Origin of the sequence: Vibrio anguillarum (assembly GCF_003390515.1) — a bacterium.
Lineage (GTDB): Bacteria > Pseudomonadota > Gammaproteobacteria > Enterobacterales > Vibrionaceae > Vibrio > Vibrio anguillarum.
In genome coordinates, this window is the sequence record NZ_CP031479.1 from 479,443 (window position 1) to 537,113 (window position 57,671).

The following is a 57,671-nucleotide window of genomic DNA, read 5'->3' on the forward strand; positions in this document are numbered from 1 at the left end:
ATTGACCTCACTCTAAAACATAAAGCCCCCGTCTGGCAAAGGTTTGTCGCTGATCTTTTGTCTCTATGCCGCACTTTTAACCACAATATGAGCAATAACTCACAATTTGTTACTGATTGACAAAGAATATCCGCTTGTTTTTGATGCTGTAAGCCCTTATTTATAGCGTACTTATGCTTGGATACCTGATATTTCAGGTCACTTAAGCGACCTAATATATCAGTACAATCCTACGCAGGTAGAGCCTCCAATGACCGACATTGGCATGGATCAAGCTCAACGCAGTATTGATTTGGTATAAATAAAACTAAGGAACAATCATGTTTTTGCTTACGGTTTATATTGCCGTTGCCATCGGTGTCTCTTTTATCTGTTCGGTTCTTGAAGCTGTGCTACTGAGCATTACACCAAGTTACCTTGCTCAGTTGCGTCAAAACGCTCACCCTTCAGCCGACAGACTGAACAAACTCAAAGCAGACATCGACCGTCCCTTGGCATCAATTCTCACACTCAACACTATTGCTCACACCATCGGTGCCGCCAGCGCAGGCGCACAAGCGGCGGTCGTATTTGGTAGCGAATGGCTCGGCGTATTTTCTGCGGTGCTAACTCTAGGCATTTTGGTGTTGTCGGAAATCGTACCGAAAACTATTGGCGCAACCTATTGGCGTCAACTTGCGCCAGCTTCTGCGGTGGTTTTACGCTGGATGGTGTGGGCGCTGACACCTTTCGTCTGGTTTTCAGAGCAGATCACCAAACGCTTAGCGCGTCACCATGAAGCGCCCAAAATGCGTGATGAACTCTCCGCAATGGCCATGCTGGCCAATGAAAGCGGTGAGTTTGCCGATGGCGAATCAAAAATACTCAATAACTTGTTGGCTATTCAGCACGTCCCTGTGACTCAAGTGATGACACCGCGCCCGGTTTTGTTTCGCGCCAGCGCGCAACTCACTATCGACGAGTTTCTCGTGCAACATAGAGATACGCCCTTCTCGCGTCCGCTTATTTATGGCGAAAGTAAAGAGGACATCATCGGTTTTGTACATCGCTTAGAGCTATTTAAACTGCAACAAAAGGGCCAAGGCAGTAAACGTTTGGAAGAAGTCATGAGGCCGCTTCATGCGCTGCTCAACAAAATGAGCTTATTAAAGGCGTTTGATCAAATGATGCAAAAACGGCTGCAATTGGCGTTAATCGTTGATGAATATGGCACAGTACAAGGCATTCTGACCTTAGAGGATATTTTTGAATACCTACTGGGTGAAGAGATCATTGATGAAGCAGATAAAACCACCGACATGCAGCAGCTCGCTTACCAGCGCTGGGAACGTTGGAAGAAAACACACGGCGTCATTGAAAACAGGGATGAGGAATAGTCGCCAATCTGCCTAAGTGTAGTTAACAATAGGAAAAGGGAAAATAAACTTATAAACTCACGCTTAATAAAGGTTAAATTAAATGCAAAAAATCCGATATCGAAACAAAGATATCGAATTTTTTGCACAATACACAACTTGCGGTTATGGATAGAGGCTCATGTAATACCTATGAAGGTAGTAACGAGTCTATGGTTTTTTAAAAGCAAATCTAACCAGCACAATAGCAATACCGAGCATTCCACCGAGTAACGTCGCTAAAACACAAATCAATGCCCGTTTCGGCCCTGCTTTTTCTTCAGGAACAACGGCTGGGTCAATCGTTTTAAAAGCAAATTCATCTTTAACTTCTGCCAGCATTAAACTTTTCATCTGCTCTTCAATCAACTGATAAAAAACAGACTGCATATCAACTAATTTGGTTTTTTCTAGTTGCTGCTCAAGATAACTAATATTCTGACGGGTTTCTGTCAATTTTTCATTTTTAATCCAATCATTTAAGTCTTTAACCAGCAATTCAACCCACTGCTGGGCTATAAGTGGTGAAAGATGGGTAATTGATACCTTTACCAACCCATTATCTTTCGCCTCTGAAACAGCAAAGATTTCTTTGAATGCTTTATGAGCCTCCCAATCACTAGGAGTAGAAGAGAGTGGAGGCTCAATTTTTCGGATCCATTGCTGTGTTTCTACGTCATAAAGAGCCGGGTCGATAACCATCTCACCAGATACACGATCCCAAGATTCAGCGGCCATTAGAGGCACAAGTAACTGATGGCGGTTGATAAAAGCATTGATAAACTGACGAGACTGCAATACAGCCAAAGACATCGCCTTATCTCCTGAGCGACCACTTCCTAGGTTAATGCCAGCTAAGGATGCCAATCCGCCCAGTTGCCCTGCCATTGACGCTAATCCACCACCACTATCTTCATTGGCAGCAACTAAACTCGCTTCCGCTTGATAGGTATTCGGTTTTGATAGCGCAACAATCACACCACCAACTGCAAAAACAGCCGTACATAACACGATGAGCAACTTACCTTTCCATAACGCCCCAAAAAGTTCTCGTAGGTCAATCTCATCATCTGAAACGCCTAACTTATCCATATGACTAAATATAGGTTGTTGTAACATTGGTTTATTCATAATCACACACTAGCAAACGTTGGCGCATTCAATACGCCAACATAAAAATGACGAAAACCCATTAATCTTTGATTGCGCTCCAAGCAACACCGATTTGGTACAGTATCTGAGTAGCAGAGGTTAAAGTACTTAGCCCATCTAAGTAATCGGTATCAATTGGAACCACTATCGTATCACTTGGCTCCAGTGGTTTTGATTTCCGGCTAAACCAGAAAGAATTATTTGGCAACATAACTGAACCATCAGCACGAATCACATAGATTCTATCAGTATCGGCTTGCTTTTTCGTTCCTCCAGCTGCGGATATATAATCTTCTATACTCATTCCCGGACGATAAGTATGATTCGAAGCAAATTGAACCTCACCCATGACACTGAGTATTGGTTGAAGAGCAGGCACGTATAACTTATCGCCACTCTCCAACATGATATTATTAGTACTATCACCCGCAACAGCTTGCTTTAAGTCGATAACCAACCGTCCAAGCGCCTCTGTTTTTTCTAACTCTTCAGCGATCGCCATGGCATCATTAGGGCTAGTGGTGTAGCTCGCTGAAGAGCTTTGACGGCGTAATGCTAGGCTAGCAATTTCCTGTTTCAACTGAACATTAAGTAACTTTAATCGCTCTTGCTCTTGGCGCTTTAAACTTTCACGACTAAATACCGCACCCGCAGGATAGGCAAATCGGGTAAAACCGCCAGCTCGAGCAATAACATCAGAGAGGGTTTCACCACGAGCAAAGGTGTACGTTCCAGGAAACTTAACCTCGCCTTGCAGCTCAATAGATAAATCGCGCTGCCAATCGGGTTGACGTTTTACCATGATCGAATCTTGAGCAACAAAATCAAACGACATGTCTCCATCGATTAGTTTGCGAGGGGAAATTGTATAGTGCTCGACATCAAAACTATCATTGACACGCTGAGAACGCGTTACTTCCGCCTGAGCAAGGTAGGCATGCTCAGCAAAGCCACCAGCAGCATCGATCAACGCCTTAAAGTTTACATCGTCAGGTAAAGGATAAACACCTGGATATTTAACTGCGCCGGTTACTTCGATAAGTTGAGCAGGAGAATCAAAGGTTGCCTGTGCTCTCAAACGCTCAATGATAGGTTCAAGTAATAACTCTCGGCTGCTTTTTTTAAGGCTATCACTCTTAGAAACCTTTTCTTCCCCTAAAAGATCAAGTTGACTAGTCGTGTCTAGTTCCATCAACGCACCTGTAGTTTGATCAACTACCTCAACAAACTTAGGTTTCTCCGTAGCGGCTACATCTACCTTTATATTTTTATCTTTGCGATACCAATATTCCAAATCAATACCATTATCAAAAATAAAAATTTGATCGCGAGCTTGAAGTGGCAAATTATCCGCAGATGAAGGCTGAGAGATCGCGTTAAGTAAACTGAATTGTTTTACTCTGAGCTTACGGGGAGCCACATCTTCTCTCACTAAAAGAGCGTAATGAAGATCGGCGGTTTCCTTTAAATCTTGTTCGATATCTTTAATCACATCATTTACTTTCATTCCAGGAACAAAAGAATAGGTACCTTGCCTAATGGCCTCCCCACGAACGGCAACCACATTACTAAAGCTTTGGTTAACAGGAGCTAGAGACACTTCATCCCCTGGTTGTAACATAAATGAACGGTGAGGTTGATTTAAAAAATCGAGGGTAATAAGTTCAACGCCATTAGTACTCACTCGTCGGACATTGACTAATGAAAGATAGGCATTAGGTAAAGCACCACCTGCCATTTTTAAGATGGATTCAAGAGTGGTTTTCCCTTTTAGCTCATATTTGGCAGGACGAATAATTTCACCTTTAACGGCAACACTTGCTTGTCTGGTGGGAATAAATAATGTATCACCCGCTTGCAACCGTATATCCTGTGAATTATCACCGTTAAGCAATAAATTATAAGCATCAAAATATTGAATGACCTTACCTTTGCGCTTGAGCTGGATGTTGCGCAAACTTCCACTCTCTTTAACGCCGCCACTTGCTACAATCGCTTGAGTGAGCGTAGTAAGCCCATTAACATTATAAGCACCTGGTTGAATTGCCTCACCAGCAATGTATATTTGAATCGTTCTGATACTTCCTAAAGAAACGACCGCCTCAACACCAATGAGCTTTCTTTCAACCAAACTTACAATGTATTGCTTAATTTCTCCAAATGTTTGTCCTGCAATGTATTCGGCACCCAACTCTGGGAAATCCACTTTACCATCACGATCGATAGTCACTGAATAGCGCTGATTGGATTTACCATAAAGCTGAACCAGTATTTCATCGCCAGGTGCCATTACATAATCTAAAGGGATTGGAAGATTATCCACTGGCGTAAAATCCATTGGAGTGCCAACAAATAAATCGTAACCAAATAGCGGAAGTTCAGATTCATCAGATTCTTTTAAGTTTAACGACTCAACATTCGAATTCTCTTGAATGGAAGTTGCTCTTTTCGGCTCAGCAATTTTTTCTTTTCCATTTACTCCGTTTGATTCAGATGCTGAAGAGATAGTATTTAAATCAAACCCATACTGCTTTGCTAACTGCTCTTGCTGGGCCTTTGGAAGCGATTTAAATTGAGATATTTGCGCTGCTGTTGGAGTAAAACTTAACGCAGTGCTTGGCAAAATAGCCACAAACACCAGCAGGAAAGAGTTAAAGAAAAAATTACACTTCATCATTTTATGCTAGCCATCATCTTTAATTAGTTATTTTTATCTAAAAGAGCTACGTTAAAATCGAAATTCGTAGTTCGACCAATAATTCGTCTGACTACTTTCACTTTGCTCTCTGTCCACACCAAAGGTAAGTCTTCCACTCAACGCTGGGAGTCGATAACTTACCTGATACAATTCTTTGCCCTGCTGTTGGTACTGTGTTTGCTCTTGATATGTCGCTTCTATTTGATGGTCATTCGCTAACTGCACGTAACCAGATACAGACCAACCATCTTCCACTAAATAGCTATTTCTCATGAACTTATCATTGAATAACTTCATGTCTGTCAAGACATGTAAATCATCATCACGACCTTGTTGTCGTTCAATAACCAAACGAAAAGAGTATTTATCGAAGGGTATAAAACCAGACCAACCAAACAATAATGCCCCAAGCTGAGAGGCTCTAAGATCCGAAGCAACTTCAACATAGACGCTATGATAAAAATCACAAACGCTAGGTAGCGATAACTTAGCATCGAAGGTTACTTGCTCATCTAGATAATCACTGTCATCAATAGGTTTCAGCCACTGATGGTAAGTAAGGCCATATTCCAGTATAGAAAATGGCTTACTTATTAATCGAGAAGACCATTGGTATTGGTAAATATCATCAACATCACTGACTAATGTTTCCAAACTCCAAACACCCAACCAGTTATTTTCGCTCGTATAGCTAAGGCTAATCTCAGGTACCGACTCGTGTGTATTCAATACCAAATTATGCTGCCAACCTTGTCCCCACCAGCGAGGCAAAGTACCAATGCTAAAAACCCACCCACCAGTATTAAGCGCTAAGTAACTGTCTTGCCAACGGATATCGCGATCTTCACCATCATCAGAATACCCTGTCGTTAGACGAAAAGCGTAATGCGGCTTAAGCATTTCATAGCTAGCATAAGCGCCCCAATGATCATTACTCTCTCGACCAAAAGCATTATTTACCAATGGTTCGCTATTTATAATTACGGCAAATTTGCGATTTCCGCGTTCTAACTGAGCGGCTTGATAACGGTATTTGATATGAGAATATTCAGAATTTAAAGAGGAAGAAAGAACATTAAACTGAGATATGGAACTATCTAACATCGACCAGAGCATTGGAAAGTGATTGGTAGGGCTATTGACCCTCCCTGAATCTGACAGAGCCGCAAGATCTGAGCGAACAAAAGGATCGGATGTTTCTAACCATGGGGAAGCAAAAGCTTGCTTGCAAACAATGCAGCCCCCTAAGAGCACAACCAGTGATTTCATCATCCATCCATTATTAACCACTGCAAAGTCCTAAATGCTAATATTATTAAATAAACTAAAGTGGACACTGGCGCGTAGCATACTAAATACATCATACCTACTCAACTAATTCATAATGACTGCATTTATATTAAAAAAATGAATACAATTAAATGGGATATCACTCTTTAAAACACTCAATGACTATTGATAAACTTTTACTTTGGTGTCTATTTTGCATACCATGTCAATAGGTGTGCTTATGCATTGCCGACATCGATGTTTTTATTTGTAAATTTACAAGGATATACTATGAAAAAAATTGCATTAGCGGCATTAGTTGCTTTGAGTTTATCAAGTACAGCGTTTGCTGAAGAAGCTGCGGTAGCTGCAGGAGCAGAAGGTGCATCAGCCGCTGCTACTGGCGCTGTTGCTACATCAGGTATCGTAGCTGGTGCCCTTGCTGTTGCTGTTGTAGCAGTTGTTGCTGCATCAGACAGTGATGGGACAACAGGCACTGACGGCACAACAAACTAAGTTTGATCCTACAAACATCCTTAACTTTGTTAAGGATGTTTTTTATGCTTACCAGAAACAACAACTTACTGACATAAAACGGATAATATCGATGTCGAGCAAAATAAAAACGGCGAAACCTCTGATCTCGGCTCTGCTGTCTTTGGGATTAATGACCGCTAGTGGCTGTTCAACTAAGTTTTCTAGTATTAATGATTCGATTAAATTTGCCGCATTCGGCGTCGATAATGTGACATTAACCAAGCAACAAATCGAGCAGATCCCTTATTTAAGCAGCTACGTGACTATCAACGATAAAGCACAAATTTTCATGGTATTGGCATTCATTGATATACATCCAACTTCAGGTAAAAAACAGTATAAATGGCTCTCTTCTGACAGTGCAATGATCGTTACTGAAAATGGTAGAATCATCAAAACAATCAATATGCCGACCGCAAACCTTTACAGCGTATTGCCTCTAAAAAACTTCCCGTCTTTAACCAACGATAATCAATGGCAAGCCCAATACGATTGGCAACCTGAGTATCAATTCGGTCAACGAGCCACCATATCAACTCGTCAAGTCGCCACCGAATATATCGAATCAGTACTGTGGCAAGAAAATACAAGTGTGTGGCAAGAAAACGTTCAGTTCGATAAAAGTGGTAAAAGCATGAGCAACACTTTCTGGGTTGATAGAAACGGCAATGTCGTTAAGTCCTCACAATGGTTAATTCCTGATGCCTTAAAAATCGACATGGAAATATTAAAACCTTACAAACCTCAGTAATTATAGGCTGTCATTTATGAATTATTGTCTTCTAGCACTATTTATGGCTGCTTTTTCAGCAAGCGGCTTTGCTTCCGTGTTAACGATACACTTACCCGATGAAAAAAAAGTACTTGAATATAGCCAACCAGAACGGCTGGAAAAAATATTCACTGACATTATTAACCAACAAAAAACCGTAGAAATGGCTTATAACAACCCAAACGGACCACTCGCTGCATTAACCACTTATCCATTGAACAATATGCTTTTTAATCAAGATAAAGCGAGCGAAGTGGAAAAAATAAAACAAACCTTACTTCAACGTTTAACTGCCTACACACATGATCATCCAAAATCTAAAGCAAGCATTGCTTTATTGAATGAGCAAATCAGTCGTTGGAATGTTGGTTATCGTGAATTCATCAATCTTGATTATGATGTAATACGGATCGCACCGAAGAACAACCCTCAGCTAGAAGGCAATTTCGAGATAATTACGCCCAAAAGGCCCAAAACAGTTCGTATTGAAGGGTTACTTTTCTCTCCGGTCACTAAACCGTTTATTGGTGGATTAACTGTCGCAGATTACCTTAACCAAACAACATTATTATCGAGCGCCAATAACAGCAATGTCTGGGTGATTTATCCTGATGGTCATGCAAAACAAGCGGGATATGCCTACTGGAATGATGAACAAACTCTCCTAGCACCGGGTAGCGTCATTTTCGTAGGATTTAACAGCTCAAACGCTCAGTTATTAGGTTTCGAAAGCGAGATTGTTTCGCTACTTCGGTCAAGAAAAGGCTTTTTATGAAACCTCAATATTCTTCATTTCTTATTTCGTCTTTAAGTCTGATCTCTGTTAGTTATGCATCGATTGCCCTAGGCAACACGAATGATTGGAAACCATCACAAATGGACTTTGGTGGTACTGGTCTAATGCAAATGCCTTCAGGCCGCATGGCAGAAGAAGGTGAATTTAATATCGGTGTCAGTTTTAATAACGACTACCACCATTACGTTGCTTCGATGCAAGTGATGCCATGGCTTGATGCGACAATTCGTTATACCCGCTTACCCGATGTTCTCTATAATTCAAATCCAGACTACAGCGGCGATAACCTGTATACAGACAAAGGTATGGATTTTAAAGTTCGCCTCATTGAAGAAAGCTACTGGCTACCAGAAACATCTATTGGCGTGCGCGATTTTGGTGGTACTGGTATGTTTGACGGTGAGTTTGTCGCTGCAACTAAACGTTTTGGCAACCTTGATTTCACACTGGGTATCGGCTGGGGATACATAGGGCAAAGTGGCAACGTCAGTAACCCGGTTTGTAAAATAAGCGACCGATTTTGTAACCGACCGAGTGATTATAAAGACAAAGGTGGCACAGTTGATTTTGAGCGTTGGTTTAAAGGCTCTGCTGCGCTATTTGGTGGCATTGAATACCAAACACCTTACGATCCACTGCGAATTAAAATTGAGTACGACAGCAACGATTATTCTGAAGATTGGCCACAAGTAAGAGCCAACTCTGATATGACTCAGCATACACCTTGGAATGTTGGTATTAATTACCGCTTAGGTGATTGGGGAGATGCGAAGGTCAGTTATCAACGAGGCAATACACTAACGTTAGGTTTTAATTTTTATACCAACTTTAATCATATGAAAGCAAGTTGGTTGGATGCGCCAAAACCCAAGGTTCAAGCGTCTCCCACATCCAATAATTGGCAGAAAGCATCAACAGAACTGTTACACAATGCTGGCTATCAGCAAAATACCATTGCGGTTTCTGATACCAAAGTTATCGTAAGTGGTGAACAAGTTAAATACCGTGACAGAGATGAAGCACTTGAACGAGCCGCAGCCGTTTTAACTCATTACGGTAGTGATGACATTACGGAATTTCACATCATAGAACAAAACAATGGTGTCGCATTAACTGAAACCATAATTAATAGAGAAGACTATATCTCGGCAGCCAATTATAACCAACTTGGGCTTACTCCTCAGTCTACTTTCGATAAATATCAAGAACCGACCCCAACATTTTCTTCTATAGTGGCTCAATCTATCAAACATTGGGATTACGGTTTATCACCGTCACTACAACAATCTCTTGGTGGACCGGAAGCTTTCTATTTATTCAGCCTAGGCCTGAGCGCGCACTCCAACTATTGGCTCACGCCTAAACTTGAACTTGGCGGCGCGATCTACATCAACATTATCGATAACTACGACAAATTCAATTACGGTATTGATAGCCCACAGTCACCACATGTTCGAAATGAAGCGACACCTCGAGTTCGTACGATGTTCCGTAGCTACGTACAAGATCCCGTGCGTCTGAGCCAATTACAGCTAACTTGGTTTGAACAGCCAACAGAGAGTATCTACACACAAGTTTACGGCGGATATTTAGAATCGATGTTTGCTGGTGTGGGTAGCGAAATATTATATCGCCCCATGAACTCTAACTGGGCTCTAGGATTGGATATGAACTACCTCAGTCAGCGTGAAGCTGATTCTTGGTTTGGGATTTATTCAGATAATTACTTCTACTACAATGGTGTAAATCCAGACTCTCAGACTTGTATTAATAACCCAACAAGTTGCCGAGCTTATGTGTTAAACCAAGGTACGACAGGCCACCTAACCACCTACTATACCCCTGACTGGTCGTTTCTTAGTAATACGCTATTTAAAGTTAGTGCAGGCAAATTCTTAGGGGGAGATATTGGTGCCCGAATTGATTTTTCTAAACAATTCAAGTCGGGTGTGATTGCTGGTGTTTATACGGTATTTACAGACTTAACCGCTGATGAGTATGGCGAAGGAAGCTATAACAAAGGATTCTATGTCTCAATTCCTTTTGACATCATGACAGTGAAGCCATCAACGAACAGAGCAATATTAAATTGGGAGCCAATCACTCGCGACGGTGGGCAAATGTTGAGAAAGAAACATCAATTATATGATAGAACAGATGCCCGCTCTCCTTGGGTACAAAGGCCCAATACATCGCAGTAATGGCCTGTCAATGCAAGGCAATGTGGCAAAATACACACGGCGTCATTGAAAACAGGGATGATGGGAGCTTTAGCTCTAATGCCGATCAGTTAAGACTTTAATCGGCAGATCAGTTGAATGATCCTACCTTTATGTAAAAATCCGATAGACCTTGTTTATCGGATTTTTTATGCACGTTTCTCAAGCCCTCGATATCATCAACAGTTATAAACCCAATCAAGTTGAAACGCTCGCAGACCTCTTGCCCATTGAGCTCATCAATAGTGCTTATGAGCTTACGGATACCGTTACTCTAAGAAAACGAAAGCTCACTTTAGAGTCGATGGCATGGTTACTGGTTGGCATGGCTATCTATTATAACGATAAATCCATGGCTGACATTGTCAATATGCTCGATATTGTTGACCGCACAGGTAAGCCATTTGTTGCTCCAAGTGCATTAACACAGCGAAGAAAAAAGGGCTGATTTATGAAGTCGTGAAGAAAAAGCCAAGCCGATACCCTAGAAAATACAATGCCGCTCACCTTAAGTGAACGGCATTAGTGCTTTAGCTCCCATTTTTCTACAAACTCACACCAATATTGCTCACGCCTTCGTCGCGTAGCTCTTGGCGTAGGTCTTTAATCAAATCAATATCTCGCTCTACGGCTTCACGCAGAGGGCGGAAAATAGCCCACTGCACATCCCATTCGGCGCAGACCGCTTCATTTTGTTTTTGATTGTCGTTGGTGATCTCTTCGCCCGTTTGCGCTTCTTCTAACTGCGCCACCGTGAGCACCGACACCTGACTGATTTTTTGCATGTTTTCATACAGATAATCGCGATCAAGCAGGCCGTGAAGTAGGTGAGACAAAGCCACACACGCATCAATTGCTGGGTACACAGCGTAAACATCAAAATCTTCTGAGCTTGGAATGATCTCTTCCAACTTCTCCAATTGGTTCTCGAAATTGATTTTGGCACTTTTTACCGTGAGCAATTCCCAAACACTGTCGAGAATATCTCGATATACTCGCGTGTGAGCAAATTCAGTATTGTCGCAAAACATGGCATAGTTCGGGTACATACGTTCACACAAACACGCCATAAAAGTAATTTGTTGCCAAGGTTCAAATTTCTCAAGACGAACCTGCAGAGGGTTTTGTAGCATAATCACTCAATCGCAGCAGAAAAAGACAGCGGAAGTGTACTTGATAACCAACAGGGAAAAAAGCAAAGCCGATGAACAATTTCACTCATAAACTCTATATTCTGACCGAACACAACGATATTTATCGACAAGCGATTGAACAGGCGCAGTTGAGCGGCTTAGCCATCACTGACGATCGCAGCGAAGCAACCATTTTGCTGGCCGCGCCACCACTGGCGGCAAAGTATTTGGACGATTTTCCGCAACTGGAATGGTTGCACTCGGAATATGCAGGCGTCGACACCTTAATGTCGCCACAACTTCGTCAAGATTATGAGCTCACCAACGTTAAAGGCATCTTCGGCCAGCAAATTGCTGAATACGTTCTGGGCAACCTGATTGCACACTTTCGCCACTTTGCTTGCTACGCGCAGCAACAAGCGGCCAAACAGTGGCAGACCCACCCTTATCAATCGATCAATGATAAAACCATGGTGATCCTCGGCACAGGCTCGATTGGCAGCCATTTAGCGAAAGTAGCCAAAGCCTTTGGCCTACACGTGATTGGCGTCAACCGCACTGGCATCCCAGCCAAAAACGGGAGTTTTGATAAAACCTATCACATTAACGAGCTTGCTACTGCCCTCGCTCACGCGGAGGTTGTGGTCAGTACGTTACCCAACACGCCGCACACTAAAGGCTTGCTCAATCAAAGTACGTTGAGCCATTGCCACAATGCATTGCTGTTTAATGTCGGGCGCGGTAAAAACCTTGTTGAGAGTGATTTGATTGCATTGATTGAAGAGGGGCACATTCAACACGCCTACCTCGATGTATTTGAAAAAGAGCCATTAAGCGAAGATCACCCGTTCTGGACGCACCCTGCCATTAGCCTTACCCCGCACATCGCGGCAGTGAGTTTTCCTGAGCAAGTGGTGGAGATTTTCACCCGTAATTACGGCTTGTGGCGCGACGGGTTCCAACTTGAAAACAGAATTGATTTTGAAAAAGGCTATTAGGTCAAATAGCGGTTAATAATCGGCACTAAGCCTAGGGAAACCTTAACTCAATGTTACTATAGACACGCAAACCACTTGCCATTGCTGTCGAGAATACACTGCCGCATCGAACACGGGTTAATGCGGTAAAACAGGAACGGTATCGCCTAATGACACAAGGAGCAAATCATGCCTTCAGCCATCACTTCGTGGCTACAATCACTGAACATTAATTTAGAACAACTGCTGCCGATTGCTGAAGCACTTGGGCTTATCGCGCTTATTTCTATCGTTATCCATTTAGTGTTGCACCGAGGGGTGAGCCTATGGCTACAGCGGCGCACAACCAACGCACAAGTTTTACAAAACATTCTGTTTAGCAAAAAGCTTTTCAGCCGCTTTGCCTTGTTAATTCAAGGGATTGTCATTTCAATCCAAACTCAGTTATGGCTTAGCCACGCCAGTGCGACTTACGAACTGCTGCATACATTGACCTTACTGTGGATTATCCTGTTTGGCCTGTTAAGCAGTTACGCTCTGCTCAATGTGGTGGAAACGTTACTTTATCGCAGCGCAACCAGCCGTAACATTCCGCTCAAAGGCATTATTCAAAGCATCAAAATCATCGCATTTGTTATCGCCGCACTGTTTGCGACGTCGATTTTAATTGGCAAATCGCCAGTGCTACTGCTGAGCGGTTTAGGTGCGATGACGGCGGTCATCATGCTGGTATTTAAAGACCCGATTTTAGGATTAGTGGCGGGGATTCAGCTTTCCGCGAACCAAATGCTAAGCGTCGGTGACTGGCTCGAAATGCCCAAATATGGCGCAGACGGTAACGTCATCGACATTAGCCTGACCACAGTCAAAGTGCAGAACTGGGATAAAACCATCACCACTATTCCGACTTATGCCTTGATCTCTGATTCGTTTAAAAACTGGAAAGGGATGCAAGAATCAGGCGGCCGACGCATTAAACGCAGCGTATTAATTGATGCCAATAGCATTCACTTTCTGACGCCAGAAGAGCAAAGCTACCTACGCAAAGCACAACTTTTAGAGCCCTACTTGGCCGAGAAAGAACAAGAACTCAACGCCTATAATCAGATGAGCCAACTCGATTTAGCCTGCCGCATCAATGGCCGCCGCTTAACCAACATTGGCAGTTTTCGTGCCTATCTAGAACGTTACTTGCGTAACCATCCCCAAATTCACCAAGGCATGACATTAATGGTGCGCCAACTGGCCCCCACGCACGATGGCGTCGCGCTGGAAATCTATTGTTTCACCAATACGGTCGTGTGGGTCGAGTATGAAGGTATTCAGTCCGATATTTTTGACCACATTTATGCCGTGCTTCCTGACTTCGGCCTGCGCGTTTCGCAAGCACCAACAGGGAGTGACTTTCAAGCACTCGCAAGGTAAACATGACATTGCCTGAATTTCCTCCCCCTAATGGGGGAGGTTTAATCGTAAAGTGATCGAGAAGGGTTACAGTTTAAAGCGGTTAATTTCTTGTTGAAGCTCTTTAGATAAGCTAGAAAGCAATTCAGCTTGTTGGGAAGCTTCTTGCGCTTCTTTTGCCAGTTCATCAGACACGTCACGTATACCTTGGGTATTACGCGTAATTTCCTCTGTGACTGACGCCTGTTCTTCTGCGGCGGTTGCAATTTGGGTTGCCATATCGCTGATCGTACCGACCGCTTCACCAATTTTCACTAAGCTTTGCGCGGCCACGTTAGCATCTTCCACGCTACTTTCGGAAAGCTTGCTACTCTCAGTCATGATGTTCACGGCCTGAGTCGTGGTTTTCTGCAAGGTTTCAATCGTCTGTTGAATCTCTTGCGTCGAACTGTGCGTCCGTTGGCTAAGTACCCGAACTTCATCCGCTACCACCGCGAATCCACGCCCTTGCTCACCCGCCCTTGCCGCTTCAATCGCCGCATTCAGTGCCAGTAAGTTGGTTTGCTCAGCAATGCCCTGAATCGCTGACAAGATCGTATTGATGTTTTGTGCGTGCTGGTTCAAGTTCTCAATGACCTCTTTGGCTACCGTCATCTCTTTCGACAACTCACTGATCGACTGTTGAGTATTTTTCACCTGCTCAACGCCGTGGTTAGAAATTTTCACCGTATCCAAAGAGGTAGCCGCTGTATTATCTGCATTGCCTGCAATCTCTTGCGTGGCGGCTGCCATTTCGTTAATCGCAGTGGCCACCATGTTGATTTCATCTTGTTGCACCATAATGCGTCGGGTACGCTCATGGGCTTGCGCTGCGGTGTTTTCTGCTTGCAGTGTTAACCCTTGCGACACTTCATGGAAGCGCTTGATCATGCCGTGCATATTACCGACGAACTGATTAAAGTTATTCGCCAGTGCGCCTACTTCATCTTGATAACGTGGTTCAATGCGCTGCGTAAGGTCAGCATCACCGTCTGCAATTTCCGCTAATGCTTGGGAGACTCGGCCCAAGTCACGCAGTAAGAAGCCAACCAATGCCGAAAACACGATCACGACCAAAATTGTAATGGCGACTGATATCGAGGTTAATTGCATAAAGAGAGCGCCAATATTGGTGTACTCCACCTCTTTATCGAGCTCAATGCCGAGCACCCAGTCAGTCTCAGGAACGGCAGTAAAGAATAATAATTTTTCGACATCACCAACCATCACGGTTTGTATTTTGTTCTCTGCCATTGAGCGGTCGATGACTTGCTGCGTTAGGTTAGGGCTATAAGAAGCCAGCGGTTTGAGAATCAAATCTTTATTACGGTGTGCAACAATTAACCCTGTATCACGGTTGATCAACATAGCGTTTGATTTTGCCCCTGCATCAATCGCAATGACATCCTTCACCAATTGATCAATTAACACATCAGCACCAATAACGCCCCAAAACTGTCCGTCTTTCTTAATCGGTTCAGCGAGCGTTACCATCAAAGCGCCCGTGATCGCATCAGCATAGGCGGCAGTTAATATCGTGCCGGAGCTATTTTTCGCTTCTTGATACCATCCTCTTGTCCGAGGATCATAGCTTGCATTGTCTGCACCTCGAGACGGAATAGAACGGTGCATGGTGCCTTGCTCAGTGCCGAAATAGAGTAAATCAAACTGTGCGCCTTGCTGAGCTTGCTGTAAAAAAGGCAGTGAATCTTCCTTCATCGTGTGAGGGATCACCGCGCTAATAACTTTGCTACGAACATCCAACCATTGGGTAATCGAACTCGTTGCCGATTTCGAGATACCATACACCCTTTCCTTGATGCCACTCTCCGTTTCATCTTTCAATAAATTTGCCGACAGTAACGTCAACACCACCGCCATCACAATAACAACAAGCAAACTTGTCATTATCAACTTACCTTTTAACGATAGATTCACAACTCACCCCCATTGGTGAAATAGATTAGGTTTTGTTTGTAAGAATCGTCCACTACACATGTACACTTTGCACTCATACTGCGTCGTAATTAACCGACAAAAAGTCCAAGCCACAATCTAAGCCACAAAGCGTTATCGTTTAGTTGCTAATGGATACAAATCTTTTACACCTATTAAAAGTAAGTTACTGCTATTAACAATGCAATTAACACGGCAAAACATTGCGCTCAATCTATCACCTCATAACCTAAACTGCGCAACGTAGCAGCAAAAGCTTGCTTTGTGGTGGGCTCTCCATGAATCAAATGAATTTGCTTAGGCTTAGTCGCAATGCCCTCAATAAAGCGCAACAAATCGGCTTGGTCGGCATGGGCAGAATAACCCGACATACTGTGAACCTGTGCATTCACAAGCACGTCATCGCCATCTATCATCACCGAGTGATCGCCTTGCGCAATTGCTCGGCCCAGAGTGCCTTGAGCTTGGAAGCCCGCAAAGATCACATCGGTTCTTTTATCAGGCAACAGCGCTTTTAAATAGGCCATCACTCGGCCACCTTCACACATGCCAGACGCGGCCACCACAATCGCCGCTTCCCCTGTTGAGGCTAAACGGTTGACCAATGCTTGATGGCTTCGATAATCTTGAACGGTAATACACTGTTCAAACGCAAGCGGATGCCTTTGTGCATCCAAACGCTTTTTCGCCTCTTTTCCCCACAATTTTTTAAACTTTCGGTAAGATTTCGTCACCTGTTGCGCCATGGGTGAATCTAAAATAATCGGAATATTGCCATCGATTTCACCGCTGAAGATCAATTGTTCAATATCAAATAGCAGCTCTTGTGTTCGGCCCACACTGAATGCTGGAATTAAAATGGTGCCACCGTCTTGTAAAGAACGGTTGATGATGTCCTTTAAGCGCTGCGCCCGCAGCTGCACATTGTCGTGGATTTTGTTCGCGTAGGTTGATTCAATCAGCAGATAATCAGCGCGAGGCGGAGAGACTGGGTCTGGCAATAACGGTGTGTTGCTGGGACCTAAATCCCCTGAAAACAGGACAATTTCATTATTTGGCAGTTTCACTTCAATAAACACTGACCCTAAAATATGGCCCGCAGGCGTAAAGCGAAAATAAGTATTGTCTAAATCACGAGAAATACGCTGCCACACGCCATAATTCACCGGCTTTATTTGTTTATTCAGCCTTTCTAATATTCTTGTACGCTGTGCTTGCCCTAAGCCAAATTGAAGCTTTAAACCATCTTCTAACATTAATGGGAGTAATTCTGCGGTAGCGGGTGTGCAATAAATAGGCTGATGAAAACCAGCCGCTAATAACCAAGGTATACGGCCGATGTGATCAATATGCGAGTGAGTTAACAACAACGCCTGCAGATGAGTTAATGGAAAATCAATCGCCATTGGTCGGCTATCACGCCCTTGGAATAAGCCGCAATCAACCAAAATCCCTTTCTTCCCAAGCCTCAGCTCATGACAAGAGCCCGTGACGGTCTCTTTTCCACCGTGGTGGATGATCTGCATGTTCAATCCTTTCATTTTTTATGGAGTCATTGAATCGATAGTGCGCGCTATTTATTCATCACAACATACGGTCTGTTAAAAAATTCGTCGCAGCTGGCAAAGTTTCATTCTAACCGATGTATAGGCCACTAATATTTTTGCCCCAAAACACAAAAGGGTTCATCACAATATGATAAACCCTTTTTTGATACCGTAATCTAATTTGATTAGTACGTCACTAAGCTCTCTTCTGGAATTTCTCCTGAATTGTTCCTCTTCCACACCAAATCACAAATACCATCACTAGGGGTAAAACCTGTCGGTGCTTCAAGCAGCAGCTCACGGATCCGCTCATGATCAAAGTTATGGCAAGCAATATCGAGCTCTTCCAAAAGATGCATGTATTGAGGTAACGGTAAGTTCACTTCTGTCGCAGTCATGATTCGTTCATGAGCCGTTTGTTCGACATTATCGCCAATAAGAAGCTCTTCGAATAACTTTTCACCTGGACGTAGGCCTGAGAATTCAATTGAGATATCACCATAAGGATTTTCTTCATTTTTAACTTCAAGGCCAGATAAGCGGATTAGATTTTCCGCAAGATCAATAATCTTGACTGGTTCACCCATATCCAAGACAAATACATCGCCCCCTTTACCCATTGCTCCAGCTTGAATTACCAACTGGGCCGCCTCTGGAATCGTCATAAAATAGCGAATAATATCAGGGTGAGTTACCGTTAATGGCCCACCTTTCAAGATTTGCTTCTTAAATAACGGGACAACAGAACCTGATGAACCAAGAACATTACCAAAGCGCACCATACAAAAACGAGTGCCATCACTTTTCATTTTCTCTTGTTCAGCTAAGGCTTGAAGGCCTAATTCTGCCATGCGTTTTGTCGTACCCATCACATTAGTCGGTCTGACGGCTTTATCAGTCGAAATCAACACAAATGATTCAACTTTAGCTTCAATCGCCGCTTTTGCAGTGTAGTAAGTACCAAACACATTATTACGTACCCCTTCAACCACATTGTATTCCACCAAGGGTACGTGCTTATAGGCAGCGGCATGATAAATGGTTTGGACTGCAAAACTTTTCATCACCACGGACAAGCGGTTGATGCGTTGAACAGACCCTAACAGTGGGATAATTTCAACATCGAGCCCTTTTTCTTTTGCAAGCAGATGTAGCTCACGATCTATTTGGTACAAGCCAAATTCAGACAATTCGAACAGGATAAGGGCTTTCGGTTTACATGAAAGAATTTGACGACACAATTCAGAACCGATCGAACCACCAGCACCGGTCACCAGCACGACTTTGTTTTTTATATTGGCTTCCATCAGTGACTGCTGTGGTGTGACTGCATCCCTACCGAGCAAATCTTCTATCGCAACATCTTTCAATTCATCAATTGTTGCCTTGCCTTCTACAATGTCTTTCATATCCGGCACCGTGAGCACTTCAGCAGAAAGAGGCACTAGAGCATCTAAAATTTGCTTACGACGCGCACGCGACGCACTCGGCACCGCTAATAGAATTTGATGTACATTGTGTTTATCAACGGCAGCAGAGGCCTCTTTGAGATTCCTTACCGATAACCCCATGATCACGGTATTTTCAAGAGTCGAATCTTCATCAATAAAACCCACGACTTTATGGGTTTCAGATGAACGCAACGCCCAAGCCAGTTGCCTACCAGCAGAACCGGCACCATAGATAAGAACGTTTTTCTTCCCTTTGCCATTAACTTGCGCAACTAGTACACGAACAATGAGCCGCGAACCACCACATAACAAACAAAGAAAGGTGCCATAGATAATAGGCACTGAACGCGGTATTGACGCATCAAAATAAAACGCAAGTATCGCAACCGTTGCCGCCGAGATTGCCGTACCAGCACTCACCACCGCTAGCGCATGAAAAGTCAAATAACGAAGCACAGCACGATATAGCCCAAGTCGCGTATAGACAAAAAGCGTCACCGCTAACGTACCTAGAACTACATAACGGGTAGAGACATCATCAAATGACTGAATATTACCAATACGAGTCCAATACGCAGCATAAAAAGAAGCAATGATAAAAAACGTGTCTATACATACGCTGATAATGCGTTTGTTAAACCTTGAGAGGTTCCAGATAAAATTAAGCCTAGCCATGTTATTTCTCTAATATAAACCAACGCCAGTATTGTACTGGCGTTGGTTTAAAAAGTCTTTGTAGATAAATTGAAAGCAGTGTTACTTCACAGCATCACCACTACCACTGCCCGTTGCTGTCATTAATATGTACTTGAAGTAATCTTTTAGCGTCAAGGTATCAATCATCTGCTTATCTGTTTTTGCCAATAGCTGTGGTGTAGACATATCAATATTTTGCACCTGAGCAAGGCCAGTGATACCGGGTAGAACATCATATACCCCTAGTGCATCACGTTCTTTAATCAGTTCTTCTTGGTTGAACAAATTTGGACGCGGACCCACCAAGCTCATTTCACCTTTCACCACGTTAATCAACTGAGGTAATTCATCGAGCTTGGTTTTACGAAGAAAAGCACCGAGTTTAGTGATTGATGCATTGCTCGCCAAGTGGCTTGCTACGGACTTGGTTTCTACCGACATAGTACGAAACTTAATCAACTTGAATGGCTTTTTATTTCTGCCTACTCGAGTTTGCACAAAAATCGGCGAACCTGTGTCAAAGAGGCCAATAATGGTGACAATCAATAGCACTGGCCACAGAAACAGCAAACCAAAAAAGGCTGCTAGGAAATCTAAAAGACGAATCATATATTACCACTGTTATTTTTTGCCTGAAGAAAGGCTTCTGCCGTTTTTTTAAAGCCTTCCTCTAACGTTTGAGGAGGTGTCCAATCTAATGTTTTTTTCGTATGAGTAATATCCACCTGTAATGAACCAAGCAGTCTATCCACAACATCTTGCTTACCAAATACTTTTCCAGCAAGTTTATAACACCACTTTGGAACTGGCAGCTGCCATGTCGATTTGCCCAGGGACAAAGCCATCTGCCTAACCATCTCAGAGGTAGAAACATCATGATCATCAGAAACTAAAAAAACTTGATTAGCTGCTTTGGGATGCTCAATACAAGTAACGATAAGATCAACCAAATTATCGACAGATACCAAACTACGCTTATTGTTGGTGACACAACCAAACGGTAATGGAATACCTTTTGAAACTAAGTTCATCAGAGAAGCGAAATTGGCTTTTACGCCTGGTCCATAAACTAAGGTTGGCCGGATAACCACAATTTCCATCCCTGTCTCTTTGCCAATTGCAAACAGTGCTTGTTCAGCTTCTGATTTAGAGACACCATAATCATCTTCTGGTGCATGTAGATCAAATGAAGTAAAGGGTTTATCTCGCTTCGTTCCTTCACCATTGACTTTGATGCTGCTGATAAAAATGAAACGTTTGGCTCCGGCTTGCGCAGCTTGACGAGCAAGATTCGCCGTTCCATGAGTATTGACTTCACGATAAACTTCTAATGAATTATTCATCACATGAACTCGAGCAGCACAATGCACAATAATATCAATATTGTTTAAAGCCGGAGTAAAGTCAGCCCTGGAATTAATATTGGTTACTATTTTTGCTTCAGGAAAAAGCGGATTTAAAGAACGTAATAGAGGCACTACGATAACTTTTCTATGTTGAAGCTCTTGCATTAAGCTCATGCCTAGAAAACCCGTGGCACCTGTTAATAATATTGTCACTTTATGCTCCCTACAAATTACGATAGATGAACAAATGAGTATCAACTACATCATTTATGTCAAATGCCTTCTCAGCTAAACGTCTGCCGTTAGCCGCGAATGTTCTTCGTAACGGTTTATCATCTACTAATTTAATGATCGCATCAGCCAGAGAACTTGCAGATCTAGCTGGAACAAGTAATCCTGTTTCATTTTCTATTATCGCATCCCTGCATCCTGGCACATCGGTAGTTACAACAGCCCTTCCACATGCTGCTGCTTCAATCAGGCTTTTTGGTAAACCCTCACGATAAGAAGGTAATACCATGATATTGGATTGAGCAATAGTCACGTTAATATCATCGCTGTAACCCCAGTGCTCCAAAATCCCAGAAGACACCCATTCTTCTATTTGCATTGGCAATAAAGATTTAGGATTCCCAAGATCAACATCTCCAACTAACACCATGCGGACATCAGAGCGTTTTGCTTGAATTATTTTAGCCGCTTCTGCGAACTCTATAACACCTTTATCAATAAGTAACCTAGCCACGAGCATAACGACAGGCTTATCAATCGGTTCTTCTTTTACAATATATGTTTCAAGATTAACACCCGAGCCACGAATAAGCTCGACCTGCCTATCAGAAACAGCACCAATTTTAAGTAAAATATCTCTGTCCGATGTATTCTGAAAAATTACTTTTTGTGAGCCTAATAATGCAGTGCGATAGAGGCAAGAAATGAAAAACCTTAGAACCCGAGCCTTAACACCACTAGCAATAAATATAAAACCTAACCCTGAAATAGAAGAAACTCTTCCTTTAACCCGCAAAAAGCGTGCTAGTAAGTTTCCATATAGGACAGGCTTTATTGTTATACAATGAGTAATATCTGGTTTTATATGTTGCAAAACTATAAATAAAGAAATTAAAGCCTTCAACTCACTAAAAATACCCACTCCACTCCTAGAAAGTGGTATAGGATGTACTCGTAAGCCCAGACCTTCGAGCATTTCTCTTTTATCAGTAGTAGAGCAGGCTATATGAACTTCATAGCCCTGGCTAATAGCTGCAAGCGCAATTGGCAAACGGTGAGATACAAAAAACCAATCAACGTTGACTATAAAAAGTAATTTCTTCATGAGTGATTTTTTTCATACCAAGCTTGAAACATTAATATATTCCAAAGTAAATAGGACCAGTTACGCTCTTCACTTTGGTGTTCTCTCCAAAGTTTAGTTACGACTTCAACATGGAAAAAACCTTGCTTTCTAATTTTATCTTCACAAAGCAGATCTTCTGCCCAGTCTTTCAAGCCTTCACGTAACCATTTTGCCAAGGGAATACCAAAGCCTTTTTTTGGCCTTTCAATTAACTCTCTAGGAACTAATTTAAACAATACCTGCTTCAAAGGCCACTTAGCTTGATTGTCAAAGCCTTTTATTTTCATTGGGATCTTCGCTGCAAATTCGACAATAGTATGATCCAATAAAGGGACTCGAGTTTCTAATGAAACACCCATTGCTGCTCGATCAACCTTACACAAAATGTCATCTGGTAAGTATGAACAATGGTCAATCAGAGTCATTAATGCATCATTAGGTAGAGTAATGTCTGTTAAGCGTTCATTAATATATTTAGGATCTGACCCACCAATAACAATAGATTCAGGCTCTCTTGTATGTGCCATTAAATAATTTAGATAAAAATCTTCGAACGTTTGACACCCTAAAGCATCAGCGCCTTTGTGCATTTTATCACCGACATTATTGCCAATTGGTAACCTATCCAACAATATAGTAGGTATCTTTTTAATAGCTGATGATAAAACTGGCCGCACACAAAGAGGTATAGAGCTGACCTTGCTCCACATATCTAGTGTATTTTTATAACGACTATAACCCGAGAAAAGTTCATCCCCCCCATCACCTGATAAAGCAACAGTTACATGTTTTTTAGCCATTTTAGAAACTAAATAAGTAGGAATTTGGCTAGAGTCTGCAAAAGGTTCAGAATATAAGCTGGCAAGTTCAGGGATCACAGCTAAAGCATCTTCTTCTGTTGCGTAATATTCAGTATGATCAGTACCTAAATGCTTAGCAATCGCTTTCGCATGATCTGCCTCGTTATAGCCTTCTTCATGAAAACCAATAGAAAATGTTTTCACTGATTTAGATGAACGGGATTGCATCAACGCCACTATTGTGGATGAATCAATACCTCCGGATAAAAAGGCACCAAGCGGCACATCTGCCATCATTTGTCTTTCAACCGCATCACCTAGTTTCAAAGCCAATTCATCCACAATATCATCTTTGGAACCATTAAAAGGCGTGTCAGAGCCAGATTGAATGACATCTTTAACAGACCAGTAAACCATTTTTTCTGGTGTATGCGATTCTTTTTTAAACACAAGCATGGTACCAGGCATTAATTTCTCAATACCTGAATAAATAGAATAAGGTGCAGGTATGTAGCCTTGACGAATTAGTAGACTTAAGGCAACTCGATCAATATTAGCAGAAAAGCTAGGATGTTGTTTTAAGGAACTTAGTTCAGATCCAAATAGTAAAATATCATTTTGCCAACCATAATAAAGCGGTTTTTCACCCAAGCGGTCTCGAAGTAAAGTTAAAGACTTTTCTTTAGCATCCCAGATACTCATGGCAAACATACCAATCGTTTTAATAATGGTTGCTTTGATTCCCCAGACGTCAAAGCCTTTTAGCAGCGTTTCTGTATCAGAGTGGCCGCGCCAACAACAATCTACTTCCTGTTCAAGCTGTTTTCTAAGATCTAGATGGTTATAAATTTCACCATTAAAAGCAAGTATATAGCGCGCTGTTGATGAAATCATAGGTTGATGACCAGCAGGTGACAAATCAACAATTGCTAAGCGACGATGAGAAAAACCAATAGTTTCATCCTCTGAATGCCAAACACCAATATCATCAGGTCCACGATGAATAATTTCATTTATCATTGTTGTTAATAATTCAGATGAGTTTTTAACTGAGTATTGGGGAGAATAAAAACCTGAAAATCCACACATAATTAATTATCTTCTATAATTCGTTTGTACAACTCGTGATATTCTTGCCATGCATGCTCAACTGAGAATTGAGTAACGACGAGCTTTCGAGCACGCTCTGAAATTTCTTTCTTTTCTGATGAACTTTTATCAATAAATGCAGATATTTTTTCAGTTAATTTGTTGATATCTGCAGGAGCAATTACCATATCATTATTATCAACAATAATTGCAGCATCACCAACATCAGTAACCAAAGCAGGTACGCCCGATGCCATTGCTTCAGCTACTACATTTGGAAACCCTTCACTTAATGATGGCAGGCATAAAAGATCAAACCCAGGCATCACCTTTGAGATGTCCGATCTTTCAGCTAACAAAATTAAATTTATTTTAATAAGCGGTAAGGCTAGTAAAGCTTGCAATGGTAGTGCAGTTTCAATTTCACGCCCCACTAAAACTAATTTAATCGACCTATTCTTGCCTTCGATTAATAAGCGTTCAAATGCCTGTAATAAATAAGTATGTCCCTTAATTGGTGCGTAACGACCAACCATTCCAATAACAAAGTCATTATCAACAACAGTTATTTCATTACGAAACTTAACTCTAGCCTCATTATCAGGCTTGAACAACTCAATATCAATCCCATTGTGAATGACTAGCATGTTGGCACTATTGTAGCCAGCTACAATATGCGACTCTTTGGCGGCCTCGGCACAGCAGATTATTTTTACAGGTAATATATTTGACAATTTTGCCGAAAGTGTTGCAAGTAGCCCAGTCAAACCTTTGGGTAATTCAGTGCGGCGAATATTCCATACTACTTGGCCTGATACTCCAATTAACCAAGCTGCCAACAAACCAAAAAAATTTGCATGGTACATCCAGCACTGAATAACTGTTGTTGGTGTAGTTAATTGTTTCAGTAACGCTTTAAGTCTAAATAAGCCGACAAAAACACCTATCCCGTTAAAGCCAACGCAATGAACTGTAATGCCGCCATCTCGAAAGCGTTGCATTAGTGGGGTTTTATCATTTTTTAAAGAGATGACTACGTGAGATATATTTTCATTTTTAGAAAATAAAATAAGCTTTTCTAATTGTGACTCGGCCCCACCTTGATAAAGCCCACTAAGGATATGGATAACTTTCACGATTACTTAATTCCATACTTAATGCGGTAATAACAATATTGCCAAATTGTAGGGTGAGTCCAGATAGCAGAGCTTAATTTAGGCACAAAACAATTTTCTTCTTTATTTAATATACGCTCTAGTAATGTAGGTAATACTTTAAGCGCGGCACTCATTTGCAACAAAGGGTACGTCGAAAAAACATCTTCATTTGATGGTGTTAAAAAAGCATGTTCTAAAACATTTCCTGTATCAACGCCTTCATCTACAAAATGAATAGTTGTTCCAAAAAGTTCTGGTTGTTGATTAATTAAAGACCAATAACCTCCATGTACTCCTCTATAGGAAGGTGTAATTCCTGCATGAATATTAATAATCGGACAATTAATTTTTGACAAAAATTCTGAACTTAAAATACGAGTACCACTTAATACAATCACACTAGGTGAAATGTCATTAATACTACTTATTACCTTGTCATCGTTAATATTTGAAACCGTATTAACTGCTTTAATTTCGTGCAAATCACTGACAGTCTCTTTTTCAATTTCTGATAATCTAGATTCAACCTTCTTGCTTTTTGCTTGAATACGAGAAAACACCATAAAAGTCAATTGGCTTAGCACCTTAAATATACCAATCCTTTTAATACGTTTTATTATAAGCTGTTTTTTGTCATCTCGCTTTTCTTCAATAAAAAACACGTCAAAACTTCTCTCAAACAAGACAGAGAGTAACAACCTGGTAGGGCGTGAATTCCGCCCCAACACTAATACTTTATTCACTTTTTTACCTGCCGAGCTACCTGCTCCATTGTTAAAGATTCAAAATCATATTGTTCATTAAGATATTTAAAATGCTTCAGTATCTCTTCTAAAAACGTTAAGTTCTCTAAAATATTGTTGCCAAAATTATGTGGGTGCCACCAAAGATGAAATAGCCCGCTTTTTTTAGCGGTACGGGTCATACTCCATTTAATACGCCACAACCTTAATTTTTCAAAAAAAGATAGGTGCACACTATAAGGACGTAAAAACACACTTGCAGGTATATCAAACAAGCCACTTTTTTTATCTACTTTAACTTTTTGCCTAAGTGAACCACTTAATGGTAGATAAGCATCGATAAGGCGAAATGCTCTTTTAAAAGAACTCCGTCCCTCTCTACTTTCTGCTTTATAAGCCCAATGTCTAGGGTTGCCGCGATAGCAAATAATACCAGATTCCGCACAAGCATTTAAATACTCTTGGTTGAATTGGTTTCTAGGGAAAACTAAACTTTTAAAATTAACATTATAAAGCTCAGCTATACTTCTATTTGCTTTAAGATCCGCCTCAAATTGTTCTACTGTTTGACCTTGTTCCAAACAGTAATAATGACAAAAAGTATGAGAGGCAAGCTCTTGTTTTGGGGTTTGAATAATTTGATTAATTAAATCAGGTGCAAATAACAACTCATCTGTAAGTTCAAACATTTTACCTAAAAAAGGGTAAGGACTAAGGTTAATATCTTTGTATGTCGGAAATTTGCTCGGCATTATTTTCTTAAACGAATTTTCATCAGGTACAGATAACGCACCTACAGTTGCCCAAGTACATGCAATATTATATTTTTCAAACAAAGCTAATAATAAAGGAACGACTTTATGAACGTTGATAAGCTGTTGGTGGTATTCTATTCCGCGAGTGTCTCTAACCCCCCAAAGGAGCTCGAAGTCCAAAGAAATTATTAGTGCTTTATTTTTTATCATGATATTACTCCGTGCAACCACAACTATTAGGCCTAAAAACACTTATTACCATATTTATGTTCTTCTAGGAATTCTAATATTCAAACATGATTTAACAAACAAAAACGCAACTAGTGCAATTAACAATGAGATATACGCATGAATCCAACCTTGCATGAAGAGCATTAAAGTCATAACCCATGTGACAATATATATATACTCTCCACCAATTTTAGAGGACAAATAAACAACGAACCATATTAGAGAAACACTATATATAAAATATTGAATTACTAAATACGGTTCTGAAATCACCCAACCAAACCAACCAGTATGAGTATTATATGTAGAACTATTAATGTAATAATTCGAATCAAATATACTCGCAATAAAGCTATTGAGCATTTGATAATCAAACCCAAACAATTTGATAATAAGCATTTGTGGTAACCCAACTAGATAAAATGACACAAACTCGCCTTTATCTGCTGCTGAGTATATTACATTGCTGTATTCAAACATTAAATATGTATTTGATAGCACTTGAAATCTAGCAATAATATAATTCAATGTTTCTCCTAGCGAAGTTAAATACTCTTTATTCCCAAGAGAAAAAATCAAATCGAATTCAGCATTAGTATCCGAAGAAATACCACCAAAATAGGCCCTTACTGCCCACTTAAGTGCCACAAGGTAAGGTGATATTAAAATTACTAACGCACCGAGAGAGGATACTGTAAAAATGAGTTTCCGCGAAAAACCATATTTTTTGTAGAAGACGAAAAACTCTATTATTAATACCGTCAACAGACCGCCAAGCCAGCCTCTCTGTAAATTAGAAATCAGATATACAATCAGGTTGTACTTAAAAAATGTATTATTACGAGCAAAACCATACAATATTAAAAAAAACATATCTGGCGCAAACATGATAAAAATATACTTTATAGGGGAGCTCGTTGTCAGATTACTTCCCGCTGAGTTCACTCCCTCTATCAAATTAAACACTATAAACATGACTTGTAGAATCAATACAAACATGCTCATCTTGTTTTCAGTAGAGAGTCTAGGTGTAGACATTCCCATCCTATTTTGAAAGTAAGGGAATAACCATAAATTAAAAAAAACAAATGGAATAATAACTGAAAGGTATGCTAACAGAAGAAAGTAATCACTTTTTAAAGGAAGAACAAAATCACCAAAGGTTTCTTTATTTAAAAACACATAAAATAATCCATACGTGTTAAAAAAAATATATAATAACAACATATAAACTTGAACTTTATTTATTGATATTTTCATTATTTTATAATTCTTGCTGGAATACCCACTACAGTACAATTAGAAGGAATATCTTTTAACACTACGCTATTAGCACCAACAACTACATTATCACCTATAGTAAGTGGACCTAAAACTTTCACTCCCGTTGAGAGAATTACATTATCACCCACTGTTGGTTGATTTCCGAAAGAGGAATACTCTAAATTTTTATTTCCTAATGTTACACCATTAAATACGGTGCAGTTCTTTCCCATTCTCACATCAGCACCTATTACAATGTCATGCCCATGCAAAAAGACCAAACCACCTTTTATTTTCGCTTTACAAGATATATCACTTGCATAGAGTATTCGAATAGTATACTCAAGCGCCTTTGCTAATAACCCTCCAATTATTGGAATATGTAACAATGCAGAAGCAATCCTAAACAACATTCCCATATGGATAGTATGGTTTAATAAAGTCCATTTTATTTTTTTTAAAATGCCTCCATTCTTGGTATAAGCATTCAAATCTTCATTGATTATTTTTAACATAACTACCTATTTTGCTGTTCTAAACATTTTTCGAATTTTCCAATTTTTAATAACTAACAGTATAGATTTCACACTGAAAGACTTTAGCCACCCTCTCATATGCGATGTAAATTCCCTTCTATTTTTCAAATCGGCAAGAAACAAGAATAAATACAAAGAGTTGATGTGTGTTTTTTCTTCGGGGTATTTATGTAAAAAATACTCTAAAGTTTCCGTCACCAACTTCGTCATAAAATCTTTAGAGCTGGTTGATTGACCAATTCCTACACGATACACACCATATAGCTGCTCACTAATATAGTAAGCTTTTTTATCTTGTATTTGCTCAACATTCATATAAAAATCGGAAACGACAAAACTTGGCATATCGAATTTTTTAAGGCTATTCCTATACATTTTAGAACTATGCATTGCTACTGCCATATATTCGAGTATATCTTTTTTGTAAAATCCTTTTTCTATTCTTTGATAATTTATAGCATCATCCTTAGTGCTTCCATCAGGGTACAATAATTTAACCCGATGAAAAGCGATGTTACAATCAGGAGTTTTATCCATAAAATCTGCTTGGGCTTGAAGTTTTCCAGGAAGTGCTAAATCATCCCCATCCATATTACAAACGTATTTTCCATTTGCAGCAGCATGCACTAATAAATAATTTTTCTCACCACCAATATTTTCATCATGTAAAAGTAGTCTTATAACATCTGGATATTTATTTGCATATTCTTGTACTACAGACCTAGTATTGTCTGTTGAACAGTCTTCTCCTACTATTACTTCGAAATCAAAATCACACTCTTGAGATAGAATACTATCAAGACATTCTGCGATAAAATCCTCTTGATTATAAGTCATTACACATACTGAAACTTTGGGATTACTTACCATTAATAAGCCTTATGAAAACTTTTTCTTTTAAACTTGTAGAACACATAAAAGTAGTTATAACTGAAACAACACCGATGAAAATAAGTTTTAAAAATTCGATTAGCTCATATTCAAAGTTAATATCTAAGTAATAAGTTAACGCATAAGCAACAGCATACCCTCCGATAAACATTTTAATATTTACCAACAGCCATGAAAGGTGCTTACCCGGTAAAAACTTTTTGTGAATAACACCTAGCCATAACACCACTATTAATAGGTTCACAGCAAACCATACGATCCCTGTATATATTGGACCAAAATGTGAAGCGGTGTAAATCTGGGCCGGAATCAACAAGGCAGCGTAAATAAAATTACCTTTAACATGAAGTTTCAAATTCCCTTTAGCATATTGAAGGTAATATGCAAAAGCCCCCATAGAAACCATTACATTACCTAAAACATACCATTTCATAATCTCACTTGCATTTTTAGCAACTAAAGGATCATTAGTCCAGAAAAACAATATATTATCACCATACAAAACAAGCATTGAAGATATTGGTACAACAACCATAAGCACTATTTCTATAGATAGAAAATAAAGCTTATTTAGCTCTTTAGTTTTCTCTTGTTCATTATAAATAGTCATACGTGGCATTATTGCTGCACCTATCGCATTGCCTAATACAAAAAGACCATTTGCAATAACTATTGCAAGAGAAAAATACCCATATTCATCAAGCGATATATATTTTGACAAAATTAATTTATCTATTTGAGTCACTAACACCCAAATAACACTACCAAAGGCAATAGCTAAAGAAAATTTATATATTCTCTTTAGCACACTAAAAGAGTAAAATACAGATTCGTTATTCTTTTCAAAGTTACCATAAGTAAAAGCGATTATAATAATAGCTTCAAATAAACATACAACTAATTGATAAAGAAAAAATATTTCAATTGAAGCATCAAAAACCTCGAAGGGAATAAGCACAAAAACAAACCTAAAAGTACCTGCGATTATTCCAAAGCCATTAAGCCATACTTGTTTTTCTAGGCCACTTATAACACCATTATACAGGCTACTGACCCACCTCACACCGACCATTATTGCCATGATAGATACAGACAAGCTTACAACATTTAAATCTAGTTCTTTTACTTTCAACCAAGATGTAGCGATATAATTACTAGAAATCATCATTGTAGCAGCAGCTAAAGCTCCTGTTATAACAAATACAACCTCTAAGGTACGTAGTATTATTCTAAGTTCAAGAGAGCTTATACTTCCAGCCCTATACTTTGCGCTTTCTCTTGCTAGGGTAGGTTTCATTCCGATATCAAGTAATTGCATCCATGATTGAAGCATTATATAAAAACCAATAAGGCCAAATGCTTCACTGCCAAGATAAGAAAGATACAAAGGCATCATAATAATGCCAATAAGAGCTTTGTACCCCTGACCTAAGTAATTCGCGATTACGTTTTTCTTTAAACTAATTTGTGCTTTCAATTGGTAGTTCCGTAGCTATACATCAGTGCAGGATCACACTTCGCTTACTTTTTGATCAAACCGTATTCGAGCTTAAAATCTAAGTCGAATTTTCCGAAAACATCCGAGAAAATACAAATTTTCGCGTTTGACAAATGAACAATTTGTTTGCAGGTTGGACGATTAAGTTAGCATGCTCTAACCCTGAGCTATAAACAAGTAATGATTACTCACAATCTTTCGAAGTAGCATAACCAAAACCAGTTTTACCAAAATCATTACCATTATAAAGCATAAAATAATTATCTTTACCTTTAACAACTGTTGCATAAGCAGTCATTCCTGCATCCCAACCGTCACTTTCACCTACGAGTTTAAACTTGTCGGTTTTTCTTTCCCAAGTTTTACCATCTAATGACTCAGCATAATCAAGTTCGTAGTGTTGGCCATCTGTTTCTCTATATCCTTCAGGACCTCTTGAGGAAAACCACATTTTATAAATGCCTTTATCTTTTATTACCCAAGGTCTTGCAAACGACTCACCTTCATAAGTCGAATCAATACAAATATCAGTATTTGTTTCCCACTTTATACCGTCGTTAGATGTGGCATATTTGATGACAAATGTTGGTTCTTTTCTACCATCGTATTCTTTCCATGAGGTAAACGTTATATACCAAAGCTTAAATATTCCTTCATCATAAATAACACATGGTGCAGAAACTGCTATTGGATCATGAATTGACCGTTCTAAAATAGGGCCTTCATACATTTTTTCAACTCTGCCATCTTCTCTAACAATTGCCAAACCAATACTTAGACTATAAGAAACGGTTACTTTTTTATTCCAACCACAATAATAAATATACTTTTCTTTGCCTACATTCACTATTGATGTCATAGTTATACCTGTATCATCAAAAGTACCACTTTGCCCGGGTAAAAATAATGGCTCCTCATATACTTTTAATACATTAGAAGGATTATTTGCTTCTACATCCACACAAAAAGGCAAGCTAACTACATCTTGGGTTCTTGCTGAGAAATATACTCTCCAAACATCGTCACTTACCATATCGATGAAAGGGTCTTGCGCATATCCAGTACCATATTTATCAAAGCTAAATATTAAGCCTTTTTTTTCCCACATAACAATTCCTTAAATTTATTTATAAAAGTGCTCTGCACCAGTATTTAATCTTTTGTAATAGTATTCATCGAAACCAGCCTCGGCCATTAATCGACACACTTCAGCTATATTATATTCCACTCTGTGCAACTCAAATTCACTGCCGTCAAATGTTGCAAATGATGACATATAATTTTTGTCTCTTGGCTGACCTACAGAGCCGGGGTTACAATACACTTTACCTGCGAATTTTTTTATTACTTGCTTATGTGTGTGTCCAGAAGCAAAATATTTATTTGGGTATTTATCAAAATAATCATCGTTTGGTGACAAGTACTCCTCTAGGGGGTCATTCCAACCACCATGAACAACAGCAAGTTCTCCAATTCTTCTATAGATAGGTAACGTTGTTAACCAGTCTAAATTATCTTGCGTTATTATCTTTTTTTGATATACCAAACAATCATTGGCACTTTGGGATCTTGGGCAACCAGTATTAGAGATCATATACCAGTCATGATTACCTAAAATAGACTTTACGTTTCTTCTTCTAAGTTCATCACAACACTCATTTACCTGGGTGTAATAGCCTACAATATCTCCTAAACAGTAAATATCACTAATACCAAGGGAGTCTATTTTTTTTAGAACTTCTTTTAATGCTTCATAGTTACCATGTATATCTGTAATAAGTGCTATCATTAAAATATATACTCATCGACATACCTTACTGCTGTACGGTTTATAATTGGAGTTTTATCTATTGCGCATGGAAGAATTCCATTTAAAAAATAATCTACAGCCATTTTACTTTCATTATATCCAAGTGACGCTCTGATTGAAGTTGAAGACGAAATTCTTGGATTAATTTCCAGTAACTTCATAGTTCCTTCGAATAGTCTAAATTGGAAATTTGTAGGTCCCACTGGTTTAACTACATTCGCAATATTTCTAAGGATTCCCTCAAAATCATAATCAACCACTTTTGCAACATTAGTAAAACCATCTGTTGACAACTTCCGTTTAAAACTAATAAAATCGATTAGAGTGTGATTTCTATCGAAGAAACCTGCAACCGTATATTCATCATCATCGGTTCCAATAATCGGTTGCATCACTAGTTCTTTTGAAAAGCTATCTTTATTCTTCTGATAATCATTTTCATTTTGTATCTTCACTATACCTTTAGAGCCAAAGCCGCGTTTAGGTTTTACTATATAAGGATAGCCATAGATGTTTGTACTCAAATCGTCTGTTGTTGGTATCAAATACTCAGGAATATCATCAATAAGTGATTTATAAAAGTTCCATTTATCTTTGCATAAATCAATTAACTCACTTCTATTTAATAAAAGCGTTGCACCTGCATTTTCAATTTCTTTACGATGATCATTCCATAAATACATATCAGCTTCAATACTTGGAATTAGTATGTCAACTGAATGTTTTTTAATTATAGAGCATAGCCACTCAATATAATTCTCTGCGTTTGTCGGTACGGCTAATTCAAATACATCACAAAAAGCTGGAGCGATAGACTCATCAAAAATAGTTGTACCAATAAGATTATATTGATCTTTACACTTTTGCAGTGAGCGCAAAATTCCATATCCAACGATTCCTGATGCTCCTGACACTAAAACCGTCTTCTTCATTTTGATTCCTTTTTGTAACTATATACATGCTTAACTTTTTCCAACACTTTATTTTTTGTTGGTAATAACTCTGTTTCTAGCACTTTCGCAAAAGGTGTCGGTATATCATCATACGAAACAATACCAATCGGTGCATCTAAAGAACAAAAAGCTTGCTCAGCTATAATCGATGATATTTCACTCGCTGCGCTACAAGTTTTATTTGCCGTATCAACAATAACAACACGTCCTGTCTTTTGGACAGAATTCAATATTGTCTGTTTATCTAATGGTACAAGTGTTCTTACATCAATAACTTCTGCTGAAATATTTTCTTTTTTAAGCTCTTCCATTACAGCAAGGGCTGTTGGTACAGTTCCAGAGATAGCAACTATCGTGATATCATTTCCTTCCTGCATCAGGTTAGCCTCACCTAACTTTACTTCCAGCCCTAAGTCAACGTCTTGCTCATTATAAAAAACAGATCTGTCTGTAAAACAAATTACAGGGTTATCTTCAGCAATAGCGGTGCGAAGAAGACTATAAGCATCTTGTGGCGTTGCTGGGGAAATAACTTTTAGTCCTGGCGTATTCATGAACAATGGATGAGGTCGATCTGAATGCTGTGAACTATTACTTGCATTATACATACTGCTACACATAATTGTCAGAGGCAGTTTAAATTGCCCATCATACATATAGGTTGTTTTTGACGCTAAACTCACGATTTGATCCATCGCAACATACAAAAAACTTGAAACGGTTAAATCAAGAATGGTTCTCACACCACACATCGCAGCGCCAATAGCAGTCCCTACGATAGCAGCTTCTGAAAGAGGTACATTAATAATTCTATCTTTGCCAAAAACATCAGCTAACTCTTTGGTATAGCCATATAAGTTATCTTGAATATCCTGTCCAAACATGACGACATCTTCATGCTTTTCCATTTCAGCAAATATTGCCTCTCTTACTGCATCACCATAAGTTAAATTCATATTAGTATCCACCTGAAAAAACGTTTGTGTATGCTTCTTTTTTATTGGGTAGTGGACTCTCTTCTGCAAACTTAATGGCGTTAAGAGTATCCTCTTTTTCTTTTTCCATTATCGTATGAATTTCTTTTTCTGTGATTATATTTTCAGAAACAAGCTTTTCTATAAAACACTTAATTGGATCTTTATTTAAAATATCAAGATTAAGCTGTTCATTGTTCCGGTAATTCGCATTCGCTATCTTTTTATAACCTAATCCTTCTTGATGTTCACGAAACCTAATCGTTTTTGCTTCAATTAGAACAGGGCCATTTCCTTGCTTTATATATTCAACAGCTGAACTAACACATTCATATACTTCTTCAACATTTTGGCCATTAACTTTATAGCCAGGCATTCCATATATACTTGCTCTGGTATAGAAATCCTCAATTAATGTAGTTTGTTTCAGGGGTGTAGTAATAGCAAGTCCGTTGTTCTTCAATAAAAAAATTATTGGTAATTTCCAAACAGAGGCTAAGTTTAAAGACTCATGAAAAGTCCCTTCATGGGCAGCACCATCACCAAAAAATACACAAGTAACTTTCCCATCTTTCTTGTATTTTGAAGCAAATCCTGAACCACATGCAAGTGGCATCCCTGAACCTACAATACCGGAAGCCCCTAAACTACCAATTTCTTTATCACTAACATGCATCGAACCACCTTTCCCGCCGTTCGTGCCCGTACTTTTACCATAGATTTCAGCCATCATGGTATTTAGATTGGCTCCCTTAGCAATCATATAGCCATGGGAACGGTGAGTTCCAATAATATAATCACTAAGAGAAAGAGCTGAGCAGACTCCAACATCAGTAGCTTCTTGTCCAACCGTCGTATGAACAGGCCCCATAATAAGATTTTTTTCTTTCTTTTCTATAACTGCTTCTTCAAAAGTTCTAACACGAATCATTGTTCTTAATAGTTCAATTCTTTTATTACTTTCCATGAAGTACACCACTAAATTAATTCATATTGTTTTAAATATTGTTTGATCGTATCGACATCATTAAACATCAAAACATCTATTATAGATAAATATGGCACAAATTCTTCTTTAAACTGCTCATAAGGTTGTAACTGTGTTTTTATGAAACTTAATTTTATATTGTTCATTTCAAATGCATCTTTTGAGTACAACTCTTGCCCACCAATCGAATTTATATAGTGTGCAGCATTTAATTTTTCGCAAATATTAATCACTTTATCTTGTGATTTAAGATCGCATTTTTTTTCTATCTCACTAGAATAGTGGAAAACGACTTCGATTTGTAAATAATCAGATATTCTTTGAATTGATGAACCTACATATTTTGCTAGATTTTTTTCAGGAGAGCTTAGTATATCTTCTACAAGTGGCATTACATTTTTAAAAAATGGCGCTTTTGAATAGGCTTGCTCTATAGTTTTTAGTAATTTTTTATTATTCGAACCCACTTCAACTTCATTGATTTTTTTGAAAGAGCTTGCCCCTTGCAACTGCAGAGTAAAAGATTTTGCCGAGCCATTAACTAGGATTTTATTCCTGTTTATATACCCTTGTTTTATAAAATTAACATCGTCATATATTACAAATTCATCAACTTCGTTAATCAATTGAAAATAACCCAAATAAGGAAAAAGATAAGGTTGCATTATTCCCAATTTCATTTTAACCACCTTTTTATCACATCAATTACTCTATATACATCTTCTGATGACATATAAAAATGAAGTGGAAGACACATGATACCTTTTGTAAGCTCTGCACTTCGCTCGCAGCCAAAACTAAACTGATTAGCAAAAACTTGCTCTAACGACGGCGTGAAGTATCTTCGACTTTGAATATTACTTTCGGATAGCAATTGAGTTAACTCTTGAACATTCTCTTCAGTTTGCACATCTATAGCCATATATGCCCCATTTTTACTTGAGGATTCACTCCAAGCTTGAATTTTAACTAGCCCTTTTAAACCAACACGATATATTTCATATAAATTAACACGATGCTTAATTATCTCATCCACAATATCTAAATTGGTTAAACCAACAGCACACTGATACTCATTTAATTTGGCATTAATACCAGCTTCACTAATATTACTGCTCTTATCCATACCAAAGTTGATAAGTCGCTTTGCTCGTTCAAAGTCTGCTTTATGTTTAAAAACAATGGCTCCACCTTCAACTGTATGAAATAATTTAGTTGCATGGAAACTCAGTGTACTTGCGTCTCCAAAATTAAGTACGGATTCGCTACCTACATTGATACCAAAAGCATGAGCTGCGTCATATATGATTTTAACGTTGTTTTTTTGTGACAACCTTTCGAAATGATTAACATTGCAGGGATTACCATATACATGCGTAGCAACAACCGTGTCTATTTCTGAATTGTCATCTAATGCTTGCTGTACTTTTTCAGGAGATAGGTTGTAGCTTTCTCTATCGATATCACAGAAGAAGGTTTCAATATCCTCCCATATTAAAGAGCTTGCCGTTGCAACAAAGCTAAAAGGAGTAGTAACTGCCTTCTTAACATTCAATGTTTTATATGCCACCTGTAAAGCTAATGTTCCATTGGATACAAGCAGCAGGTTTTCTACCCCTAAATAATTTTCTAACCTCTGCGTTAACTGCTGGTGCAAAGGTCCAAAATTTGTATACCAACCACTTTCATTCACTTGCAATAAATATTTAGTTAGCCTTTCCAAATCTGGTTTAATAGGCTGATTTAAATTAATCATTACTATTTCTCATGCAATTCTTCCAGCAAACTGATTAAGTACTTCCCATAACTATTTTTCATCATAGGTTTGGCAATTTTTTTTAATTCACTTCCCGATAACCAGCCATTATTAAATGCAATTTCTTCTAAACAGGCAATCTTATAACCCTGTCTACGCTCAATTGTTTCTACAAACATTGCTGAATCCAGTAATGTTTCATGAGTACCAGTATCCAGCCAAGCAAATCCGCGACCGAGTAACTCTACGCTAAGTGATTCTTTTTCTAAATAGACTTGGTTAATGCTAGTTATCTCTAACTCACCACGCTCAGAAGGCAGAATATTTTTTGCAATGTTAATTACAGCATTATCATAAAAATAAAGTCCTGTAACAGCAAAGTTCGATTTTGGTTGTTTTGGCTTTTCTTCCAGAGAAAGCACCTTCATATTGTCATCGAATTCAACAACACCGAATCGCTCAGGATCCTGAACTTGATAACCGAAAATCGTAGCACCCGTTATTTTTTCTGCGGCACTTTTCAGCATAGGTGAAAAACCCTGTCCCCAGAAGAGGTTATCACCAAGTACCAAACAAACTGAGTCATCACCAATAAACTCTTCACCGATAATAAAGGCTTGCGCTAAGCCATCAGGACTAGATTGAACTTCGTAGCTTAAATTAATACCAAAGTCACTACCATCACCTAATAATCGAATAAAGCTAGCCTGATCATCTGGTGTTGTAATGATTAAAATATCTTGAATTCCAGCTAGCATAAGTACGGAGAGTGGATAATAAATCATCGGTTTATCATAAACAGGTAATAGTTGCTTTGAAACGCCTTTGGTTATTGGATATAGACGTGTACCTGATCCGCCAGCTAATACAATACCTTTCATGTCGCTTAAACTCCTAAACGTTCGCGTTGATAAGAGCCATCGAGCACTCGTTTACACCAATCAATATTACTCAAATACCACTCAACGGTTTTTCTCAGCCCTGTTTCAAATGTCTCTTGAGGTATCCAGCCAAGTTCGCGCTCAATTTTATTCGCATCTATAGCATAGCGCATATCATGCCCCGGTCTATCTTTAACAAAAGTAATTTGATCTTGGTAATTTGTATCTTGTGGTACTAACTCATTTAGCAATCTACAAATGCTTTCAACCACGTCAATATTTTGCTTCTCATTGTGACCACCAATATTGTAAGTTTCCCCAACAATACCTTCAGTGACCACTTTATATAAAGCGCATGCATGATCTTCGACATAAAGCCAATCACGAATTTGATTTCCTTTACCATAAATAGGTAAAGGCTTACCTTCAAGTGCATTTAAAATAACAAGAGGAATTAATTTTTCCGGAAAATGGTAAGGGCCATAATTATTAGAACAATTGGTGACAATTGTAGGTAAACCATAAGTACGTAACCAAGCTCTAACCAGATGGTCACTCGATGCTTTCGATGCTGAATAGGGACTACTTGGTTTGTAAGACGTCATTTCAGTAAAAAGCTCTGTAGTCCCTTCTAAATCACCATAAACCTCATCGGTAGAGATGTGGTGGAATCGGAAACGTTCCTTTTTATTTTGATCAAGTTCATTCCAATACTGGCGAGTCGCCTCAAGTAATGTATATGTACCGACAATATTGGTTTCGATAAATGCCGCTGGACCATCAATTGAACGATCAACATGACTTTCTGCCGCTAAGTGCATCACAGCATCAGGTTGATATTTCTTAAATACCCTATCCAATGCAGCACGATCGCAGATATCAATTTTCTCAAAGTGATAACGCTCACTTTGCGCAACAGTAAGCAGTGATTCAAGATTACCAGCGTAAGTAAGTTTATCAACGTTGACAACAGAGTCATCAGTATTGTTAATAACATGACGTATTACAGCTGAGCCAATAAAGCCAGCGCCGCCTGTAATTAGTATGTTCATTCTTTATACCCTAAAAATCTTATGTACCAAGGCATCGCTTTATCAATACCTTCAAATATTCGATATTCGGGCAAGTAGCCTAAAGCATCTTTTGCTTTGCGTATATCCGCCTGAGAATGACGCACATCGCCTACACGAAATTCTCGGTATACAGGCGATGCATTTACTTTTAATCCATTACTACTCAATGATTTATCAATGGCGGCAATCAGATCATTTAAAGTCGTTCTATCACCAACCGCAACGTTATAAACTTGATCTTTGACTTCTTCTGACGCCGTCGCAGCCAAAATATTCATTTGTACGGTGTTCTCAATAAAACAAAAATCCCGGCTGGTTTCACCATCACCATTGATAAATACATCTTCACCTGTGATCATTGCCGAGGTCCACTTAGGGATCACTGCAGCGTAGGCTCCATTTGGATCTTGGCGCGGCCCAAAGACATTAAAATAACGTAAACCAATAGTTTTAAACCCATAGGTGCGAGCATATACACCAGCGTAAAGTTCGTTAACGTATTTAGTAACAGCATATGGTGATAGTGGATTGCCAATGTTAGCTTCAATTTTTGGTAATGCTGGGTGGTCACCGTAAGTTGAACTACTTGCAGCATACGTAAAGCTTAATACACCCGCTTCTTTTGCAGCTTGAAGCATATTGATAAAGCCAGTAACATTTGCGGCATTTGTTGTCAGGGGGTCTGTAATCGAACGAGGAACTGAGCCTAATGCTGCTTGATGTAATACATAATCCACATCAGTCATCGCTTGCTCACAATCAGAATAATTCCGTATATCACCTTCTATAAATCTAAAATTATTCCATTGTGTTTCAGTAACTAAACTTTGTACTTCATCTAAATTATGTTGATGGCCGGTAGTAAAGTTATCAAGCCCCACTACTTTTTGATTTAGTTTTAGTAGCGTTTCTAAAAGATTTGAACCGATAAAACCTGCAACGCCAGTTACTAGCCATGTTTTAGGAGACTCAAATAACTGTGTTTTAATTTGTTCGTATTTTGACATCTTCAACTCGAATACAGATATAAAAGAGAGATATAAGCAAGAACGTTATAAGTAGCCCTCACTTCTATGAATAGATAAGTATCAGCTACAGACGCATATCCACGTCTGATTTATTTAACACATACTTTAGGTCGTAAAGAACGTGCGTCTCTTTACCTAATTGACGGATAGCACCAACCCCCATAGTTTTGAACTCATTATGACCCACCGCTAAAATGATTGCATCATAATGACCAATCTTTGGTGCATCAATCAGGCTTAACCCATACTCATGTTGTGATTCTTCACTTGAGCACCATGGATCAACAATGTCTACATTAATGTTATACTCTTTAAGTTCCGAAACAATGTCTACTACTTTAGTATTGCGTAAGTCTGGGCAGTTTTCTTTGAATGTTAAGCCCATTACCAATACATTAGAACCTTCAACATGAATACGTTGCTTAAGCATCTTTTTAACCAACTCAGATACAACATACTTACTCATATTGTCATTGAGACGGCGACCAGCCAGAATCATTTCGGGGTGATAGCCTACAGTTTGCGCTTTATGAGTTAAATAATAAGGATCCACACCGATGCAGTGACCACCCACCAAACCTGGACGGAATGGTAAAAAATTCCATTTAGTTCCTGCAGCTTCTAGCACTTCTAATGTATCAATTCCTAATTTATTAAAGATAATGGATAACTCATTAATTAACGCAATATTGACATCTCGCTGAGTATTTTCAATGACCTTTGCAGCTTCCGCTACTTTAATGCTTGACGCCTTATGCGTACCGGCAACGATAATTGATTTGTATAACTGATCAACAAACTCGGCAATTTCCTCTGTTGAACCACTCGTAACTTTTAGAATATTAGTCACTCGATGCTCTTTATCACCTGGGTTGATACGTTCAGGTGAATAGCCGGCAAAAAAATCTTGATTAAACGTGAGACCAGAAATAGCCTCCACTACAGGCAAACATTCTTCCTCAGTTGCCCCTGGATACACCGTAGACTCATAAATGATGACGTCACCTTTACTGACAACCGTTCCAATTGCTTCAGATGCCTTAATTAACGGGGTTAGATCTGGCTGTTTATGCTCATCAATTGGTGTTGGTACAGTTACAATGTAAACATTGCATTGTTTTAGGTCTTCAAGAGAGGATGTATAGCTTAGGTACTCGGCTTCTAATAATTCTTTATCGCTGCATTCAAGCGTGCTATCACAACCTTGGGATAATTCATTAATTCGATCTCGATTAATATCAAACCCCACCGTTGTTGATTTTTTGCCAAACTCAACCGCAAGTGGAAGCCCAACATAACCTAAACCAATGATTGCAATTTTTGCGTTTTCTACTGAAAATTTCATAAGCCATGAACCTAATTGTTAATAATAATTCTACTCACAAGTCGACATCTACGTTAGTGAAAGAGTCAACTAATTCTAATTCATCACCAAAGCAACTCAGATATATTCAGCCACTGAAACACTTTTTGTTCACTTTGAGACAGTCTATTTTACACCATCCACTATAATGTATTGGCTTTACAGTTTTTCTGTAGCAAGCCCCAATAGGTGCTTAATAAATTATTTAGACTCTTTCCTAAATGCAAACCTAACCAATACAATCGCTACACCTAACATTCCACCCAACAACGCCCCTAACACGGCAACTAGTGCTCGTTTAGGTTTATCTCTGTTCAGTGGCATTTGGACATTATCAAGATATTGAAAGGTAGCAAACTCTATATCAGGGTTTATTTTTGTGTTGTTAATTAGCGTTAGTTTTGAGTCTATCTGCTGTAAACGCGGTTCAATAACACTCAGGTTTGATATAGTTTTTAACGCATTTATTTTTGCTTCAATAGCCGCACTTCCTAGGTTGATTGAAAAAATTTCTTTCTCGCCTAAGTTTTGCACAGGTGTATTTACCTTTGCTGCTTTCGCTATTTGCAGTGCGTACTCAGCTCGTTGAATTTCAACTTCAAGGTTTTGTTTCGCTTGTAAAGAAAGTGCATTCTTTTGCTGCAGTAACTCATTCTTTTTACTAATAATCGCTGCCTTAAGGTTCAACAAGGCATCACGCTGTACGATACCACTTATATAAGTAATATAGCTTTGTAACATATTATAACTATCAAGCTTTGTTGTTGCCTGAACCTTTAGTTCCATAATGTTTTTATTGCTTTTATCGGGTTGTGACGCAGTTAGTTTATTAAACCATTCATTATACAAACGACGTGTAGCTTCATCGGCATCGGCATCGGCATCCAACTTATTCTTGAAATCTTGAAAAAACGCATTGCTGTCTAAAAAATCACGTTTATTTTTATTCGACTCAAAAGCCATGACAAATGACTGAAATAGCTGTTGAGGCATAACCAAACCATCTAAATAGTTATCCACCAACATCGTACCGTCTTCTTGATAAACGTCAAAAACTGGTTGGTACTGCTTAACTTGAGACTGATATTCCGTGAAATCTTGAACTTGCGGCACTGCAATCTTCGCGCTACTGCTCCACCACTCTTGCGCCGTTAACGCGTAAGTAATAGCGCCTATCGTAAACACCAAGGTAGTAAAAATAATGATCAACTTCCCTCGCCAAAGAGCAATAAAAAGCTCTTTGAGATCGATTTCATCATTCTGTTCGTAAAAACTTGGAATTTGCGGATGTGGAGGATTTGGGTTGGATGACTGGTAATGGTTATTCACAAATTTCCCTTTTTCTGACATTTAGGCACGCTACCGCCCTTGGGTATGACCCCAATACAATAACACTTCATCTTGTGTAGTAGTTAGTCACTGCATTAATTGGCGAAATTGTACCTTAATCATACCAAAGTGGCGATAGTCAGATAGCGAGTTGTTAAACCACTCAGAATGAAGTCATTTTTACAGCCCGTTATTTTATCCAATCTAGACTCCATTTTTTTAACTGCACGGAATAATTGTGATGCAACCGACATATCAACAACAGCAATTGCTCACCCTGCAACCAGTTGGTACATCATCTATGCCACTCTTCCTAATACTTCTTGAAATGTTATACTTCCATGCAGCTAACATTTATTCAGGACAAATCTATGATCATCGTAACTGGCGGCGCTGGCATGATTGGCAGCAACATTATCAAAGCGCTAAATGAACAAGGCATTACTGATATTCTTGTTGTCGATAACTTAAAAAATGGGCGTAAATTCAAAAACCTAGTTGATCTGGACATTGCCGATTACATGGACCGAGACGATTTCTTGGTGCAGATCATGTCTGGTGAGGATTTCGGCCCTATTGAAGCGGCATTCCATGAAGGCGCTTGTTCTGCCACCACCGAATGGGACGGCAAGTATGTGATGCTTAATAACTATGAATATTCTAAAGAGCTACTGCACTACTGCTTAGAGCGCGACATTCCATTTTTGTATGCTTCATCAGCCGCAACCTATGGCGATACCGATACCTTCATTGAAGAAAAAGAGTATGAAGGTGCGCTGAATGTGTATGGCTATTCCAAGCAGCAGTTTGATAACTATGTGCGCCGTATTTGGCAAGAAGCACAAACACACGGTGAAACTCTTTCCCAAATTACCGGTTTTCGTTATTTCAATGTCTATGGCCCACGTGAACAGCACAAAGGCTCAATGGCTTCTGTTGCTTTTCATTTAAATAATCAAATGAATGCGGGTGAAAACCCGAAACTGTTTGCAGGTAGTGAAACCTTCCAGCGTGATTTCGTTTATGTGGGTGACGTTGCGGCTGTGAATTTATGGTTTATGAACAGCGGAGTATCCGGTATTTATAACTTGGGTACTGGCAATGCTGAATCTTTCCAAGAAGTAGCTAAAGCCGTTATCAAGTACCATGGTAAAGGTGAGGTTGAAACCATTCCATTCCCTGACCACTTAAAAGGTGCGTATCAAGAGTTTACTGAAGCTGATCTGACGAAATTACGCGCCGCTGGTTGCCAGCATCAATTTAAGACTGTGGCTGAAGGTGTGGCTGAGTATATGGCGTTGATTAATAAGTAGTGATGGCTGTTATTACCCTCCTAACCTCCCCCTAAAAGGGGGAGGAACTGGTAAACACCTCTCCCTAAAAAGCAGTAACGAATAGATCTATCCTCTCAATGGAAGACTAATATGGAGTGACGATTGGAAGAGGGCGGAATGAAAAATTGAGCATGTTTCTTAGACATATGGAAAGCATTGGCTGCTAACTCGTGGAGTATTGATGAATATATTAATGGCCTTATCTCAACTTGAGGTCACTGGGGCGGAGGTTTACGCCACTACCGTTGGTGATGAGCTGACAAAGCGTGGGCATAAGGTATTTTATGTTTCCGATACGCTAACAAAGCCTCACCAAGGGCTATTTTATAAACTCCGTTTTAATAAACGCAGTATTCCTCGCCGCTTTTGGCATGTGGGTTATCTTATTTATCTGATTAAGAAACACCATATCCAACTAGTGCATGCTCACTCTCGCGCCTCCAGTTGGAGTTGTCACATTGCTTGCAAATTAACAAATACGCCTATGGTCACCACAGTACATGGTCGTCAGCCTGTACACGCATCTCGTAAAAAATTTCACGCCATGGGTGACAAAGCACTACCGGTTTGTGAGGCCATTGAACAACAACTCATGACTGAATTGAATGTTCCACAAAGCTCGCTCGTCGTAAGCCGAAACGGCATTGAAACGCAAGAATTCACTTGGCAAAACGCTCCTCAAAATAGCAAACCCGTGGTCAGTATTATTGGTAGGTTAACCGGCCCCAAAGGGGATCTTTGCTATCGGTTGCTCGATGAGTGTTTAGACTCAGCAAAATACCAGATTCAGGTCATATCTGGCTCTAAAATTGAAGCGCGTTTTGATAAGTTTACTTCTGACGTTCACTTTCTTGGTTATTCACAAGATGTCGTCTCGATACTTGCTCAATCAGACTTAGTCATTGGGGCTGGCAGAGTGGCAATGGAATCTTTGCTGTGTGGACGGCCTACCCTGGCAATCGGTGAGGCAAGTGCAATTGGTATTGTCGATGACGATAATATCGCTGCGGCCATGGCAAGCAACTTCGGTGACATCGGGCCTAAAGATCTCGATATTGATTTTTCAAAAGTTAGTCAATATGTAGAACAAGGGTTAAAAACACCACACTGCTCGCCACAAGTCAGTGAGATAATTCAGCACAGCTACAGCTTAACCAATGTGGTCGATCAAATAGAAGATATTTATCAAACGGTTCATGTTGAAAAGCTGCGTAAAGAGATGCCGATTATTATGTATCATCGCTTTATTAAGGATGAAAGTGAAAAGGGCGTACATGGTACCTATCTGCATATTGACATGCTTGAAAAGCACTTCAACCTGCTAAAAAAAATGGGGTTTGAAACGCTAACCTTTAAAGATTTAGCGGATAAAGGGCTTATTCACCGCCTTGAATCAGGCAAGCGCTATATCATCTTAACGGTTGATGACGGGTATCAAGATAACTACGAATTGATGTTACCGCTATTACAAAAATACGGTTTTAAAGCGGTTGTCTATGTAGTAACGGGGGAGGATTTTAACCGTTGGGATGTTGAAGTACCGAGCAACCCAGAAAAACCAGTGCCTTTAATGTCTCGCAAGCAAGTCAAAGCATTACACGATTCAGGGCTGGTTGAAATTGGCGGCCATACAATGACTCATCCATTTCTCAGCAAACTCAGTGAATCTGAACAGCATAAAGAGATCTCACGTAATAAACTTGAACTCGAAGAGCTACTAGGTGAACAACTGGTTTCTTTTGCATACCCCTACGGCGATCATGATGAGCACTCAAAACAGCTCGTGCATCAATGTGGCTATCAATTTTCGGTTGCAACCAACAGCGGCCCATTGTTAATACATCAAGATCTATATCAAATTCGACGTATTGCTATATTCCCTAAAACCAATGTGTTTGGCCTATGGCGTAAAGTGCGCGGTAATTACACGTTTCGTAAATTAGGGAACTAACTATGGCGTGCAAATAATAACAACTTTAGTTTATTAACCGAAGCTCATACTAAGGGATTGAATATGTCTGGTTTCTCTTTTATAGAAAAATTGCGTAATAAAATTAGGATTAAACCGAACAATCATATTCAGGTTGGTCAAAATACTCGTATTCGTTATTGTAACATTCACGTCAATGGTAAAAATAATCACCTTATCATTCATGATGGTGCTAATTTAAAAGGCGTTTCAATTGAGTTGAATGGTGAAAACTGCACCTTAGAAATCGGGGCAAATTGTGTTATAGGGGGAAATTGCTTTTTCTCTTGCCGAGAACGTAATACTCAACTTGTTATCGGTGACAACTGTATGTTTTCACGTAATGTAAAGATAATGACCAGTGATGGCCATGATATATTGCGTGATGGGAAGCGTATCAATTTAGCTAAAAGTATTTATATCGGTTCACGAGTTTGGTTAGCCGATAACGTCACTGTATTAAAAGGCGTGTCAATTGGCAATGGTTCGATCGTTGGTATTAACTCAACAGTAACACATTCCGTTGCCGATAACTCAGTAGCAGCGGGTAATCCTGCTCGAGTTATCGCTGATTCTATAGTTTGGCAGGAAGAGTTAACTTTTTAAACTAACCGTTTATTCAATAAATATTTAAAACAACTCTTATCACAAAAGCCTGTTTTATTCTAACGCACAAGTAGATAATAATAAATATCATTTAAACAGATGGCGGATTTTTATCCTCTCCTATCTCTGAAAAACGGATCAACAAGCCACACAAGATCGTTAGTAAATAAATAAGATGTGTATGGTGCAAGGGAACATCAGTTAAACCGGCAAGTATAAGCATAATGAGCATGCTATTAACTAGTGGATTACCGATATATTTAACACCCGAACGAGTAAAATTAATGATTAAAGTAAAACAAAATAAAAGCATTACCAGAGTTCCCACTACCCCATAGCGGGCTAAAGAATCTAAATATTGATTATGTAAATGGGGCTGAATAGCTGCACCACGATTTTTCATACCGGAAATGCTGTCTTGCAAACTGTCATCCCCAAGACCAAAAATAGGGTCATCAACAATCACATCCAAACTATGCTTCCATAAGTCCAACCGAATACCGATAGAGGTATGATGGCTCCCTTTCTCTATCATCGAAATTTCGTATTGCGTCTGTTTAATCCGAGTATCAATTTCTTTCTCAAAAAATGCATAAAATAGCACCGAAATAACACATATTGAAAAACACCAAAAAATATAATGTTTAACGGTCGGCCTTACTGCAACAATCATCAAATAAAGAATCGCCACAGGTAAAAAGAGAATTACCCCTCGCACATCGGTCATGATGATGGCTGTCAACGAAAGCAAGCCGCCTATACCAGCAAGCGTTTTCAATATTTTATCTGATTGATTTAAAACAAAGTAAACGCAACACAACAAGAGAAAAGAAACATATAAAGCATAAGGTATCGGGTTTGTCGCAATGCCAACACGCGCAATGTTCATCACAAAATGTTCATACAACGCATTTAGCCCACAAATAACTGAAGCTAATGCAACAATGTAATAAATCCACTGGCGTGATATTTTATTCCACGGCACAAAAAGCAAATAAACCAAACTTGCAATTAACGTTCTAGGCAAAGAAAATTCATCACCACGGAAAAAATGATAGCCAGAGAAAATCACGATTATCAATAATCCAGAGATAAAAAAACCTCTTAACTCTGAATGCCAGTTTTCCCTAATTGCATGTCGATATCTCAACAGACAATAAATAGCAACTATTGGTATCAACCTTGAAAGAATAAATTTACTATCAGAGAAATTAAATATCACCATTAAAACAAACAATAAAGGTGATAATAAAAATAACTTTTCTATATGATTAATTATTTTGTTTTTTATAAGCATTATTAGCTAAAGCCATTTTTATTTTGCGATACAGTGAGTAAAATTCACGGGTAGGTTTTCTGTATAATGGAGCATTGGGTTGCCGTTCATTTTGAAACGTTGTCTCAAAGTATTGAGGATTTGCAACTACACTTGGTGAAAATAAGAATGAAGGCATCTGATGCAAATATAGTGACCCCATATAGTTATCAACAGGCATCGACCAGCGCTGTGAAAACTTAAGTAATTTCGTTGCTGCATCAGGAGAAAGTGCATAAGCTCTAGCGCCACCAAAATTATTACTTAGAAAATAAATATCGTAGTTATCTGCCTGTTCCTTCAAGAACAGCTGACTACGATCACAAGCTTCCTCCAATCTCAAAAATCCATATTCTTGAGTTTTAATTTTGATTAGATCAATAAACTGTATAAAGCAAGGTAATAGCTCTGCATCATCCTCTAAAATAATGATAGGCTCATTCAAGTCAACACTCTTTTGCCAGAGCAAATAATGGCTCGCATAGCAACCCATCTCCCCCTTTGAGGGCATTTTGCCACTGGTAAACCATAATCGCTTTGTGTAGTGATAATTGGCAAACAAAGGATGTGGAGGATCAACTCGACCATCAATCGCATCAAAGAACTCAAAGTCCAAGCCGTAATTAGCCATTTGTTGCTCAATTGATGCTCGTCTTTCTAGGCTGTTTTTAAGGCTAATGACGTAAATTTTCATCACAAAAACTCGAATTTCTATAATATGCTCGCCAATATGCTGCGCAATACTTATTCTCAGATTGAGGGGGATTAGAGCATATTTTACCTAATATTTGAATGCATTTGTTAACAGAAATTGAGTTTTATCAAACGAGTGCTGTGCTAGAATGGTCGTAAAATAAGAATGACGGTGAAAAATGAAGTTACTGATTGTGGGCCCTTCATGGGTAGGTGATATGGTGATGTCACAAAGTTTATATCAGCGCCTTAAGCAACAGCATCCTGATGTACAAATTGACGTTCTAGCCCCTGCTTGGTGCAAACCTATTTTGGAGCGCATGCCAGAAGTGAATTGCGCGATTGAAATGTCGATTGGGCACGGCGCTTTTAATCTTGCAGGTCGATGGGCGCTCGCCCAAGAGCTAAAACGCAACAATTACACTCATGCCTATGTCTTACCAAATTCGGCAAAATCAGCACTCATACCGCTATTTGCGGGTATTCCTTCTCGTACTGGCTGGAAGGGTGAGTTTCGCTACGGCTTACTTACTGATCTTCGCCCTAATCGTAAAGTGTTCCAGTATATGGTTGAACGCTATGTGGCTCTTGCTTATTCAAAAGAAAGCATGCTCGATGAAGTGCAGCTAGAAAACTGCCCTCACCCTTCTTTATTAGTTGATAGCAAAGCTCAGCAATATGCCATTTCAAGATTAGGCTTATCGACAACCAAACCAATTGTCGGTTTATGCCCAGGGGCTGAGTTTGGTCCGGCTAAAAGATGGCCTGACCACTATTATGCTCAAGTTGCACAACACGCTATTGAAAGCGGCTATCAAATCTGGCTTTTTGGCTCGACCAAGGATAGCAAAGTATGTGACCTCATTCGTTCAGCACTTAGCACCGAACAACAAAAATATGCCTTTAATCTAGCTGGACAAACCTCACTTGTTGAAGCTGTGGATCTGTTGGCTGCTTGCCATACCGTCATCAGTAATGATTCAGGATTAATGCATGTCTCCGCCGCCGTAGATTGTAATATCGTCGCAATTTATGGATCAAGCTCACCGCAATACACGCCACCGCTAACTGAGCGCTTAGAAATGGTGTATACCGATATTGAATGCCGCCCATGCTTTAAGCGAACCTGCCCATTAGGGCACTTAAATTGCCTAAATCAACTGCAACCGGTGCAAGTTATTCAAGCTTTAGATAGATTTATTGGAAAAGATTCATGAAACACCTCTGGTTTGAAAAAGGGGCTTATGCCTCGAAGGCCGCGCGCCAATACTTGAATGGTTATTTTAATCCTTTAGCGATCAAGAAAATTGCCGTCATTCGCCATGCTGCGCTCGGTGATCAAGTCATTGTGCGCCCCTTTTTGATTGAAGCTCGGAAGTTCTTCCCTCATGCAGAAATAACATTAGTCACCGTTTCAAACTACCTCTATGGAACACCAGCAGAGTTAGCGGATAAAACAGTGGTAATGAAAAGCCGTGAGGATTCAAAACACTTATCACTCAAGCAAAAATGGCAAGACTACAGCCAACTGGAAGAGCAAGATATTATATTTGATGTCGCTGGGACAAATCGCTCTTACTGGATGACATTACTGACTAAAGCAAAACTCAAAGTTGGCTTTCCTTACACGCCATTTTTATGTGGCACCTTGTATAACTTGGCAGTATTTCGCTCTGACTTTCAACCAGAAGTAGAATGCATGCTCGATATGCTTAAAATCCTTGGCCACAGCCCAAGCTATCCTCTCGATTTTGCCTACCCAGACAACAGGCAACTTTGTGATTTTGAGACACCTTACCTTGTCTATTTCAGTGGAGCTTCGCAGCTGAGAAAAATCTTATCTAAGCCTGAAATGCGTGCTGTCATCGAGCAAACTATTGAGCAGCAACCCAATGTAAAACATGTCTTCCTTGAGGGAAAAAATGAGTTTGAAAAAGGTGAGTATCTACAAGATCTTGCAAAGGCTGGAAAATTAACGATTCAGCCATGCTTACCTTTAGATGAATTAGTCACGTTTATTGCGAAAGCAACGTTAGTGATTGCTCCAGACACTGGCATACGCAATTTGGCCATATCGACCCACACACCAACTGTTGGTATTTTTTACGCTACCGTCCCTTTTCGTTATACACCATTGTATGAAACACATACGATCGTGATGAATGCTAATGGTGAAAAGCCTTCTACTGAGCAAATTACTGCAGCGATTACTGCCACGTTGAAACAGCGCTCGATAACCGAAAAAAACAGATAGGATCAATCAATATGAGCCAAGTAACTGTATTAATCGCCAACCGATTAATCCGCTTGACCGGGAATATTTTTAAAATGCTCGCTTACCCATTTCATTGGGTGTTTCCAAAATTGCGTTTTACCATTCCTGCCTATTCACCAGCAAAATGGACTCGTTCTAATCGCAGTGCTATTCCACGTACAATTTGGCAAACCAACTTTACCGATCAAGCCTCCCTACCCGTTTATATTAACTACTTATTTAATCGATTAATGTCGCTCAATTGTGACTATCGCTATGTAAGTACCGAAGCCCGTGGTGAGTATTTACGAACACACGCATCAACTGAAATCTATGATGCTTACATGCGGCTAACCAACGGCGCTGCTCAAGCCGATTTATGGCGTTTAGTAGTACTCAATAACGAAGGGGGCGTCTATATGGACATTGACGCAACTTTGGTATGGTCTCTCGATAAACTGATTGGCGATGAGCAACAAGCGGTTTACATAAAGATTGACAACAATACTCGTTTTACCAACTACTTTATCGCCTCAGCACCCAATAATAACGACCTCAGCCAAGCGATTGAAAAAGTACTGCATAACATTGAGAACTACGACCCTAAAATGGGCGTTTATTATTCAACCGGGCCTGGCGTATTTGATGAATTACTTAAAGGCAGAGAAGATCTTTGCACAAAAGATAGAAAATACGTTTGTATTCAAGGTAGTTTTACCAATGAACATTTTCAATATATAGATCGCCCTCGTTCGAAATGGACTCACATTAATCCGGATGATTTGGTAAAGAAAAAGGAACAGTAGAGTGGTGATTCGTGCTCTCTATACCTTACTTCTCTGTGTAGCTTCTCCTTTTTTAATGTGGGGCTTGTACAAAAAGCGGCCGGGCAAGCCGTGTGTTGGTGCTCGCTGGAAAGAGCATTTTGGCTTCACACCACCGCTTAAAACTAATCAATCCCCTATTTGGATCCACGCAGTATCGGTTGGAGAAACGCTTTCAGTTTCTCCACTGATAAAAGAACTCAAATCACAATATCCTGATCAGCCGATTGTTATTACCACCACAACCCCCACCGGTGCAGAACAAGCGGCTAAATTAAAAGAGCTTGCCGAGCATAGATACATGCCCTTTGACTTTTCTTTTGCCGTTCGTGGTTTTATAAAACGGATAAAGCCAAGCCAAATGCTGATCATGGAAACAGAGTTATGGCCAAACACATTACATACGGTTTCAAAAGCAGTTATTCCTATTACTGTTATTAATGCTCGCTTATCTGAACGCTCATGTCGACGGTATGCTAAATTTCAGCCGATTTTTAATTTACTAGCATCTAACTTAACGCGTGTACTTTGCCAATATCGAGATGATGCACAGCGCTTCATTCGACTCGGATTACCTGCTGACAAAGTGACAGTCACCGGTTCGATGAAGTTTGATATCAATATCGATCAACAAACCATAGAAAAAGGCCAGCAGTTAAGGCATCAACTAGGTAAAGAACGACCAATTTGGATTGCCGCAAGCACTCACCAAGGTGAAGATGAACAAGTGTTAGCCGCTCATGCAAAAGTACTTAAAGCACACCCTAGCGCACTGCTTATGCTTGTTCCGCGCCACCCTGAGCGATTTAATGCTGTTTTTGAGTTATGTAAAACACAATTTATGAGTGTGCGGCGAACTCAAACAGAGAATAAACTCGATCCAGAAGTACAGGTCTATCTAGCTGATACTATGGGGGAGATGCTAGTACTCATGGGATCTGCTGACATTTGCTTTATGGGCGGAAGCTTAGCGGGTGACAAAGTCGGTGGGCATAATTTACTCGAGCCAGCTGCGCTTGGTTTACCCATGTTGACTGGCCCAAGTTATTACAACTTCAGTGAAATCACTCAAGCCCTCAATCAAGCCGATGCTTGTGTGATCACACAAGATGCAGAGCAAATTGCACAAATGCTTTGTGAATGGTTCACTGATAACAAACAGCGTATTCATCGCGGCAAGCAGGGTTATCAAATCGTAGAACAAAACCGTGGCGCTCTTGCCAAAACACTTGAATATTTAGATTTATAAAGAGAATACTCTTAATGAAACGACTAATTGTTGATCTTGATGGGACACTAACTCAAGCCAATACTTCCGATTATAAAAACGTCCTACCGAGAATGGATGTGATTGAACAACTGCGCAATTATAAGCAAAAGGGGTTTGAGATTGTGATTTCAACGGCGCGTAATATGCGCACTTATGAAGGTAACGTCGGTAAAATCAATATCCATACTCTTCCTATCATTACTGAGTGGCTGGATAAACACCAAGTTCCGTATGATGAAATTTTAGTGGGCAAACCTTGGTGTGGGCACGACGGCTTTTATATTGATGATCGCGCCGTGCGCCCTACCGAATTTTCCTCAATGAGTTTGGAAGAGATCCACCAACTCTTCGAGAAGGAAAAATCATGTTCCTGATAATGTCTGGTGCCTACGTCGGGCAAGAATTGGAATCTGAATTTGGGCGTATTCCACCTAGCTTTCTACCTTTAGGCAATCGTCGCCTGTTTCAGCATCAAGTCGCTTTGGCACCACAAGGCTTAAAAGTCTATCTCTCTTTGCCTGAATCTTATGCTATCTCAGAAATCGACAGTCAGTGGCTTGAACAGCATCAGGTGACGATTATCGCTACGCCTGATGGACTGAGCCTTGGCGCTTCTTTGGTTGCTGCACTCAATATTAGTGGCCACTCACTTAATGCACCACTGCACATCCTCTACGGTGATACGCTTTTTAACCAACTTCCTGTTGGAGATGATATTGTCAGCGTTTCCACCGCGAAAGACAGTTATAACTGGGCCGTATTGACTAATGATGAAGTTGATTGGCTACAAGATGCCAACACTCCAATGAATAGCGAAAGTCAGCGGATTATCGATGGCTACTTTAAATTCAGCCGCCCACGTGAACTAGTTCGCAGTATTACACAGAGTGAGTGGCAATTTATTGCTGGTCTTAACCGCTATCATAAAAACGTAGGCTTAAGTGCCGTCAACTCGATTGGCTGGCTCGATTTTGGTCATGTGAATACTTACTATCATTCCAAAGCTGAATTCACAACTCAGCGCGCCTTTAATGAGCTCACTATAACCGCCAAATGGATTGAAAAATCGAGCATAAAGAACCAAAAAATAGCTGCTGAAGCTTACTGGTTTGACAATCTGCCGATGACAATGCGTGGTTTCATCCCACAATATTTAGGTAGTCAAAACAGCGAGGGGAAAATTTCCTATCGCTTAGAATATCTCTACCTCACTGCGCTGAATGAGTTATTCGTTTTTTCCAAGCTGCCGAGTCAAATCTGGCAAAAAATCTTAGCCAGCGCGGTGGAGTTTTTAAGCCTGTGCCTTGAGCAACCTACCGAGCCGAATGATCCCATCAATACTCTCGACATACTGTTTGCCGATAAAACCACTCTACGCCTTAACGAATTCTGTGCATCGCGACGCATCACGTTAGAAAAAAAGTGGCAATTTGCAGGACAAGATGTCTCGCTCGCGCAAATTCTGCGCGATAGCCAAAAACATCTGCCTAATGGAGAACCCTTACTGGGCGTCTTGCACGGTGATTTTTGCTTTAGCAATATTTTGTATGACTTCCGAGCCAACAAAATTAAAACGATCGACCCTAGAGGGATGACGCCTGACGGGCAGAAAACACTGTATGGTGATATCCGCTACGATTTAGCTAAGCTGAGTCATTCAATTCTTGGTTTGTATGATTGGATTATTGCCGGTTACTACCATGTTGAGATTGGCGACAAAGCGATCGAATTAAAGATTGCAGAGCAGAGCCAACATAAAGAGACGCAGCAAGGCTTTATCGAACTAATTGAACAGACTTTTGGCCTCACGGCGAAAAATCTCTACGCGATGCAAATTCAACTTTTCTTATCGATGTTGCCTTTGCATGCCGATGATCGCCGTCGCCAAGATGCCTTGTTTGCTAATGCGTTCCGTCTCCATCAAATTTTATTGAGGCTTGATCAATGATTGTGATCCCAATGGCGGGAATGAGTTCTCGCTTCTTTAAAGCCGGTTATACCCAGCCCAAATATATGCTTGAAGCCCACGGTCAAACCCTGTTTGAACACTCGGTCAGCAGCTTTGCTGCGTATTTTGCTAACACTCCGTTTCTGTTCATTGTGCGCAATGTTTACGACACCGCAGCGTTTGTGCGCGAAAAAGCCTCTCAGCTTGGCATTAAACAGTTTTACATTGCTGAATTGCATACAGAAACTCGCGGCCAAGCCGAAACGGTGACTTTAGGGTTAGAGGAATTAGCAAAGCAAGGCGTGGACTATCAAGGATCGATCACGGTGTTTAACATCGACACATTCCGCCCGAATTTTGTATTCCCTGACATTAGCCAACACAGTGATGGCTACCTAGAAGTGTTTCAGGGCAGCGGTAACAATTGGTCTTTCGCCAAACCAGAACATACCGGAAGCACCAAAGTGATCCAGACCGCGGAGAAAAACCCGATTTCCGATCTCTGTAGTACCGGGCTTTATCACTTCAATCGTAAAGAAGATTACTTGGAGGCGTATCGTGAATACGTTGCCAGACCTAGCCAAGAATGGGAGAGAGGCGAGCTATACATTGCACCGCTCTACAATTTACTCATTCAAAATGGGTTGAATATTCACTACCACTTGATCGCACGCCATGAGGTCATTTTTTGTGGCGTACCAGATGAATACACGGACTTTTTGAGGCAACCACAACCATGATCAAGATTGATGATGAAGCGATCACCTTTGTTGTGCAGGGGCCAGTGCAAGCCAGTGCCAGTCGCCAGCAAATCGCTGGCATCACAGAGCAATGTTTGAACTCCATACGTCGCTTTTTTCCTAAATCGACCATCATTCTGTCGACTTGGAAAGGGCAGCCGTTGGATGGCCTTGATTACGACCAAGTGTTGGAATTGGATGATCCCGGCTCAAATACCGTTTTTTATGACGGTCAGCCGCTCAAACTCAATAATAACCGTCAGATGTACAGTACCCACATGGGGCTGAAAGCGGTAAAAACGCCTTATGCGGTTAAGCTACGCACCGATAACCTGCTGACAGGTCGCCAATTTGTTGAGCTGTATGAACAATATGCCGATGTCCCCAGAGCACAGAATTATCAATTTTTGACTCAGCGGGTACTCACCAGCAGCACGTTTTTTATTTCGAGTCACTATGGGCATCCGGTTCATTTTCATAAAAGCGATCTGTTTGACTTTGGCCTGACCCGAGATCTCCTGACCATTTGGTCTGATCGCTGGATACCAGAATTACACTTTACGCTTAAGCCGGGCTACAAAGCACGCCACCCAGCAACAGAGCAAGTTTTATGTCTGAATTGGATCTCAGCGCTACTCGGTGAAGAGCACCATATCGAGAGTAAAACCTGCGATCATGCAGGGTTAGGTGAAGAGTTTTGGCCACAGTTTATAGCGAATAACTTACTGATTGATGGCCCAGAAAAACTGGGATTAGATGTGACTGAACGTTTCTATCAGCGAGGTAATCTAGCACTTGAGTATGATTTAAAAGATTGGCTGTATCTTAACCAAATAACATCAATCCCACGTGATAAG

The 57,671-nt window shown here is 39.9% G+C and carries 50 protein-coding genes and 1 pseudogene (1 of these 51 running past the window's edge); 19 read left to right on the top strand and 32 right to left on the bottom strand.

The features are described from left to right. Positions 1-320 precede the first annotated feature (320 nt). Positions 321-1,376: a CNNM domain-containing protein gene (locus DD616_RS06320; protein ID WP_017048454.1), complete on the top strand. Its 1,056-nt coding sequence runs from the start codon at positions 321-323 to the stop codon at positions 1,374-1,376. Between the two features lie 189 nt (positions 1,377-1,565). Here DD616_RS06320 and DD616_RS06325 read toward each other — a convergent pair whose 3' ends face one another. The 3 genes from DD616_RS06325 to DD616_RS06335 all read right to left on the bottom strand — a co-directional run bounded on the left by DD616_RS06325 (position 1,566) and on the right by DD616_RS06335 (position 6,534). Then, complete coding sequence (locus DD616_RS06325) at positions 1,566-2,513, bottom strand: Wzz/FepE/Etk N-terminal domain-containing protein (protein ID WP_208872310.1); 948 nt, start codon at positions 2,511-2,513, stop codon at positions 1,566-1,568. A 73-nt stretch (positions 2,514-2,586) separates the two neighbouring features. Next, positions 2,587-5,223 carry an SLBB domain-containing protein gene (locus DD616_RS06330; RefSeq protein ID WP_208872073.1) on the bottom strand — a complete coding sequence of 879 codons (2,637 nt, stop codon included), beginning with the start codon at positions 5,221-5,223 and terminating at the stop codon, positions 2,587-2,589. A gap of 51 nt (positions 5,224-5,274) precedes the next feature. After that, the gene (locus tag DD616_RS06335; protein WP_231140409.1) at positions 5,275-6,534 is read right to left on the bottom strand and encodes a capsule assembly Wzi family protein; all 1,260 of its coding nucleotides are present in this window, start codon (positions 6,532-6,534) and stop codon (positions 5,275-5,277) included. Positions 6,535-6,804: 270 nt separating this feature from the next. On the opposite strand from DD616_RS06335, the gene DD616_RS06340 reads away from it, so the two are divergent. The 5 genes and pseudogenes from DD616_RS06340 to DD616_RS06360 form a co-directional block, all read left to right on the top strand. Then, on the top strand, positions 6,805-7,029 hold the full coding sequence (locus DD616_RS06340; RefSeq protein ID WP_017048458.1) for a hypothetical protein: 225 nt from the start codon (positions 6,805-6,807) through the stop codon (positions 7,027-7,029). A 91-nt stretch (positions 7,030-7,120) separates the two neighbouring features. Further along, positions 7,121-7,801 (top strand): YjbF family lipoprotein, encoded by a 681-nt coding sequence (locus tag DD616_RS06345; protein WP_019282254.1) that lies wholly within the window; start codon positions 7,121-7,123, stop codon positions 7,799-7,801. A gap of 43 nt (positions 7,802-7,844) precedes the next feature. Next, positions 7,845-8,597 (top strand): capsule biosynthesis GfcC family protein, encoded by a 753-nt coding sequence (locus DD616_RS06350; protein ID WP_019282255.1) that lies wholly within the window; start codon positions 7,845-7,847, stop codon positions 8,595-8,597. Further along, positions 8,594-10,819 carry a YjbH domain-containing protein gene (locus DD616_RS06355; RefSeq protein WP_208872074.1) on the top strand — a complete coding sequence of 742 codons (2,226 nt, stop codon included), beginning with the start codon at positions 8,594-8,596 and terminating at the stop codon, positions 10,817-10,819. The genes DD616_RS06350 and DD616_RS06355 overlap by 4 nt, the downstream gene beginning before the upstream one ends. 169 nt (positions 10,820-10,988) lie before the next feature. Continuing rightward, positions 10,989-11,276 (top strand): annotated as a pseudogene (locus DD616_RS06360) (transposase domain-containing protein); the annotation flags it as partial. 106 nt (positions 11,277-11,382) lie between these two features. Here DD616_RS06360 and DD616_RS06365 read toward each other — a convergent pair. After that, a complete protein-coding gene (locus DD616_RS06365) occupies positions 11,383-11,970 on the bottom strand; it encodes a YjaG family protein (RefSeq protein ID WP_026028258.1) in 588 nt (195 codons plus the stop codon). A 71-nt stretch (positions 11,971-12,041) separates the two neighbouring features. On the opposite strand from DD616_RS06365, the gene DD616_RS06370 reads away from it, so the two are divergent. Both DD616_RS06370 and DD616_RS06375 read left to right on the top strand, forming a co-directional pair. Then, positions 12,042-12,968 (top strand): D-2-hydroxyacid dehydrogenase, encoded by a 927-nt coding sequence (locus tag DD616_RS06370; protein ID WP_208872075.1) that lies wholly within the window; start codon positions 12,042-12,044, stop codon positions 12,966-12,968. A gap of 168 nt (positions 12,969-13,136) precedes the next feature. Then, complete coding sequence (locus tag DD616_RS06375; RefSeq protein ID WP_013855795.1) at positions 13,137-14,372, top strand: mechanosensitive ion channel family protein; 1,236 nt, start codon at positions 13,137-13,139, stop codon at positions 14,370-14,372. Between the two features lie 66 nt (positions 14,373-14,438). On the opposite strand, the gene DD616_RS06380 is transcribed toward DD616_RS06375, so the two are convergent. The 26 genes from DD616_RS06380 to DD616_RS06505 all read right to left on the bottom strand — a co-directional run bounded on the left by DD616_RS06380 (position 14,439) and on the right by DD616_RS06505 (position 43,882). Further along, a complete protein-coding gene (locus DD616_RS06380; protein ID WP_017045419.1) occupies positions 14,439-16,328 on the bottom strand; it encodes a methyl-accepting chemotaxis protein in 1,890 nt (629 codons plus the stop codon). 227 nt (positions 16,329-16,555) lie between these two features. Next, the gene (locus DD616_RS06385; protein ID WP_208872076.1) at positions 16,556-17,872 is read right to left on the bottom strand and encodes an MBL fold metallo-hydrolase RNA specificity domain-containing protein; all 1,317 of its coding nucleotides are present in this window, start codon (positions 17,870-17,872) and stop codon (positions 16,556-16,558) included. A 206-nt stretch (positions 17,873-18,078) separates the two neighbouring features. Continuing rightward, a complete protein-coding gene (locus DD616_RS06390) occupies positions 18,079-20,019 on the bottom strand; it encodes a polysaccharide biosynthesis protein (protein ID WP_208872077.1) in 1,941 nt (646 codons plus the stop codon). A gap of 81 nt (positions 20,020-20,100) precedes the next feature. Next, positions 20,101-20,649, bottom strand: a complete 549-nt coding sequence (locus DD616_RS06395) for a sugar transferase (protein WP_088732931.1) — start codon at positions 20,647-20,649, stop codon at positions 20,101-20,103. After that, complete coding sequence (locus DD616_RS06400; protein ID WP_088732932.1) at positions 20,646-21,599, bottom strand: UDP-glucose 4-epimerase family protein; 954 nt, start codon at positions 21,597-21,599, stop codon at positions 20,646-20,648. Before DD616_RS06400 ends, DD616_RS06395 begins: the two co-directional genes overlap by 4 nt. Positions 21,600-21,609: 10 nt before the next feature. Beyond that, positions 21,610-22,722, bottom strand: coding sequence for a glycosyltransferase family 4 protein (locus tag DD616_RS06405; protein WP_088732933.1), 1,113 nt, complete (start codon positions 22,720-22,722; stop codon positions 21,610-21,612). After that, positions 22,719-24,632: an asparagine synthase (glutamine-hydrolyzing) gene (asnB, locus tag DD616_RS06410; protein ID WP_088732934.1), complete on the bottom strand. Its 1,914-nt coding sequence runs from the start codon at positions 24,630-24,632 to the stop codon at positions 22,719-22,721. Before asnB ends, DD616_RS06405 begins: the two co-directional genes overlap by 4 nt. 2 nt (positions 24,633-24,634) lie before the next feature. Then, entirely contained in the window at positions 24,635-25,768 is a 1,134-nt protein-coding gene (locus DD616_RS06415) for a glycosyltransferase (protein ID WP_208872078.1), read from the bottom strand. Between the two features lie 2 nt (positions 25,769-25,770). Continuing rightward, positions 25,771-26,532, bottom strand: a complete 762-nt coding sequence (locus DD616_RS06420; protein WP_208872079.1) for a formyl transferase — start codon at positions 26,530-26,532, stop codon at positions 25,771-25,773. Continuing rightward, a complete protein-coding gene (locus DD616_RS06425; RefSeq protein WP_208872080.1) occupies positions 26,529-27,497 on the bottom strand; it encodes a polysaccharide deacetylase family protein in 969 nt (322 codons plus the stop codon). The genes DD616_RS06420 and DD616_RS06425 overlap by 4 nt, the downstream gene beginning before the upstream one ends. A 54-nt stretch (positions 27,498-27,551) precedes the next feature. After that, positions 27,552-28,778 carry an oligosaccharide repeat unit polymerase gene (gene wzy, locus DD616_RS06430; RefSeq protein WP_208872081.1) on the bottom strand — a complete coding sequence of 409 codons (1,227 nt, stop codon included), beginning with the start codon at positions 28,776-28,778 and terminating at the stop codon, positions 27,552-27,554. After that, a complete protein-coding gene (locus DD616_RS06435) occupies positions 28,778-29,296 on the bottom strand; it encodes a serine O-acetyltransferase (RefSeq protein ID WP_208872082.1) in 519 nt (172 codons plus the stop codon). Before DD616_RS06435 ends, wzy begins: the two co-directional genes overlap by 1 nt. A gap of 6 nt (positions 29,297-29,302) precedes the next feature. Continuing rightward, complete coding sequence (locus DD616_RS06440; protein ID WP_208872083.1) at positions 29,303-30,187, bottom strand: glycosyltransferase family 2 protein; 885 nt, start codon at positions 30,185-30,187, stop codon at positions 29,303-29,305. After that, complete coding sequence (locus DD616_RS06445; protein ID WP_208872084.1) at positions 30,177-31,685, bottom strand: lipopolysaccharide biosynthesis protein; 1,509 nt, start codon at positions 31,683-31,685, stop codon at positions 30,177-30,179. The genes DD616_RS06440 and DD616_RS06445 overlap by 11 nt, the downstream gene beginning before the upstream one ends. A gap of 205 nt (positions 31,686-31,890) precedes the next feature. Then, on the bottom strand, positions 31,891-32,814 hold the full coding sequence (locus tag DD616_RS06450) for a glycoside hydrolase family protein (RefSeq protein WP_208872085.1): 924 nt from the start codon (positions 32,812-32,814) through the stop codon (positions 31,891-31,893). Between the two features lie 15 nt (positions 32,815-32,829). Then, the gene (locus tag DD616_RS06455) at positions 32,830-33,495 is read right to left on the bottom strand and encodes a metallophosphoesterase family protein (protein ID WP_208872086.1); all 666 of its coding nucleotides are present in this window, start codon (positions 33,493-33,495) and stop codon (positions 32,830-32,832) included. Further along, positions 33,495-34,448, bottom strand: a complete 954-nt coding sequence (locus DD616_RS06460) for an ATP-grasp domain-containing protein (RefSeq protein ID WP_088732946.1) — start codon at positions 34,446-34,448, stop codon at positions 33,495-33,497. Before DD616_RS06460 ends, DD616_RS06455 begins: the two co-directional genes overlap by 1 nt. After that, positions 34,445-35,425 carry an alpha-ketoacid dehydrogenase subunit beta gene (locus DD616_RS06465; RefSeq protein WP_088732947.1) on the bottom strand — a complete coding sequence of 327 codons (981 nt, stop codon included), beginning with the start codon at positions 35,423-35,425 and terminating at the stop codon, positions 34,445-34,447. Before DD616_RS06465 ends, DD616_RS06460 begins: the two co-directional genes overlap by 4 nt. 1 nt (position 35,426) lies before the next feature. Beyond that, the gene (locus tag DD616_RS06470) at positions 35,427-36,410 is read right to left on the bottom strand and encodes a thiamine pyrophosphate-dependent dehydrogenase E1 component subunit alpha (RefSeq protein ID WP_157724321.1); all 984 of its coding nucleotides are present in this window, start codon (positions 36,408-36,410) and stop codon (positions 35,427-35,429) included. A gap of 11 nt (positions 36,411-36,421) precedes the next feature. Then, the gene (locus DD616_RS06475) at positions 36,422-37,111 is read right to left on the bottom strand and encodes a WbqC family protein (RefSeq protein WP_088732949.1); all 690 of its coding nucleotides are present in this window, start codon (positions 37,109-37,111) and stop codon (positions 36,422-36,424) included. Beyond that, a complete protein-coding gene (locus DD616_RS06480; protein WP_088732950.1) occupies positions 37,108-38,187 on the bottom strand; it encodes a DegT/DnrJ/EryC1/StrS family aminotransferase in 1,080 nt (359 codons plus the stop codon). The genes DD616_RS06475 and DD616_RS06480 overlap by 4 nt, the downstream gene beginning before the upstream one ends. Positions 38,188-38,189: 2 nt before the next feature. Then, the gene (gene rfbA, locus DD616_RS06485) at positions 38,190-39,068 is read right to left on the bottom strand and encodes a glucose-1-phosphate thymidylyltransferase RfbA (RefSeq protein ID WP_088732951.1); all 879 of its coding nucleotides are present in this window, start codon (positions 39,066-39,068) and stop codon (positions 38,190-38,192) included. 5 nt (positions 39,069-39,073) lie between these two features. Next, positions 39,074-40,120, bottom strand: a complete 1,047-nt coding sequence (rfbB, locus tag DD616_RS06490) for a dTDP-glucose 4,6-dehydratase (RefSeq protein ID WP_088732952.1) — start codon at positions 40,118-40,120, stop codon at positions 39,074-39,076. Continuing rightward, positions 40,117-41,148, bottom strand: a complete 1,032-nt coding sequence (locus DD616_RS06495) for an SDR family oxidoreductase (RefSeq protein WP_088732953.1) — start codon at positions 41,146-41,148, stop codon at positions 40,117-40,119. Before DD616_RS06495 ends, rfbB begins: the two co-directional genes overlap by 4 nt. 85 nt (positions 41,149-41,233) lie before the next feature. Further along, positions 41,234-42,514 (bottom strand): Vi polysaccharide biosynthesis UDP-N-acetylglucosamine C-6 dehydrogenase TviB, encoded by a 1,281-nt coding sequence (gene tviB / locus DD616_RS06500; RefSeq protein ID WP_088732954.1) that lies wholly within the window; start codon positions 42,512-42,514, stop codon positions 41,234-41,236. Between the two features lie 219 nt (positions 42,515-42,733). Further along, the gene (locus tag DD616_RS06505) at positions 42,734-43,882 is read right to left on the bottom strand and encodes an LPS O-antigen chain length determinant protein WzzB (protein WP_231140406.1); all 1,149 of its coding nucleotides are present in this window, start codon (positions 43,880-43,882) and stop codon (positions 42,734-42,736) included. 350 nt (positions 43,883-44,232) lie between these two features. Here DD616_RS06505 and rfaD point away from each other — a divergent pair, with 350 nt between their 5' ends. The 3 genes from rfaD (at position 44,233) to DD616_RS06520 (ending at position 47,770) form a co-directional block, all read left to right on the top strand. Further along, entirely contained in the window at positions 44,233-45,174 is a 942-nt protein-coding gene (rfaD, locus tag DD616_RS06510; protein ID WP_208872087.1) for an ADP-glyceromanno-heptose 6-epimerase, read from the top strand. A gap of 202 nt (positions 45,175-45,376) precedes the next feature. After that, the gene (locus DD616_RS06515) at positions 45,377-47,146 is read left to right on the top strand and encodes a bifunctional glycosyltransferase family 4 protein/polysaccharide deacetylase (RefSeq protein WP_208872088.1); all 1,770 of its coding nucleotides are present in this window, start codon (positions 45,377-45,379) and stop codon (positions 47,144-47,146) included. 63 nt (positions 47,147-47,209) lie between these two features. Further along, positions 47,210-47,770, top strand: a complete 561-nt coding sequence (locus DD616_RS06520; RefSeq protein ID WP_208872089.1) for an acyltransferase — start codon at positions 47,210-47,212, stop codon at positions 47,768-47,770. Between the two features lie 91 nt (positions 47,771-47,861). Here the strand turns inward: DD616_RS06520 and DD616_RS06525 are convergent, their stop codons facing one another. Both DD616_RS06525 and DD616_RS06530 read right to left on the bottom strand, forming a co-directional pair. Then, positions 47,862-49,067, bottom strand: a complete 1,206-nt coding sequence (locus DD616_RS06525; protein WP_208872090.1) for an O-antigen ligase family protein — start codon at positions 49,065-49,067, stop codon at positions 47,862-47,864. Continuing rightward, positions 49,042-49,779, bottom strand: coding sequence for a glycosyltransferase family 25 protein (locus DD616_RS06530; protein WP_208872091.1), 738 nt, complete (start codon positions 49,777-49,779; stop codon positions 49,042-49,044). Before DD616_RS06530 ends, DD616_RS06525 begins: the two co-directional genes overlap by 26 nt. A 178-nt stretch (positions 49,780-49,957) precedes the next feature. Here DD616_RS06530 and waaF point away from each other — a divergent pair, with 178 nt between their 5' ends. The 8 genes in view from waaF to DD616_RS06570 are tightly spaced (at most 14 nt apart) and all read left to right on the top strand, a layout consistent with a single transcriptional unit that may run on beyond the window. Next, positions 49,958-50,995: a lipopolysaccharide heptosyltransferase II gene (gene waaF, locus DD616_RS06535; RefSeq protein ID WP_088732959.1), complete on the top strand. Its 1,038-nt coding sequence runs from the start codon at positions 49,958-49,960 to the stop codon at positions 50,993-50,995. Next, positions 50,992-52,032: a glycosyltransferase family 9 protein gene (locus DD616_RS06540; RefSeq protein ID WP_088732960.1), complete on the top strand. Its 1,041-nt coding sequence runs from the start codon at positions 50,992-50,994 to the stop codon at positions 52,030-52,032. The genes waaF and DD616_RS06540 overlap by 4 nt, the downstream gene beginning before the upstream one ends. Positions 52,033-52,043: 11 nt before the next feature. Continuing rightward, positions 52,044-52,838: a glycosyltransferase family 32 protein gene (locus tag DD616_RS06545; RefSeq protein WP_161439605.1), complete on the top strand. Its 795-nt coding sequence runs from the start codon at positions 52,044-52,046 to the stop codon at positions 52,836-52,838. 1 nt (position 52,839) lies between these two features. Continuing rightward, the gene (gene waaA, locus DD616_RS06550; protein WP_208872092.1) at positions 52,840-54,105 is read left to right on the top strand and encodes a lipid IV(A) 3-deoxy-D-manno-octulosonic acid transferase; all 1,266 of its coding nucleotides are present in this window, start codon (positions 52,840-52,842) and stop codon (positions 54,103-54,105) included. Between the two features lie 14 nt (positions 54,106-54,119). After that, on the top strand, positions 54,120-54,500 hold the full coding sequence (locus DD616_RS06555) for an HAD-IIIC family phosphatase (RefSeq protein WP_088732963.1): 381 nt from the start codon (positions 54,120-54,122) through the stop codon (positions 54,498-54,500). Next, positions 54,491-56,074: an aminoglycoside phosphotransferase family protein gene (locus DD616_RS06560; RefSeq protein WP_208872093.1), complete on the top strand. Its 1,584-nt coding sequence runs from the start codon at positions 54,491-54,493 to the stop codon at positions 56,072-56,074. Before DD616_RS06555 ends, DD616_RS06560 begins: the two co-directional genes overlap by 10 nt. Continuing rightward, positions 56,071-56,814, top strand: coding sequence for a glycosyltransferase family 2 protein (locus DD616_RS06565; protein WP_208872094.1), 744 nt, complete (start codon positions 56,071-56,073; stop codon positions 56,812-56,814). Before DD616_RS06560 ends, DD616_RS06565 begins: the two co-directional genes overlap by 4 nt. Next, on the top strand, positions 56,811-57,671 hold the 5' portion of the coding sequence (locus DD616_RS06570; protein ID WP_129532048.1) for a WavE lipopolysaccharide synthesis family protein. It continues 69 nt past the right edge of the window; 861 of the gene's 930 nt are visible here — the first part of the coding sequence; it begins with the start codon at positions 56,811-56,813; the stop codon falls past the right edge of the window. The genes DD616_RS06565 and DD616_RS06570 overlap by 4 nt, the downstream gene beginning before the upstream one ends.

Coding starts and splice junctions, on each gene's coding strand:
- DD616_RS06320 (WP_017048454.1), top strand. CDS start 321: ATGTTTTTGCTTACGGTTTATATTGCCGTTGCCATCGGTGTCTCTTTT.
- DD616_RS06325 (WP_208872310.1), bottom strand. CDS start 2,513: ATGTTACAACAACCTATATTTAGTCATATGGATAAGTTAGGCGTTTCA.
- DD616_RS06330 (WP_208872073.1), bottom strand. CDS start 5,223: ATGATGAAGTGTAATTTTTTCTTTAACTCTTTCCTGCTGGTGTTTGTG.
- DD616_RS06340 (WP_017048458.1), top strand. CDS start 6,805: ATGAAAAAAATTGCATTAGCGGCATTAGTTGCTTTGAGTTTATCAAGT.
- DD616_RS06345 (WP_019282254.1), top strand. CDS start 7,121: ATGTCGAGCAAAATAAAAACGGCGAAACCTCTGATCTCGGCTCTGCTG.
- DD616_RS06350 (WP_019282255.1), top strand. CDS start 7,845: ATGGCTGCTTTTTCAGCAAGCGGCTTTGCTTCCGTGTTAACGATACAC.
- DD616_RS06355 (WP_208872074.1), top strand. CDS start 8,594: ATGAAACCTCAATATTCTTCATTTCTTATTTCGTCTTTAAGTCTGATC.
- DD616_RS06365 (WP_026028258.1), bottom strand. CDS start 11,970: ATGCTACAAAACCCTCTGCAGGTTCGTCTTGAGAAATTTGAACCTTGG.
- DD616_RS06370 (WP_208872075.1), top strand. CDS start 12,042: ATGAACAATTTCACTCATAAACTCTATATTCTGACCGAACACAACGAT.
- DD616_RS06375 (WP_013855795.1), top strand. CDS start 13,137: ATGCCTTCAGCCATCACTTCGTGGCTACAATCACTGAACATTAATTTA.
- DD616_RS06385 (WP_208872076.1), bottom strand. CDS start 17,872: ATGCAGATCATCCACCACGGTGGAAAAGAGACCGTCACGGGCTCTTGT.
- DD616_RS06390 (WP_208872077.1), bottom strand. CDS start 20,019: ATGGCTAGGCTTAATTTTATCTGGAACCTCTCAAGGTTTAACAAACGC.
- DD616_RS06395 (WP_088732931.1), bottom strand. CDS start 20,649: ATGATTCGTCTTTTAGATTTCCTAGCAGCCTTTTTTGGTTTGCTGTTT.
- DD616_RS06405 (WP_088732933.1), bottom strand. CDS start 22,722: ATGAAGAAATTACTTTTTATAGTCAACGTTGATTGGTTTTTTGTATCT.
- asnB (WP_088732934.1), bottom strand. CDS start 24,632: ATGTGTGGATTTTCAGGTTTTTATTCTCCCCAATACTCAGTTAAAAAC.
- DD616_RS06425 (WP_208872080.1), bottom strand. CDS start 27,497: ATGATAAAAAATAAAGCACTAATAATTTCTTTGGACTTCGAGCTCCTT.
- wzy (WP_208872081.1), bottom strand. CDS start 28,778: ATGAAAATATCAATAAATAAAGTTCAAGTTTATATGTTGTTATTATAT.
- DD616_RS06435 (WP_208872082.1), bottom strand. CDS start 29,296: ATGTTAAAAATAATCAATGAAGATTTGAATGCTTATACCAAGAATGGA.
- DD616_RS06440 (WP_208872083.1), bottom strand. CDS start 30,187: ATGGTAAGTAATCCCAAAGTTTCAGTATGTGTAATGACTTATAATCAA.
- DD616_RS06450 (WP_208872085.1), bottom strand. CDS start 32,814: ATGTGGGAAAAAAAAGGCTTAATATTTAGCTTTGATAAATATGGTACT.
- DD616_RS06455 (WP_208872086.1), bottom strand. CDS start 33,495: ATGATAGCACTTATTACAGATATACATGGTAACTATGAAGCATTAAAA.
- DD616_RS06460 (WP_088732946.1), bottom strand. CDS start 34,448: ATGAAGAAGACGGTTTTAGTGTCAGGAGCATCAGGAATCGTTGGATAT.
- DD616_RS06465 (WP_088732947.1), bottom strand. CDS start 35,425: ATGAATTTAACTTATGGTGATGCAGTAAGAGAGGCAATATTTGCTGAA.
- DD616_RS06470 (WP_157724321.1), bottom strand. CDS start 36,410: ATGGAAAGTAATAAAAGAATTGAACTATTAAGAACAATGATTCGTGTT.
- DD616_RS06475 (WP_088732949.1), bottom strand. CDS start 37,111: ATGAAATTGGGAATAATGCAACCTTATCTTTTTCCTTATTTGGGTTAT.
- DD616_RS06480 (WP_088732950.1), bottom strand. CDS start 38,187: ATGATTAATTTAAATCAGCCTATTAAACCAGATTTGGAAAGGCTAACT.
- rfbA (WP_088732951.1), bottom strand. CDS start 39,068: ATGAAAGGTATTGTATTAGCTGGCGGATCAGGTACACGTCTATATCCA.
- rfbB (WP_088732952.1), bottom strand. CDS start 40,120: ATGAACATACTAATTACAGGCGGCGCTGGCTTTATTGGCTCAGCTGTA.
- DD616_RS06495 (WP_088732953.1), bottom strand. CDS start 41,148: ATGTCAAAATACGAACAAATTAAAACACAGTTATTTGAGTCTCCTAAA.
- tviB (WP_088732954.1), bottom strand. CDS start 42,514: ATGAAATTTTCAGTAGAAAACGCAAAAATTGCAATCATTGGTTTAGGT.
- DD616_RS06505 (WP_231140406.1), bottom strand. CDS start 43,882: ATGTCAGAAAAAGGGAAATTTGTGAATAACCATTACCAGTCATCCAAC.
- rfaD (WP_208872087.1), top strand. CDS start 44,233: ATGATCATCGTAACTGGCGGCGCTGGCATGATTGGCAGCAACATTATC.
- DD616_RS06515 (WP_208872088.1), top strand. CDS start 45,377: ATGAATATATTAATGGCCTTATCTCAACTTGAGGTCACTGGGGCGGAG.
- DD616_RS06520 (WP_208872089.1), top strand. CDS start 47,210: ATGTCTGGTTTCTCTTTTATAGAAAAATTGCGTAATAAAATTAGGATT.
- DD616_RS06525 (WP_208872090.1), bottom strand. CDS start 49,067: ATGCTTATAAAAAACAAAATAATTAATCATATAGAAAAGTTATTTTTA.
- DD616_RS06530 (WP_208872091.1), bottom strand. CDS start 49,779: ATGAAAATTTACGTCATTAGCCTTAAAAACAGCCTAGAAAGACGAGCA.
- waaF (WP_088732959.1), top strand. CDS start 49,958: ATGAAGTTACTGATTGTGGGCCCTTCATGGGTAGGTGATATGGTGATG.
- DD616_RS06540 (WP_088732960.1), top strand. CDS start 50,992: ATGAAACACCTCTGGTTTGAAAAAGGGGCTTATGCCTCGAAGGCCGCG.
- DD616_RS06545 (WP_161439605.1), top strand. CDS start 52,044: ATGAGCCAAGTAACTGTATTAATCGCCAACCGATTAATCCGCTTGACC.
- DD616_RS06555 (WP_088732963.1), top strand. CDS start 54,120: ATGAAACGACTAATTGTTGATCTTGATGGGACACTAACTCAAGCCAAT.
- DD616_RS06560 (WP_208872093.1), top strand. CDS start 54,491: ATGTTCCTGATAATGTCTGGTGCCTACGTCGGGCAAGAATTGGAATCT.
- DD616_RS06565 (WP_208872094.1), top strand. CDS start 56,071: ATGATTGTGATCCCAATGGCGGGAATGAGTTCTCGCTTCTTTAAAGCC.